Below are 57,671 nucleotides of genomic sequence, written 5' to 3'. Positions count from 1 at the left end.
GTATGTCCTTTCCTTGAGAAGATCCTTACTTGTGCCGAATAGTTTGAGATCATTCTCTGTTTGTATCGTAAACGCCTTAAACGACAGCTCATGTAAATCCTCGCTGCCCTCAATGTCAAAGTTAGTCGTGTAAGGGAGAACATATACGGATTTGCTTCGACGTTCATTGATTGACTCGTCAGTCCCGAACTCTGGGTTGGCGGTATCAAATAATGCATTCGGATCAAAGTCGCCAATACCAAACGCAATTGCGTCAGTATCGGACAGCAGCACCGCGATAGAAAAACGTTGTTGGAGAAGGTTGCTAATTTCCTTATCTAATGGATCCGCATGAGCAGTGTGAGGAAGTGAGAGTAGGAGAGTGAGCGAAACGACTCGCCACTCCACTGAGGCGAAGTTGGGTTGGAACATTTTGGCTCTTTCAAATGGTTCATGCATGGAGTTTTTGGACGTACCGGTACGCTAACATTAGTTTAATCGTTGAATGGTCGGTGTAACTTTGAGAAATCTATGTTTTCTCATATTGATATGAAAAAGTTCCTTAAACGAGTTTAGCTTCAATGTGTATGCTGCACCAGATTTGTTTAGCAACATCATTCTTTTCTGAAGATGTAGCAAAACTTTGTGACTAGGTTGCATTATTTTCTTGAATGCGTCTCTTGAGAGGAAAATAGCAAACTTTTTTATTGCCTTGGCGCTCAAGAAAATCTGAATCGTTCACTGTGCTACAGGTTACTTCGAAAACTTGTAAGCACCCTGTCTGCCAACATCACGACTAACATCATCAAGGATTACCCTTAAATACGTCAGATAAACAATGGTTTTTTTGAGCTTTAGAAGAAATGTTCGGACCTTTGCATATTACGCGGTCGTGCTCAATCCAAAAACTGTATTTTGTATGTGTTCTCAGTAAATCATTGAGTCGATCTATTCTTCAAAATGTGGTCCCTTTTAATTCACTTTCTGTTACATATTTTTCGTTTTGAAAGAGCATTTTAATTTGCATCTTTTGAAAAGATCTCTTTGTTAAATTTTTTATAAAATCAACTAATTGTTGAAATTAGAACCCTTGTCAAAAAGTCATTAGATTTCATGTTGAATAGCCTCTTTTACCTAATAGTATACTCTATTTGTTTGATATAATTTCCGGCAGTTTGTATACCATAAATAAAGAGAGTCTATTCATGTTCCAGAACTTAACGATCAAGCAGAAGATAGTGATCCCGCTGTCATTGATTATTGGATTGTTTATTGTGAGCTCTGTATTAAACGTTATGACAAGTTGGAAGCAATCTGAATTGCGTGAGACACTCAACGAACAGATCGTGCCGAACTTATTAACGATTGAGGATGCTTATCGCGATCTTTACCAAGCAACATCTGCAATCCAAGGTGTTGCACTTTCTGATACTCAAAACGATATTGATCATCACATCGGTGAATACAAAGACAACGCCTACAAAGCACTACCACGTATGGAACAAATGATTGAGCTATCACAAGCCGGTGTGATGCCTTCTACACATGGTAATGAAGTTCGAACGCTTGTCTCTTTGGGTGAAAAATGGTTAGCAAGTTATGAAGCGATGCTACGTTTACCTCAATCTCAATGGCGTGGTTACTACAATGAGCACAAACATAACTTTGAAGACCAATTTATCGAGGTTAGAGCGCAGCTTAACGTTGTAAAAGATGCAATAGAAGAAAAGCAAAGCCAGTTGAAGGGCGAAATATCAGCGGCTGCAACAAGAGCAGAACTCATTCTTGAGGCTGGCATTGTGATTGTTATTTTTGCCGCTATCGCGATGGCTTTTTTGTTGTTACAAACGGTTGTGAAGCCTATCAATGATATTAAAAATGCGATGACAGAAATTGCGTCCGGTGAAGGTGATCTAAGTCAACGAATCGATGTAAAAACACAAGACGAAATTGGCAATTTAGCAGACGCATTTAACCAGTTTGTGTCCAAAATTCAAATGACAGTCGCTCAGGTAATTGAAAGCTCAAATACCTTACGTAACGAAATGGCAAATCTTAGCTCGTTGACCACGACCATCGCGAACTCGACCGTTTCTCAGCAAAAAGATAGCGAGGCGGTAGCGGCGGCAGTGCATGAAATGCAAGTCACCAGCAGAAATGTAAGCGATAGCGCTAACGAAGCTGCGGTTGCGAGCCAAACAGCGAATGATGAACTTACCAATACCAATGTTATTTTGGATCAAACGGTTAGCTCAATTCGTAGCCTCGCAAGTGAAATCGAAAGCGCAAGCCACGTCATTAACACATTGGATCATGATGTGAGTAACATTGCGTCCGTACTGGATGTAATTCGTGGTATTGCCGAGCAAACAAACTTATTAGCGCTTAACGCAGCCATTGAAGCGGCTCGCGCTGGAGAGCAAGGGCGAGGCTTTGCTGTGGTAGCGGACGAGGTTCGTTCTTTAGCCAGTCGTACGCAACAGAGTACGGGAGAAATCCAAACCATGATTGAAAAGCTACAATCTGGTGCAGGACAAGCTGTAGAAGTGATGCGCGGTAGCCAAAATAGCAGTGATGAAACGATCAAGTCCGCTGGCCGAGCGAGTGAATCCCTTTCTGAAATCTTGAACGCGATTTCACGTATGAACGAGATGAATACACACATTGCAACGGCTGCGAGCCAGCAAAGTACAGTAAGTGACGAAGTAAATAGCAACGTACAAGGCATTGCAGACAGTAGCACTTCAATTGTGGAAATCGTAAACCAAGCGCAAGCTTCTTTAGCCATGTTGTCAGAGCAAACTCAACGTTTAGATCATCAGGTCAGTCAGTTCAAAGTATAAGCTTGAGAACAGCAATCTCACTGACGAAATAACCCGCTTCTTAGCGGGTTATTTTTTAGATAAGTGGCGAACCTGACTTGTGAAATTTCGACTATATTTACATTCCTTTCTCACTTTAGTTCGTATACCAGAGTGGGCAAATAACCCTAGACAGCGGTAACAAACTCTGTACAGCGTGATGATGCTTTTATCATCACTTTTGCTGCTTTTTAACCATTGCAATTGCACACAGGAAAATGTGATTTCCAACCCAAAATCTTCAAATTTGAGAACTTCATAACACCTTTACCATAAACGTTTTACGTAAGCGTATAGAACTGTAAATTTTGTTGTATGTACAACACTGGGTATTTATCATCCTAATTAATTTGTTCTGGATATACATCCGTTAGTCATTATTAAGTCATTCTAGAAGCTTTTAATAAGGAATCTTGAAGGCTTGTCGGTAGATAAGAGAGAAAAATTCATGAGACGTAAAACCACGCTATCTCTGCTGATTGCGTCGAGCCTTTTTGTGGTTGGATGTCAACCTAGCGAAGAAGGATCGAGCCAAGGTGGTGGTCCTGCGCCCACAACCGAAGTAGAAGTGTTAACAGTCCAGCCAACGCGCCAAGCATTGACAGTAGAGTTGCCGGGTCGTAGCCGAGCATTCAAAGAAGCGGAAGTTCGTCCGCAAGTCACTGGCATTATTTCGGAGCGAAATTTTGTTGAAGGTGGCCTTGTTGAACAAGGACAGTCGCTATATCAAATTGATGATTCATCATTTCAGGCGGATTTGCTGAGCGCTGAAGCGGAATTAATCCGTGCGCAAGCTGCGGCAGAGTCGACCTATGCCACGGTGAAGCGTTACAGAACCTTGATCACCAAAAAATCCATCAGCCAACAAGACTTGGATGAAGCAGAAGCGGCATACAAAGAAGCGAAAGCGCAGGTCCTAGTCGCAAAAGCCAAGATCAACACAGCAAAAATCAACTTAGATTATACGCAAGTCAAAGCTCCGATTAGCGGAGTGATCGGTAAATCGAGTGTGACAGCGGGTGCGTTGGTTACGGCTAACCAAGCTGCCAAATTAGCGACCATTCAGCAGCTTGACCCTATCAATGTTGATATTGTGCAATCATCCGCGCAACTGCTGCGTTTGAAAGCATCACTCTCCCAAGGCCATATGCAAGAAGATGACTCTGCGCAAGTTACATTGATGCTTGAAGATGGCAGCACTTACGAACACAAAGGCACAATGAAATTTACTGAGGTCAATGTGAACGAAAGTACGGGCAGCGTGACGCTTCGTGCCGAATTCCCAAACCCTGACGGTTTGTTGCTACCTGGAATGTTTGTTCGTGCGACGGTCATTACTGGTGTCGACCCTGATGCGATTCTAATACCACAAAATACGGTATCTCGTGATGCGACAGGTAAAGCGACAGTGATGACGGTTAATGGCGAGAACAAAGTGGAAGCGAAACCAGTGAAGACTGCTGAAGCGATCAATAGCCAATGGCGCATTATTGATGGTTTGAACGCGGGTGATAAAGTCATTACCGCCGGTTTACAAAAGGTAGGGCCAGGCAGTTCGGTAACTATCCAAAACGGTGAACAGGAGTAATCATGGCACGATTTTTTATCGATCGTCCGGTATTTGCTTGGGTTCTCGCGATTCTAACGATGTTGGCGGGGGTAATGTCATTATTCAATTTACCCGTCTCGCAATACCCAACGATTTCACCGACGACGATCACCATCAGTGCTCGCTATCCAGGTGCATCAGCAAAAACCGTTGAAGACTCGGTAACGCAGGTTATCGAGCAAAATATGACGGGATTAGATTACCTTCGCTACCTATCATCGAGCAGTGATGCATTTGGTAATGCGACAATTACCCTGACGTTTGATAGCGAAGCTGATCCTGATATCGCGCAAGTACAGGTGCAGAACAAACTGCAATTGGCATTGACTTCATTGCCGATGGAGGTACAAAACCAAGGTATTGTCGTCAATAAATCTAATACGGCATTTCTCATGGTTGTCGCAGTTTATTCTGAAGATCCTGACTTTACAGAAAACGATATCGGCGACTTTGTTGTAACGAATATTCAAGACCCGATAAGTCGTGTAACTGGCGTAGGACAAGTGCAGGCGTTTGGTGCGCAGTATGCGATGCGAGTTTGGCTGGATCCATTTAAGCTTACGCAATTCAACTTGACCGCGATCGACGTAGCAAATGCAATCAGTGAACAGAACGCGCAAGTTTCTTCAGGTCAACTGGGTGCGGCACCTGCGCAGGAAGGTCAGTTGTTGAATGCTACGATTTCTTCTGCAAGTCGTTTGAGCAGTGTAGAAGAGTTCCAAGACATCATTCTTAAGTCCGACGCCAGTGGTTCGAATGTTTATTTGAAAGATGTAGCTCGCGTTGAGCGTGGTGCAGAAAGTTATGATATTCGAGGCCAATATAATGGCTTCCCAGCATCGGGGTTAGGTATTTCATTAGGTACTGGCGCAAACGCGCTTGAGACAGCCAATGCGGTAAAAGAGCGCTTAGAACAACTGAGTGCAACGTTCCCAGAAGGGTTGCAGATTGCTTACCCATTTGAAACAACACCATTCGTCAAAGCCTCGATTCAAGAAGTGGTTAAAACGCTATTAGAAGCTATTCTTCTTGTGTTCTTAATCATGTACCTGTTCTTGCAGAACTTCCGTGCGACGATCATTCCAACGATCGCAGTGCCTGTCGTATTGCTCGGAACCTTCGCTATTTTGTACGCGACTGGATTTAGCGTAAACACATTAACCATGTTCGCGATGGTTCTGGCTATCGGTTTGCTGGTGGATGATGCCATCGTTGTGGTGGAAAACGTCGAGCGTGTGATGCATGAAGATGGTTTAGAGCCCAAAGAAGCGACCAAAAAATCGATGGGGCAGATCACTGGTGCCCTGATTGGTGTGGGGTTGACGCTTTCAGCGGTATTCGTCCCTATGGCGTTTATGTCTGGTTCTACCGGGGTTATTTACCGTCAGTTCTCGATAACTATTGTGGCGGCTATGACGCTTTCCGTTTTGGTTGCGATAATTCTGACTCCGGCATTGTGCGCTACGTTGCTGAAAAAAGGCGATGCTGAGCTTCTAGAGAAGAAAGGCTTCTTTGGCTGGTTTAACCGCAAGTTTGATGCGATGACAGCAGGCTATGAAACCGGCGTTGCCAAACTTCTAAAACGCACAGGTCGCATGTTGGTTGTATTTTTGGCAATGAGTGCAGGTGCTGGCTGGTTATTTATGAACCTTCCAACGTCATTTTTGCCAGATGAAGACCAAGGCACAGTATTCTCAATGGCTATTTTGCCGCCTAACTCAACACAAGAACAGACGGAAAAAACACTTGAGAAAATGCGTGACTTTTACCTAGTAGACGAAAAAGACAATGTAAAATCCGTCTTCTCTGTTGCGGGCTTTAGTTTCGCAGGTCAAGGCCAAAACATGGGGATGGCATTTATCGGCCTGAAAGATTGGTCTGAGCGTGAAGCGCCTGGCGCTGATGCGGCTTCCATTACGGGCCGAGCGATGGGGTACTTCTCTACCATTAAAGAAGCTTTGGTGTTTGCGTTCGCCCCTCCAGCGATTCAAGAGCTAGGTAACTCGACAGGTTTCGATTTCTATCTCCAAGACTCGTTGAATAAAGGGCACGATGCATTAGTTGCGGCTCAAGGGCAACTTCTGGGCATGGCAGCACAAAACCCGAAACTTGTCGGTGTTCGTCCAAACGGTCAGGCAGATGCGCCAATGTACAAAGTGAACATTGACCACGTCAAACTTCGTGCTTTGGATGTCAGTATCAATGACGTAAACCAAATCCTGTCAGCTGCATGGGGCGGGGCTTACATTAACGATTATATTGACCGCGGTCGTGTGAAGAAAGTGATGGTGCAAAGTGATGCGGAATACCGCATGCAGCCAAAAGACTTCGATTCATGGTACGTACGCAACGCTAAGGGAGAGATGGTGCCTTTCTCTGCTTTTGCGAGTGGCGAGTGGACATATGGTTCTCCTCTTTTGCAGCGCTTTGATGGTTTGCCAGCAATGAATATTCAAGGCGGTGCAGCTCCTGGTGTAAGTACTGGTGAAGCCATGGAAGAAATTGAAGCAATGGTAGAAAAGCTACCAGAAGGTTTCACGGTGAACTGGAATGGTATTTCGTATGAAGAGCGCCTTTCCGGAAACCAAGCGCCGATGCTATATGCGCTATCTATCCTCGTCGTATTCTTAGTTCTTGCCGCTTTGTATGAAAGTTGGTCAGTACCTTTCGCCGTGGTGTTAGTTGTTCCTCTTGGTGTGCTTGGTGCTGTGCTTGCGGTAATGACGCGCAGTATGGATAACGATGTGTTCTTCCAGGTGAGCTTATTAACTACGGTCGGCTTGGCAACCAAAAACGCCATTCTGATTGTTGAGTTTGCAAAGGACTACTATGAGAAAGGCGCTGGGCTTATCGAAGCAACCTTACATGCTGTTCGCGTTCGTCTGCGCCCAATTATCATGACATCGCTTGCTTTTGGTTTGGGTGTGGTACCACTTGCTATCAGTTCAGGTGTGGGATCGGCAGGTCAAAACGCAGTAGGTACCGGCGTACTTGGTGGCATGATCAGTGCCACGATATTGGGTATATTCTTCGTCCCAATCTTCTTTGTAGTGGTTGAGCGATTGTTTGATCGACGTGCGAGAAAAGAGTCGGAGGCAGAGTTGTCTGAGACCAGCACTAAACCCACTCAGCAAAGCGAGTAGGACTTGGTTGTTTTAACTGAGTTATACTAGTGATAATAAACACGATTAAAGGGCGCTTCGGCGCTCTTTATTTTATGTTTTCACTTGGTGGTTACCGTCTATGACGCGAGCCTGAAAGACGGCGTGTTGTGTGCAGTATCAGCACAGCCTTTTCGGCCGAATGAAAGCCTAAAGAAGAAAAACGACGATGAAAGATCAGAAAATTTCCCCAATTTCCGTTTTGGATCAAAGCCCTATGTTTGTCTGCGGTGTGATGCAGCGTATGTACCGCAATCGTGCCCAAGCCGAGCTGTCTCGGCAAAATTTGATGACACTAGAAATGGCAAGTGCACTGGCCGCTTTAGAAGAATTTCAACCTATGAGCCAGCAAGCGTTGGCTGATGCGGTTCGAACTGAGCGAAGTGTAGCAAAGCGGATGGTGGACAATCTGGAAAAGAGAGGGTTTGTTCAAGTTTCTAAAAGTAAATCGAATCAGCGCCTTAAAATGCTAAGCATGACAAAAGAGGGAGCAAATGCTTTAAAGCAAGTTCATCAAATCATGACGAATTTACAGAAAGAGTTTTTTTCTTGTTTGTCGGAATCTGAAGCGAGTGAATTTTTTCGTCTGGTAAGAAAGCTCACTTTTGCGAATCACGACCAGTAACTGACATCAATGCCGTTTAGCGTTTTTATTTTATCGCGGACCAATTATATTAAGCTGTAGAACTTAAGAAATAGGATGCCCAACGTACAGGTCACGGTAGAAAGCACCGTAGTGAGTGCGATGATATTTGCAGCTAACGTGGCATTGCCTCCCATGGAACGCGCCATGACATAGCTGGCAGCAGCGACTGGAGAGGCGTTCATAAAGAAAAGAATACCTAGCTCAATTCCTCGAAACCCTACTAAGTAAGCTCCCATGGTGATGATGACTGGCGCTACGATGAGCTTGTAACTGCTCGCAAACCAAGATGGACCTTTCTCTTTTCTCATCAAGCTAAAGTCAAGTGAGCCACCCGTACACAACAGCGCCAAAGGCAATGTCATTTTGGACAAGTAGTCTCCTGCGTCAATAACCACATTCGGTACTGGAATAGCGAGTAAATAAAAAGCCATTCCTAGAACAATGGAGATTATGAGCGGATTCCTAGTCAGTGTTCGGCCCATCATCTTTGCTGCTTGCGAGGCAGACGTTGCCCCCTTGGGCGATAAGCAAATTACCGCTTGGACGTTATAAATAAATGTGGTGACCGCGACATAGAGCGCTGCTAGCGCCACACCTTGAGAACCATACGCATTGGCAACGTAAGCGATACCAATAATACCTGTATTTGCTCGGAACCCACCTTGGATGAGAACGCCTTGGTCAGGCGATGCTTTGAACAGAAGTTTGACGGAAAGGTAGGTGAAAATGAAAAACGAAATACTAGCGATGACGCCGAAATTGACGAATCCACTTGCCGCGGAAAAGTCGTGTTCTGAAGCCACAATGCTGACAAATAACATCGCAGGCAAGGTAACTTGAAACACCAGCTTAGAGCCTACTTCGATAAAATTATCGTTGATTAGACCAAAGCGCTTAAAAAGAACGCCAAGTACCAACATCAAACAGATAGGTCCGGTTATCGACAAAGAGAATTGCAACTGATGTAAAACAGCTTCCATGTAAGTATCCGCAGCAAAAGAAAAAAGTGTTCCTGCTGCCTATTAAGCCACAAACCCGGAGGGTAGGACAGTAACGTAATGAAATTTTCTTCTGTTGTAGGTTCCGGAGTCATTTACACTCCAAGTTATGGACGAGGTCCCAATTTAACAAAGCGGTACTGGTCCTACGTGCGATATGTTGGTTAACTCGTTGTCGTGATGCATCCACATGCGTATTAGATGTGAGGGCTGGTCATCGTAGTTATGGATAGGAGTTCATCAATGAAAAGGAAACACAACAAAACTGTACTGTGTGCGTTTGTCTCTGGTTCGGTATTTGGTGCGGTTTTGGTCATTGCGATGTCTTTACCAATGTAATCCTCTTAATTCGCTGTTGGAACACTCACACTAATTCAGTACAAAACAGATTGAGTTCTGCGGTGTGTGCTGTTAGTTTAAAAAACATGAAAATACACGTTCGCCCTTCATTAACAACCTTCTCTTGGTGGCGCTCTAAATAGAGCGGCGCGGAATACTTACATTCTTAAGCTGCTGGATGGTAGCTAAGAGTGTTTGATCTTTTTATCTCCAGTAGCGATCTATTAAATACTTGGAGACAAATATGAATAGCCATAAAAATACATCTCAGCGTGAAATTATACTTACCGGAGATCGAGCAACAGGTCCATTACACCTCGGGCACTATATTGGTTCATTGCAACAACGAGTCAAATTGCAAACGGAGCACGAGCAAACGATCTTGGTCGCGGACATGCAAGGGTTGACGGATAACGCGCATAATCCATCAAAGGTATCCTCTAATATTCTCAATGTCGTTGCAGATTATTTGGCTGTTGGTATCAACCCCGCTCAAACTACGATCACGTTGCAATCTCAAATTCCAGCGTTAGCCGAGTTGACAATGTATTACAGTAATCTTGTTTCTATCGCACGATTAGAGCGAAACCCCACGGTTAAAAATGAGATTCAAAGTAAAGGCTTTGAACGCTCTATTCCCGCAGGCTTTTTAACGTATCCAATTTCTCAAGCTGCTGATATTACGGGGTTTCATGCGACGCTAGTACCAGTGGGTGATGACCAGCTGCCGATGTTAGAGCAAACTAATGAAATCGTGAGAAAAATAAACCATCTGGGTGGAAAAGAAGTTCTTAGAGAATGCCGTCCATTACTTAGCGATGCACCTCGTTTGCCGAGTACTGACGGTAAAAATAAGATGTCTAAAAGCATGGGGAACGCAATCAACTTAGGGGCCTCCGAAAAGGAGATTTCCGCGGCAGTGAAATCTATGTATACCGATCCCAATCATCTGAAAATTGAGGACCCAGGCCAAGTCGAAGGGAATATTGTATTCATCTACCTCGATGCTTTTCATCCTGATAAAAATTATGTCGAACAGCTAAAAGACCATTATCGACGAGGTGGGTTAGGTGATGGTTTGACCAAGAAAGTGTTAGAAGAATGCTTACAAGAGATTCTTCGCCCTATTCGAGAAAAGCGCGCTATGTATTTGAATGATAAAGCGCAGCTGATTGATATTTTAAAACAAGGTAGTGAGCGTTCTCGCGAGAAAACCGAAAAAGTGCTATTTGATGTGAAAGATGTATTTGGTTTAAATTTGTTCTGAATTAAAAGTAGAGAGTTGAACATAAGGCACGACGGCTGGTTAGCAACGTGCCTTTTTAAGTTCTCAGTCAGTCAAAGCGCATTGTTAAGAAGAAAAAAATTCACGACGAAAATCCGCGACTTCTTGTTGGTAATAGCTTTGCCATTCCGGTTCTGACAAATTTGAATGGCTAGAAGCTCTTTGCGTTCTTAGCTTGGACTCAAGTTGTTGTAATGCTTGTTGGTAATCTTTGACTTGTTTTTTTTGCTCTGTAATTTGCTGCTGACGAGCATGAATGTTTTTACTTTCTTCTTTCGTTAAGTAAGTTCGTTCAAGCTCTGCGATGATCGCCAAGCGATCTGGTAGGCTCATACTATTAGGAATCAGGGTGACCGCACGCTCATATTTTTCCTGGTCGCTTGTTAGCCCAATAGCATCTGCATGTTCTTGCCAGTCAATGGTGAGTTGTTCGAAAGTTCGCAAAAAGTTATCTGGGCTTTGAGTGTCCAGCTTTTGGGCTTCTAAGTTGAAATCGTACAGCGCGAACTCATCCGCGAAAACAACATCAGCCAATTCTCCCCAGATGCGTCTTGCTTCGTTCTTCAGCTGTGCAATACGCGACGCCAGTGATTGCTGCTCATCAAATAACAAATTTCCTACACTCTCTTGCCATTGGCTTCTGAGCTGAGGGTAGTTCGCCAAAAGCTGGAATCGAGCTGAAGATAAATGCGCCTCAAACAAGGCGACCTGCTCTTCACAACTACGGTTCAACATACACTCTTGCCAAAACGTCTCAAGTTCAGCGACAAGTTTCCTGCCTTTGAGTTGAGTTAATCGCTCAGTCGTTATTTGAACTGTGGAAGGGAGCTTAGTTGTTTGTGGTGAAGTATCCGTATCGGGCACGATGCTGCTTGTTTGTGGTGAGGTACTGGAGACACTCTGATTTTTTGTCTTAGGGGAAGGAGAGGAAGCGAGCTCTTTTTTTTGAACATCGTGATTGAAAGTTAAAAATATCATGCCCGCCATAATGGCGGACATGATTATCAAAGCGATTTTCTTCATGGCTTGATTGTTGCGCTTACTGGGAAATGGTCAGAAAGGTTGTAGTGTTTCCATAAACTCTCTGCGGTTGTGCGCGGCACGTCTACACGGTTGTCATTGAATGATTTCACCCCGTATTCACTACTCACCATAACATAGTCAAGGTATTCCACGTTTTCGCCACCTGATAACGCTTCACCTGCGAAGTTATTGATACGGGGATCAAAGGTTGACTCCGTGTAACCAGAGTACTGAGGCTCTATGGCGCTTAAGTTAGCGATCATTTGTTGGTAGTCACCAGGGAACTTTCTTTTGTTTACGTTAAAGTCGCCGCTGTATACCACAGTTTCGCTCGAAGGAATGTCAAGAGATTGGGCGAGTGCGCGGATTTGTTTGAACTGGCGCTGACGATACTCACGGGCGGTGTCTGTATCGAAAGATGCGGTATGGGTAGCAAACACATGGTAAGCCTGACCACCTTTAATTATTTCCGCATAATTTACGCCTTTATCGGCAAAGCAGTCTGTACCAGAGCAATCGGGAAAGACATATTGCGCTTCATTCACGATAGGGTAGCGACTAACTATGATTACGCCACCATCATGAATATTAACGCCTTCTTTATCTAACATCTTTGTTTGGTAAGGATATTCCTTGGCTAACTCACGTAAGAATGCTTCACGGCCGCTGGCAAACACCTCTTGCAGCGCCAAAACATCGTAACCTTTTACATGTTGAGGAATCAGTTCGTAACGATCTCCAATGTGCGATGCAATAGCCGTCAATGCCCAGATGTTATAAGTCATCAACTTAAGGTTTTGTTCTTCGTTGTCGACAGACTCCGCTACCTTGCTCGGCGTGATGGTGTAGTAAAGATCATCATATCGAGCGGTACTGTCTGACTTAAATGCCAGTTCGGTTTCTCTCGTACCAAAAGCGTTAGTGTTGGCACGATGAATGTTACGATCATCTTTGAGAGATAACTCGACATCGGCTGCGGACAAGCCGTATTCAATGGTCGAATTGTACCAATGGCCTCCCATTATTTGATTGAGTGTTATGCTTTCACCTTCGGGGCTAGAAACCACAGTTTCAAAACGGTAAGTTTGATTTGATTTCACGCCCTCCCAGCGGTTGAAGCTTAATACAGATTTAGTTTCCCACGGACCAAGTACCTGCACATGTTGTTGCCATTCTTCTCCGTATTGAAGCAAATCACTGCCTTCATGTTTTACTTGAATAGTTAACGGTTGCTCAGAGTTATTCGTTAGGTAAACGTCGGTATCTGCAATGCTGGGTAACGCTATCAAGCTACTTAATAAAAGGCTCCACTGCGAAAATTTCATCTTATTTTTCCATCATTTGAACTAGAGCAATCATTCTTGTTTATAAATGTTACTTGCACGTTAAATATGGATGACATCTAAGCCAGCGCTGAAAATTGTTATCAGAATGTGATCTTTATTCAATGGTGAGAATGGGGATATTGAGTGTGTGGCCGTTAAAGCGGTGGAAAATAGTACCAACAGTCAACGAATTGCATTCACTGCAATCAAGCTGTCATCTTTGCTCTATAAGTTGTGCGGCGTCATTCATCTAGCTATATGGCTAGAACTCAAATTGATAGATGGAGCACCATGGCTAGAGCAGTAAATCCAACCGATGAAACCATCATTAAATTGTTACAAGAGCAAGGTTTGATTAGAAGTGAAGCAGAAGCGCGTTTAAAGAAAGAGGTGTACCGCTTGCAACCTAATGAGATAGCAAAAGTAAAAAATTATGCCCAGCATTTTGGGATAAATGCGAAAGAAAAGCTCATCGATGAGATCTTGGATCTGCGCCGAGAAGCGCTCATGAAAAGATGTAGACACAATACGGAGCATGCGAGCCTATCTCTAAAATAGCATGTGATAAAACTATCAATTACTGGTCAAGATTTGACCTCTCAAGCCGATGTATATAAGAGCGTTCAATGATATCGAGCGCAAAAAACAGTGTGTTTTAGAGGTTAAGCTTTCACTTAAGTGAGAGGTTTGGAAAGGCTGCGGGGAGAAAGTGCATGCGTATTAAAGACTTAAGTGTCGTAAAGAAAATATCGGTTAGTTATTTAACCGTTTTTGCCGTGTTTGGTTTAGTGTCAGTAATGTTGGTGCAAGGTTTGTTAACACTGAATAAAGACATCTCAGTGCTAACAGATAAAAGTTTACCTTCTGTTGCGATTTTGAAAGGTATCCAAGTTGATATTACTAAAGTGCGTAAAGATGAGTTCTCTTTATTGCCAAACGCAAATCACCCCAAAATTGGTGAGTGGTTAAAAGGCCTCGACCAATGGCGTTCTGATGTGCAGGCTGGTATTGCAGAATACGAAAAGCTCGACCTTAATAAGCGTGAAACGCAGTCCTTTAGCGTTTTTAAAGAAACTTGGAATCAATACATCAAAGAAACGAAGACTTACAACGTATTGCTAAGCCAAGGCGATGCTGAAAGTGCAAATGATGTAATTTTATCAAGTTTCGATACCTACTCAAAAGCGTTGAGCAGCTTGGATGATACCCTCGCGTTGAACGATGAGTTGGTGAATTTGATTGGCGAAGAAGTACAAAGTGAAGCGGCATTTACACAATACAGCGCTGCTGTTGGTGCGCTTGTCGTCGCATTGGTCATGGTAATGTCTGCCATGTTGCTTTCTCGAGTCATCTGCGGGCCTGTTGATCGAGCACTGGAATTCGCTTCCAAAATCGCCAAGGGTCAATTGAATAATCAAATCGACGAAAGCGAATTGAGCAAAGACGAGTTAGGAACGCTGCTCAAAGAGCTTGTCGGTATGCAAACAAACTTACATTCGTTGGTTTCTGAGATTAATGACTCAACGATTCAGCTAACGGCAGCAGTAGAGGAAGTGAGTGCTATTTCTTCTCAGACCGCTTCTGGTATGCAAAATCAACAAATTGAACTTAGCTCGGTGGCTTCTGCGATGACAGAAATGCAAGCTGCTGTAAGTGAAGTGGCACAAAATACCGAAGTTGGCGCAACCTCTGCTTATTCGGCTGCGGAAGTGGCAAAGCAAGGAACGGTGACGTTACAACAAACTATCGCAGTAATTGAGCGTGTATCACATACGATCCAAGAATCAGATGAACTGGCACGTGAGCTTGAATCGAGCTCAAACAATATCAATGTGGTCGTAGATGTGATCCGCGGGATTGCCGAGCAAACAAACTTGTTAGCACTGAACGCCGCAATTGAAGCCGCTCGGGCTGGTGAACAAGGACGTGGGTTTGCTGTTGTGGCAGATGAGGTTCGTTTTCTGGCGCAACGCACTCAAGACTCCACTTCACAAATTGTGGAAATTGTTAATCAACTACAAGAGAGCAGCAGTAAAATAGGGCATTCAAGCCGTGATTGTCAGGAGGGTATTTCTCAGTGTGTTGAGCAAGTTAATGATGCTGATAGCCAGATAAAAGAAATTGAACATTCTGTCGATAACATAGCGCAAATGAGTACACAAATCGCAACGGCGTGCAGTGAGCAGAATTCTGTATCCGAAGAGCTGAATCGTAGCGTGGAGCATATTGATAGTGCTTCAACAGAGATGGCTGAGGGAGCTTCACAAACGGCTGTGGCTTGTCAGCAGATTAGTAGCCTAGCGCACAACTTGAAAACTCGAATGGGTTCATTCCAGCTCTAGTTGTTGTGTTTCAGCTTTATTCCTAACCTCATTGCTACAATAAATAAGCCGGACGAAATGTCCGGCTTATTTATTCTCTGTCTATATAAGTTCAGAGTATGCTCAACCTTGGGAGAATATGCTCGCTAGACTGGAATACCACTGTGAAACTTAAAATCTGTATCTGGCGTAGAAATTAAATCTGCCTCTATACGTCCAAAGTAGGCGATGCGCTCGCTGATATCTTTGCCTGCGATTTGCTCCGCTAATACAAGATAATCCTGGTAATGGCGTGCTTCTGAACGTAATAAAGAAATGTAGAACTTTGCGATATCGTCATCCATATGTGGTGCTAGTTTGGCAAAACGCTCACAAGATCGGGCTTCGATGTACGCACCAATGATGAGTTTATCGATCAGCGTTTCTGGCTCATGAGTCTTCATATGCGAAATCAGTCCTTTAGCATAGCGACTTGCTGGAATATTTTTATACTCAATTCCACGACTTTCCATGATCTCTAAAACTTGATAAAAGTGGTGTAACTCCTCTTTTATCAAAAGCACCATCTTATCGATCAAATCTTGGCTGTATGGTGAGTCGGACTTAGCCATGATTGACTTAGAAATATTGCTCTTGCCTTTTAAAGTTTCCAATGAGCCTACGTTACGGTAAGCAAAATCTTCGTAGGGCTTAAACCAGTCAAGTAAAGCATGTGAACTGGATTGGTCAACGGCATACTTGCGAATTAAAAACATGGCAGATTGGCCAGCTTTTAGTTCATCAAAAGCCGAGGTGTGCATATTGATGTAAAAGTGATATAAATGATTGATTTATATCACTTAAAAGTTTTTTAAGGAATTATGAGAAGTTTGGTGCACCAGAGTGGAATCTAAACTCTGAATCGTTAGAAGTAATTAACTCAGCTTCAACATTAGCGAAGTGTTCAATGCGCTCTGAAATATCTTTATCAGCAATTTGCTCTGCTAGTTCTAAGTAGTCTTGATAGTGCCTTGCTTCAGAGCGTAACAACGAGATGTAGAACTTTTGAATTGGTTCTTCAAGGAATGGGGCAAGTTTAGCAAAACGCTCACAAGATCGAGCTTCGATGAATGCACCAATAATTAGCTTGTCGATAAGAGCTGCTGGTTCAAAAGTGCGGATATGTTTAATCATCCCTTTTGCGTATCGACTGGCAGTAATAGGGCGGTATTCCAGTCCTTGCTTTTCAATGATTTCTAGAACTTGATAGAAGTGATGTAGCTCTTCTTTAATCAGTAGAACCATTTTATCGATCATATCCTGTCCGTAAGGGCAACTATCTTTTGGTTTGATAGATTTAGATATAATACTTTTTCCTTTAAGTGTTTCGAGGCTACCGATCCCTTTGTAAGCAAAGTGCTCATATGGCTCAACTAGCTGAGTAATAAGCTCTTTACCTTCATCGGTTAATACATAGCGTTTAAGAAGAAAAACAGCACTCTGAGAGGCTTTCAATTCGCATAGTAAATGATCCCGCAAAATCACGGATAGGTTTTCAGGTTTGCGAGCCTCTTCAATCCAAGAGTTTGGGGTAGGGCATTTCAAAAATGAATTGATTGGTTTTAACAGTTCTTGATACATCTTTCTTATTTTGTTGATACGAGCATTTAGCGTGATCTTATCACGTAAATTGGTCGTGCTGGGCTACTCAGATTTAAAAATGGTGTTAACCCCCAAAGTGAGCAAACGTCAAATTGAGTAAAAGTAGAGCGTGAGAAAAATCCGTCAACTACGGTGTTTTTGCGTTTAGAGAATATTATAGTGCTTGGAATATTGAACGAGACGGCGAGTTTTTCAAAAAAAATATCTTAGTGAATCCCTTTTTCTAAAAGGATTTGAGAGTGAAAAATCCTTAGTTGTCAAGAAAAAAATAAAATAATCCTTGCGTCTTAATATTAATTTTGATATGATATGAGAACGCTAAACGTTGTACGTAAGTTTTAGTGTTGAAATCGCTAAGTATTCCAAAGGAAGTGGAATAATTGATAGAGTCATCGAATGACACTTTAGCGTAAGTGAAAATTATTTTCGCTTTATATTGGCTTATCTACGGACATACACCTCCGTTGTTTGCCGCCAAATAGTACGAACGAAATGTTCGAATAAAACTTAGCAGCCCCGTTGATGAGGGTAGCTACACAAAATAACTGTAAGTGCCACTTGAAGAGGAGTGTTTGACGAAAGAACAGTGAATAAACGTTGTAGGCTATCAGATCAATCTTTTGTGATTGATGTGCCTTCGCTTTAAGCGATAGAGAAACATAAATAGGTGTCGTGTATTGCGATCACGCTCCTGACGTTTATTGATTTTCAGTGTGTTTTATCACTGAAAAATGCTGTGCTAATTCGTTAAAACGCCACTCATCTCAGGCTGTGTGTTTTGTGATTTGGTGACAAATTAACTTTGGAGGAAACGCTATGTCATTATTAACATCGATTCAAATTAAACCTACCTTGCACTCGTTCGTGTCTATCACTTACGAGGGGTTTTCATACCTGCAATTCCATCAACTTTCTTTTTATTTGTGGCGTTTTCCATAGCCAGCGTTCTGATTGTCCTAATTTAGAACGTTAATTAATTCAGAAACTTAAAACAATACGCTCTCTGGGCGGGGGTTCTTACACCCTAAAGAAAACAAATAATCAAATAGAAGGAAAATAATATGAAATATACAAAACTATATCGAGATCAGCTAGAAATGTTCAAAAGTAGCAAAAACGGTAGACAAGCACTGAAAAGTCTTTTTGGTAAACAAAATGTGAGCTTTCCGAAGTATGTTCAAGTTATCAGAGATTTAATTATTAGCGAGACAAAGGAAGATAGCTGTCAGGGAGGGGAGCATTTCAAATTATTAAGTCAAGAGCTGTATTGGCGTGAGAGTGGATCGCCAGTTATTTTTCTCGAAAGTCAGAAGCTAGTGAGTGACTTATACGCAGCAAAGTTCGATTTTGAAAAGGATTTTTCTGTTGCACCACCCTTTAAGTCCTTTGCTCTGAGCTTTCCTGAAAATACGTTGATTAATGGTGTTCCTTTGAAAAGTTGCCTTGTCACCATTATGACAAATAGAGAGTTTGTCAGGGTACACGGTGAGGAATATACGTCATTAAATCATTTTTTGTCTAAAGAGTATCAAAATGATGAGCTGGGGATTGCCGTTCACTATGAAAGCTCCTTTGGTGTGATTAATAGCAACTTTGCATACCTGTATAAGTTGGCGGAAACCTTGAAAAATAATGCTAAAAACCCCTTAGCTGACAACGGAACCGTGATGCTTGAAGCTCAAACTAAAATCGCTCTTGCATTATGTATGTACCACAGCGCTACCAATGGTGAAAAGTTGAAAGCTGGCTATCCATCAGCCTCAATCGAGTTACCCAAAGACAAATCTAAAGGGAGCTATAAGGCGGTAACTGTTCGTTCATTTGATAAAGAGCGTGATAGCACTGGCAGAACGGTTACGCACCGTGTACCTCACTTTAGAAACTTGAGAGCAGAATGTTTTTACAAGAAAGATGAGTACAAACACTTAAAGCGTGGTTCACGATGGACATTCGTTCGAGGCGTTGATGTGAACGACAGTATGAACACACTTATCTGTTAATAAATAATAAACTCGAAAATTACGCCTATAAGGTGCTGATTTACACCCTTGACAACATAAATTAAATAACAAAAAGGAAAATAATATGAAAAACAAATCTGTGGAAACAATGACTCAGCAAGAGATTTTTAATTGGTTAGTTGACGATAGAGCTTCTTTGTTTGAGGCTCTGAGAGCGTTTTTACAAACAGGTAAAACCATTACACGTTCTATTGTGTTTGGAATGCTTTACTTTCACCAGACCGACTTCACATATTTGACGTTGAAAAATCTTGACCTGTCAGATCTTGACCTTCAGTGGGTTAACTTTGAAGGGGCAACGATTGAAGATTGTAATTTTTGTTCATCAGATCTATCTAATGCTACTTTTCGCAATTGTCGTGTGAAAAATTGTAATTTTGATGATGCTCTTTTCATTAATACCTTTATGCTTTCGGGTAAGTTTGAAAACTGTAATTTTAGAGGTGTAAGCCTCATTTACGCACAGGAACTCCCAAAAGGTATTAAGAATAAAAACTATGAGGTTAATGCAGATGCCCCTGACTCCGAGCGTAGTGTTTGTGTTGGTTATGAGAGCGACTCAGACAATGATCTTGCTGTAAGGTGCTTAAGCATTCTATTGGATAGGTTTACTCGACAAGGTATAGGTTGTCGAGAGCCGTTACTTTTAGCCCAGATGGTGTATTCAGAGCTTAAAATCAGGGTCAACGGAGAAGTTAATAAGCAAGGATTTATGGCGTTTTTTGACCGTTATTATCCATACTGGTTGAAGAAAAAGTCCAAACTTAAAGAGTTGCCTACAGTAGCTTCCTTGGAAGCGTTAGGATTCACTTTCTGGGTAAATTAGAACAATAAGAAGGGGACAAACAGCAGCGGAGTCTGCACTAACTATAAGCGAGAAAAATAATGGTAAAACAGAATAACACAATAGAAAATAAGGCTATCACAAGGGCAATAGAAACGTGGTCAATCAACGAGATTTATGAACAGTGGAAGATTGCGGAGCGTATTGACGATAATGATTTAGAGTTGATAGAAAAAGCAGTCGGAGATTTAGTAGTATCGAACCAAATCAATGTACTTTTGGCTTTTCCCAACTATACAAGACTATGTGTGATAGAAACGCTTGATTGGTATGATCAGCTTTCGATGGATAATGTCTATTACATTGAGCAACAGCTTCATCTTGAGAGGGATGACTATCAAATAGACGATTCTGACTTTGAGGTGATGATGAGAAGGGTGAAACAACATTAAATCGAAACTTGTATGCAAAGAAGCCCGTGAAGGGCTTTTTGCGTTTTAAGGCACTTGTTTTTACAGCGATAGACGGGTCGAAGCACGAAGTTTTTGCTCTGGGCTTGTTTCTGCTGCTGGGACGGGATCAAAATCAATTTCGTTAAATAACGACTGCTTTACGTCCAATTCAGCGATTTTCTTTTCTAATTCACTTGCGGCTGGACCGTAGATTTTCACGGCTTTTTCTTGGCTGAATACCTCAATGCCTTTGCTTATATGGTTAAAACCGACAATCTCTTGGTTTCGCAAAGGGATCATAGTGCCATAAGTATCGGCTTGATCATTCAAAAAATCACGTAATTCTTGACGGTATTTAGGCACAAAATCAACAGTTTGGTCTAACTGGTTAGGGATGCGGTAATCTTGCTGATTTTCAAGTTTTAATTTATGCTCTGCTACTTTATCAGAGATGTATTTTTGTGCTTCTTTGGCTTGCTTACAGACACTCAATAACACTTTTTTCTTATCAGAGAAATTGCTTGCCCACCCTTCGATGTATCTGGCGTGTGCATTAAATGTCTCTAGTCCCTGCTCTAGACACAAAAACATAGTGCTAGTCTCAGCGATTAATTCTTCTTTCGAGTAGCCCAAAGTGCCAAAAGCGTTGCTCATATCTCGACCTAGAGCTTTTGAAGTAGAATGAGATAATTCGTGAAGCGCTAAAGCCAAAAATGCTTTATCAGATGAGCATTTTTTACGCAGTGGCAATACTATGATGTGTTCCTTGGGCGAATAATAAGCACGGTCCTCGTTTTTCTCAATCACAGGAACGCCCATTGCGTCAATGATCATTAGTGCTTGCTTCACAAAACGTTCATCCTTCATTTCTTGACTCATTTCCTGCTTCTCTAGCTCTTCTTGCTTTGCAAAATAGGGACGCTCATCAATGAATGATTGAGGTAGAAGGTGTTTGATTTTTTCGAGCGGAAAGACTTTGTAAGGCTTTAAACCTTTACGATGTTGATAGCCGTTGTCTCGCATTTCTTTGAAGCTCATACCGTGCGTTTCACGCTCGAACTGACTCTTACCTATTGCTTTACCGTCTTTTTTGAAGCTTTCGAGGTATTTCACCACAACAGAGTCTAGTTTTAATCCCTTCAATGGTTTATCGGGATCAAACGTATCGGATTTTGGTGGTAACTGGTCTTTGTGCTGTTCTAGTAGGTCAGCGGCTTGCTTGAACGTTGCGTAAATCGGTATTTTCGTTGCTTGTTCTTGTTGATCTTGAAGCAGCATTATAATGTTAATACCAGCGTATTGATCATTATGAAAATTGAGCGGCAAGGCATTGAGTGTTGAGCGGTAAAAACTCACATCAATATCACTGTTAGAGCTTGGTTTTTCACCCTTGGGTTTAGAAAAATAATCAAATAACCTATCAAGTATCAGATCTTGTTGGCTCTTTTTTTCGGTAGTGCGAGCCGCACTCAGTCTTGTTTGTTTCATAAGTAACTCCTTGTTTCTATGGGGTTACTTATGTCGTATCACGCCTCTGCATTTTTGAAAGTTTCAGCCGCTTGAGCGACTGTTTATTCCTGAAAAATAAAGGGTTTTATTTTTGATTTGCTGATAATTTCTGGTGTTAAAACTACCATTTCGTCAGTAGTTTTTGACTTATCACACAAGCTCAATGCACCATTTACAGTGCGACACGCAACGGTGTTTTCGTCAGATACTGCCAAAACCCAAGCTTCGTCTAACTCATCAAGATCTAAATCAAATGCCTCTTCTAGTTCAGCGATAGCAGTCTGCTTCGTTACTCTCTTCTGCTTAAATGTTGTAAAACATACTACATTCGTATGAGTGGCATTATCAGCTTCAAAAACAGCCGAATTAGCGGCAGTTTTTGTTTCGTGAGCCTCTGGCTCACTCTCTTGAATATTTTGGCTCTGAGTGGGTTTTGAACGTTGTTTTGGTGCTTTGGCTTCGTATTTACGCATCTTCGCCACAAAACCGTCATCGACACTTGTGATGTTAAACCTAGAAAATGGTCTTGGAATACCAGGCAAGTGACACAGCTCTTTTTCATACTCAAGAACGTGCTTTTCTTTAAGCTTCTCAAAAGAAACTGACAGTTTTTTGTTTAAATCGCCTTTAATACCCAAAATGTTTGAGATATAGCTCTTTGTGAAAAATGGAGCATCTAACCCTCTAAGAGATTGAACTATAAGGAAAATAGGGATTTGATTTTTCCTTTTGATAGCGACAAAGTCGCTTTTCTGGATGAATGTAAGTGAATGTTCACGCTCATTCATATAGTCGATAAACTCATCGTGAAGCTCAAATCGCAAAGTATTATCGGAGCGGTTGATGAATAGATTTTTAAAGATAGTGATAGGCTTATTATTGACAAAAAACTTTGCTTTCTTGAATCGCTCGATGAAGTTTTCAGTCTTTTCAATCAATTGACTGAGAGTAAAATTACCCTTAAGTTTTAACTGTTTGAATATTTTTGAGCCTTTATCCAAGCTTAAAATCACGCACTCGTCATTTTCGTAATTGCTGGGGTTGAGATAGTAGTTATGGTGTTCAACAAGTAACAAACTGAAAAGTAGGATCTCCACAAATGTGTCGCAGTAAAGTCCATCAAGATCATAACGCTGTTGTGATAGGTTATGAGTGATCACATCAATGTTTTGTTCAGCGTTATTTCTGAAAAAACCGACCTGAAGAAGTTCTGTTGGTAGGGCTAATGTTTGGTTAGAAAGAAAATCATAGTGGGATAATGGTCTAGTGCTCATTGAGTTACTCCTTGGTTAATTTAAACAAGAAGTCTTGACTCAATGGTTATCCGTGATACGTTGAAATTATGAACTGCTGCAATGCACCTATTGTATTGAATAAGAACCAAGTTGACGCTTGGTTTTTCTTGTTTTATCCCTATGTTTTATCGCAGATCGAGAAAACTTCAAGAGTTGAACAGCAAAAAAATCCAGAAATATTATTCTACTTTTTGAGCCATTGTGTAATCCAATTACACCTGTTCTAAAAATCTATCTTTAAGAAAAGGGTATATCTATTGGTGGAATGCTATGGAGTAGTAAAAAGAATGGTATGGAGTTTGGGTAGAATGCTATGGAGTTAGGCTTTTTCTATCTTTTGGCTTTTACTGGATAATTTCACCACCTTGACGGTTTGCCAAGGCGGTGAATAAATCAGGTTTAGGTTTGAGCTTCGTTTGACTTACCTAAGCCCTTCATCAGCACATCAAACATCAACCCAGCAAAGCCTTTTGCAACAGCCTCATTAGATAGTAGCTTCATTGCCATTTCGTTATGAACATCCATACTTTCAATAACCGCATTGCTGATTGACTCAGGGAATTGCCCCAGCATCGCTTGTTCTTTGCTGTTGCTGCGGAGCTGATCCATTACCACTTCATTTTCTGAGATTTTACCTGCAATGGTATTGGCGTAGTTGAGCATATCATTTTCAGATAATCCATCTTCAATGAACAAATCGTTCATTCTCTCGATGATCTCGTTGAGCAATTCCGTTTTTGGGTCTTTAGGTGCAGCACCAGAACCTTCTTTTGCCGCTGGTAGGTAAGGTTTAGGCTCTTCACCTATTTTATTACCTAGTTGCAAATCTGCTTCACGCTGCTCGTGCAAACGGTAATGGGTCATTACCACGTCAGACAGATCTACATCGTCTTCCGAGATATCCAACATAATAATGGTTTAGGCTGTGTGATGCAGGGTGCATATTTAATTAGATTCATTTGATTCAATTTTGTTTTATACTAGATTGCTTGGACGTCTTGGTTCGTAAATGGATGATATTTAATAATGAAAAAAACAATTTTAGCTACTTCAGTGATTGCACTTTTGGCAGGTTGTGGCTCAGATAGCTCCTCGCCGTCAACTCCTTCACCGTCTGGCTTTACGGTAACTGGCTTTGATGGATATCTTCAAAATGCGGTTGTTTACATTGATAAAGATGGTAGCAGTAGCTTTAGTGATTCCTCTGAATTTGTTGGTTTAACCGATGAATCAGGTACATTAACGCTCGATGCAATGCCTTCTGAACAGTTATCTTTGCAAATGCTTGTTAGCGGAGAGCCTGCACAACAAGTGCTTGCTGGAATGGACAGTAAATATGAAACGGTTTACACCACCGACTCAGATCGCCCTTCAATGCCACTAGATGCTGAATATTCACTTCATACTACGCAAGGTGCGGAGGTTATCTCGCCATTGACGGATCTTGTCGTGCTTGAGATGAAGGAAAGTGGAACTGATGTAGATACTGCAATTGCCGTTGTTCAGGGTGCACTTGGTCTAGATTCCGACTCTGATCTATATGTTGATTTCGTTGATAATGGAGATAAAAAGCTTCATAAAACAGCTCAAATTTTAGCTGACTCAAAAGCTGAAAGTCCAATTGCCTATGAATTAAATCCAATGGGGTTTGCAACAGACACAAAAATTGCTGTCGACCAAATTCCTGCTGATAATTTATCTGATCCGAATTATCGTATGATCGTAGACGGTGATACAGGTACGAATGACTCCATTCCAACAGGTTCAGATACTTACGTAAACCCTACCGTTTTTAATGCCGTTCAAGCGCAATTCGATGCGTTAGACCTGACATATGGTTACAGTGTAGGAACGCCGATTACTTTATTTGAAGCAGATTTAAGCGACCTATTCAAAGACTCGGATAACACGGGTAAATTAACGAATTATATCCATGTATCAAATACGGCATCTAATTACGTGGTCGTTGATAAATACAATGAGAAAACGGGTCTTGTCGCTTATGTGAATGATGGCAAATTACGAGTAGGAATGAACTCCTCAGATGAGATCAAAGGGTCGGGTGGTTATTTTGTAGTTGTACAGTATGAGGGTGAAGATTCAGATACCAATAAAGCGCAAGCTCTCTTTACATTCAAAGTCAAAATTGACGATTCTACCCCGCCTGTATTGATAACAAATGAACAAAACTTAGCTCAAGCAAAAGTGTACGATACCCCAATGGTAGCAGGTATCGACATTGCACCGATTGAGTTAGACCTTAATAGCATTTTTAATTCACACGGAAAGGACATCGGTTACTCATTAACCCAACATACGATAAATGGTTTCAACATATCTCTTGATGGTTCAATGCTAACAATTGATGGTTCTCCTACAGTTAGTGGTGCAAAAGATACATACACTATAGAAGTCGTTGGTAATTCAGGTAGTGCTGAAACTACGCTTTCTTTGAATTTGCCAGAAATTCTGGCTGTGCCAAATGATATTGCTGTAATGGAAAACCAAGTGCTTTATCGTGCTGTATTAAATTTACACGCTGATATTCGTAAATGTGAAGCAATCCAACTCATCAGCGGTGAAATTTATTCCATTCTTGGTGATAACAAATCAGATTGTCCAACAACTACACCTAACGAGATTAATGGTGACTTGATAGGTAATTACAGCATCAATAACGGACGCTTAATTGCTTTCAGTGGGAAAGTTCCCGCTGATAATGCAGAGCCTAGATATTTACTCTCTACCTTAACAGCGAGTGATTCAGATGATGGTGAAGTAACCCGTTACTTAGTGCAAAACGGTATTACCGCAACACCAGAAACCTACTCAGTCGAGTTTTATGATAAAGCGAACAATGTTGAGAAAGTTGTAAAAGACAATTCTGACAGTAGTTGGGCTGGAAACTCAGTTGCGAATTCAACTAATATCAATGGTGAGTATGTGTCAACTTACTTGATGGCTAATTCTGGTTCTTATCTTTATCTTCAAATTGACGATAACTCTCATATCTTTTGTAAAGATTTAGCGGGTCAGTATAGTCACTACGAACTTGGGATTATGACGGACAACGAGTTCCAATCGCTATCAAAACTACCAATCTATGATGTGTGTAACGATGATCCATCTAATCAGACAACGATTGATTTTGGCATTGATTCAGGTCTTGGTAATCAAAAATATGTCCACGTCTTACATCCACATAGCACTTCAAATGCACCTTATATTCAGCGTGAGTGGATTGAAACTAGAGATTAATTTGTAGTCGTTAGAAAATACTTAATAGCCTCTATCCTTTAGAGGCTATTTTCATTGAGTTTCTTCTGCATCGGCTGAATCACAAAGGTGTAATAACTACTCTGACACTTAATTAGGTTTTTGAAGAGACTTATATGAATGCTTATCGGTCAAGCCAACGTTATCTAAATCTTGTACCGTATTGTTTGTATTAGTCTTTAACTCATCGAAACACGCTGCACGTTCTTGACTCTGGTTTTGTAATGCCGTCTCTTTTTCTTCCGAAGAGTTGGTTTTACGAGGACTATCAAAGGTATTGGCTGAGTAAAATTGCCTCAATTCCTTCGGCTTTTTCTTCTCCAGTTCAGCACAAGTAAACCCAGCATCTAGGGCGTTAGCGTAACCTTGACGAGATAGGTTGTGCTTATCTCTTCTGAGTAGATAAGTGAGATCTTTTTGAACCTCAGCCACATCAGTTTTGCTTATGACCTGTTTGGTTAACGCTGTTTTTAGCTCATCTAAACTGAGCGGTGATTTTATCTCTTTCAGATCTGCATAACTGAGCTGATTCGGCGTGTCTGATTGAACAAAAAACAAGAGCTCTGGGTCGTTTTCATAAGCCGCTTTCATCATACGCTTCAAAAAATCTGGGCTTGAATTGGTCAGGGTTGCGGCTTTCCAGCCATTTTCTAATGAAACGTTGATTGACAACGTTAGATCATAGTTGTTAGTCGATGAACCAAACCTGATTTTGCTTCTGTCGCTCGATAAAACAATGTTGAAATTGTATGGACGAGCTGCAATGTTCTTTTTGCCAAAGTAAATCAGAATGTCGCCATTGACGTTGTTTCTTTGTTGTTTGTAATAGCGGTTGAGGTTCTCGATATGAAAATCCAGCATTTTACGTTGCTGCTTGAATGTCGCTCGTAACGATGGTGGTTTTTCTAATGTGTGAATGAAGTTAGGAAAACGCTTTTTGATCTTGCCTAGCGTCATAGAGCTAGAGATCTTACCACCAGAAATCGTTTCCCCTTTGTGATGGAACACTATTCCCTTTTTCTTGCCTGATTTGGCGTGTTTGAGTATCTCTACGGTGATTTCTTGTTCATCTAACTGCTCAATAAAATCAGCTTCATCGTTAGCTGACTTGTAGAGATTAAAAATGCGCTTTTTCACGGCTTCGAGCTTTTGGTTTACCTGTGTCTTTTCCGCTAGGTTTTGCTGAACTTGTTTATAAGAGGTGTGCTCCGCCATTTCAGCTTCATTTTGATAAGGCTCTTCCATTAGCAGATCATACGATTTACGTTTGATCTTGGTGAGTGGTGTGTCTTGCTCTTTCGCTGCGCTGAGGTTTTTCTGGTGTTTATAATCCGCTTCTAATTGACGGTTTTTCATTACCTTAGACATTGGATTGTTAGCTGGACGTATCTCATCAGAGATATTGTTACCCGTCAGTGTTAGGTTGTATTTACGTTCAATCTTTTCGCACGCTACACGCATTTTTCTTTTTGAGTTTTTGACACGCTGATACTCGCCAAGGCTGTTGTGCATTCCCCTTACAAAATGGAAGTGCAAACGGCCACTATCGGTTTGCGGATAGATAAGGTATGGGGTGTTTTCCATATCGTATAGGCTTGATAATAGCTCTACGCTGATTCTTGCCAGCTCATCTTGAGAAAATCGGGCGTTATCTTCATCCTCAAAGGAGATCATTTCGTGAGCATAAAGCTTGGACTGGCGCTTGTTGGTTGATTGGCTCTTGTTAAGCTTAACTTCTTCGATAAATCCATTCATAAAGCTTTGATATGCTTCTGGATCTGATATGTCGATAATCCCAAGGTTAGATAGGGCTTGAAGTAATCGAGGATTTTCAGGCGAGTTAAGGTACTCCTTGGCTACGGTGTTGTATCGAATAATATTTTTTAGCTGTTTAACTGTTTCCCCTTCGTGTAAAAGTTTCGCTATTGCCATTATTTACCTCCTTCAACGATAAAGGATTTAAGCACTTTACTTTTCAGTGAAGAGATCTGCATTGCCAGTTTTTTGAGTTGAGCGGTTTCTTGGGGAGTGATGGTTTTGCTGCTGTTAGCGAGCTTCGTTACTTGATTGAGATTGTTACCGCAGCGTTTTAACTCCGTCAGGATTTCTAGTAGGTAAACACTATCTTGAATGATGGTCTTAGGTGGTTCGATTCTCTTGCGATGCAAGAGCTTTTGAACCATTTCAAGCCACGTTCTGGCTTTAATCTGGGATTTAGCCAGTAGTAGGGCTGATTTTTCCTCTTCACTACAACGTATTACGATTTTTGTATTGCTGATCCTTTGCGTCATAACGTCCTCCTTGCTGAACAAATACAATGAGTTCTAAGACGATTAATAGAGCGCTGGGTAGGCTTTTCATCGAAGATCGCTGACTTAAATTAGCTGCAAAATATCGAATGAAATGAGATTTTTCAGGTGATTTTAGATAGTGATCAGCACTCCTTTTTAAAACGTTTTTTCTGTTTTAAAACAAGTGGTTTGGGGAACCCAAGCCTCAACTTGCCTCTTCTTTAATTGTCTTAAACTCTTATACTCAACAGAGCATATTTTTAGGCGATGTCAAATTGGGAGAATTGGGTCCCCTGTGGTCCCAGAGCTGGTAAGCCCTTGCCAAACCTGATTTTTGTGGTATTTCAAAGGTATGGCTAGGAGAAAAATAATGAGCAAAAAAGATCACGAAAAGAGACTGGAATCGACAGCGAAAAACGAATTACAAAAAACACAACAATTGGCTGAGTCTGACTTTGTAAAAGGTCAGTTGAAAGAGATGATGAATAACAAACTGCGAAAAGATATTGTTATTCGTGATGATTTGCTCAAGGCTGGAGCAGAGCCGTCCCAAAAACTGACGGATAGAATTGAAGGGCGACAGGAAGCACTTGATGAGTTGGTTGCAATCATCGATACGCATCAAACCCATCTTTTAAGCACTTATGATATTGCTAAAGCAGCGATTGCCGAGCTTCGAAAATACAACCCCAAAAGAGCCAACGAACTTGAAAACTCATTGGCTTTAAAGGTCACACAAAGCGGCTCACAGACGATTAAGAAAAAGCGCCTGTAATGTCGTTGCATCGGTACAATGTGGGAGGCTAATTGTCGCTTTCCCATATTTTTTTCATAAATGGTTCGGTTTGAACCTTTTCCTTCAAGCCCTTCATCATTAACAATTCCTCGGTAGCCGCTGAAGCTGGCCACTCCTCTTTCCAAGGTGTGCCTTGAGTACGGTATTCGTAGTTCTTTGTCTTGCGGGAGTAGCCTAGATACTCAAGGGTAGGGACTTTTTCATCAAACCCTTCTGTACTTAAACTATGTTCATCAACAACAATTCTAAAGCCAAGTTTGTGCATTTCCAAATTGTAGTTTTCGGGTGATAACACCAGCTCTCTAGCCTCACGGGATATCGAACCTTTAGATAAGGTTTCTAAAGAGGCTTTAATTTCATTTTCTTTTTCTTCTAGTTCTTCAATTTTTTCATATTCATCTTCTATCATAGATAGGGTAGCAAACGTTCTTTTTCCTGCTTGGCGTTGTTGTTCTAAGAACTCGTTTAGTTCGATTAGATACTCTCGACTTTTAATGAGTTCGCTTTCGATTTTGTGAAGTTGTTGTTGTAGTTCTTTGTTGGAAGTAAGAGTAGAGTACTTTCGTAGTGCGTATTTTCTTACCACCGTAGTCATATAGATATGAGTGATAAAGTAGGGAAATGTGGTCTTTCGGTTACAAGAACGATCTCTTTGCTTTGAGCTACAACGAACCACAGGGGCACTGTTTTTTGATTTTTGAATGGACATACCTCGGCCACAAACACCACATTTCATTAAACCAGATAGAGGCCACTTACGGTCAGGTTTTACATTCTCATATAGCCTATTTTTATGAATTGATTGGACTTCATAGAAAATAGCATCGTCAATCGCTGCTTCATAGATACGATTTCCTCGCCAAAATCCTCTAGTTATATCAGCCTGAATCCAGCGCATAACTGTAGATGGGTTAATTTTTTGGATTGCGGTGTCTGGGTATTTTTCTCGAAGAGCGACAACAATTCTTTGTTGGCCCATCCCGTTTCTATACCAATGGAACATATCTTTGATGGCTTGGTGTAAATGATTAAGGGTTCCGTCATCATTAATCCAAAAGGGTTTTCTGATACGGGGAACAATACCTTGCTCACGAGCCTGTTTTTCTCTGCGACTATAGCTAGCTTTTACTTTTTCAGATCGCCACTGCGATTCTGAAAATGCTTGTTGAATCTCTACAAGAAGTCGAACCTGCTTATTCATATCGTTCGCAGCTTCGGGAGGGTACTCCGCTTTATCTCGGACAGTAACTACAGTAATACCAGCTTCCCATAAGCGATCCATAAGATTACGTGCTTGTTTGAAGTTTTGACGAGTTAATCGTGAAAAATGTTCAACTAACACTAATGTGCCAGGTTGGATGATGCCTTCTTCGGCGGCTTGCAACAGTTTACCTAAAGAGCCTTTTTCTATGTGTTTGCCACTCCACGCCGACATTGCTTGGTCAACAAAACTATCTATGACAACTACATCAGGGTTTGCCCTCAACCAATCTTTTTGTGAATTGGTTTGTCTATCAATAGAGCTATTGCCTACTTGTCTATCACTACTAAATCTTTGATAAGTAACAGCATATCTTTTTTTGCTTTCAGTCATAGCTTGGTCCCTGATTAGAAATCAAACTAAGTATAACCAATCTGCACACCTATGCCTACAGCTCGCACAGTAGGTGGTCTAACAAAATGGTTTGAAGGTTCTCTGGTTTCTTTGCTTCCTCTACCCATTCATCAGGTGTACTGCATTGCAGAAATTGGTTAATGGGAGCAAGAAGATCTTGATAGGCGTCTAGATTCATCATTTTAGTTTTAGTACTTCACATTTTTACTGGGCATATCCGTTGTCTTGCGGATAGAAAAAAGGCTGCAATTGCAGCCTTTCTTGACCTGAAGTGAATGTTACCACTTTTTCTTCTCGCCGAAGAGTGCTTCCATGTCATTGTCACGCTCTTTGTCAGCAATCTGCTGCATTTCGGCATCGCTTTTATCTTGGCGCTTTTTATCTAAGTCACCCAACATCTCTTCAAGCTTTTGTTTCGCTTGAATAGAATAAGGATCGCTCTTAGTGCTCAAAGCATCGATACCTTTACGCAGCAGTTGAAGCGCGGTGCCTGGTTGGCCACGAGCGATAGAGTCGTTTGCTCTTTTGATGACATTTTCAATGTTGATGCGAATTTGCATCGTTTCCAAGCGCGCATTTTCGGTGACGTAAGTCTGGGTATCCAATCGGCCTTTGTTGTGCTCGTTACGGATAGTGTCGCGAAGTCGTTTAACCAGCTTAAGCATGACGATAGCTTGTTTATCACTACTCGGCATCTTGAAAGTGGTACTCTCGCCAGTAGGACCATTCTCTTTTAGCTGCGTAATCTGCTGCTTCATATTTTCGATACGTTGAGCAAGTTGCTTGTTCTTCGGGTCCAGCTCATGCATGCTCTCTAGCGCGTCAAGAATACGATTGTTTAGACACAGCAACAGCTCTTTACTAAAAGGGATATGGTGCGCATGACCAATCAACTCTTCAGTACCATCTATCAAGGCTACATATCGCGCTGATTCCTGCCTTTTTGCGGTTTCAACTTTAACCTTATATTGCAACATAATGTTATAGCCTAGGATTAACACCAGTAGGATGGCTACCAAAGCGATTATTAAACCAATATTCATATCTTTGCGTCTACTTTACTTTTCTGCGGCTAGCGTTAAAGAATACATGAATCTTATCTTACTCGGCACCTTATTTGTTTGATTATTTTGTCTCTCCCACGTTTTAGTTACTGATAGAAGTCACATCATAAAACTTCGGTCATTTATTGGCTCAACTTTGTGCATATTGTTTCTTTCTTGAAGATTATTAGTATGTGATTGAGGTATAAGTTAGAAATTGCTGTTCATTTCGATTTGAACGCGTTATAACTAATTATTATATCGCTCGCTTGAGTGGCCAATAAACTCTCTCATGAATAAGTAAGGGATTACGATGAAACTGCAGCAGCTGAAGTATATTGTTGAGGTTGTAAACCATAATCTGAATGTATCTGCAACGGCGGAAAGCTTATATACCTCTCAGCCAGGTATCAGTAAACAGGTTCGGTTGCTGGAAGATGAGTTAGGCATTCAGATTTTTGAACGTAGCGGTAAGCACTTAACGCAAGTGACGCCAGCTGGTGAAGAAATTGTACGTATCTCTCAAGAAATTCTCGCTCGTGTAGAAAGTATCAAAGCGGTGGCTGGAGAGCACACCCATCCAGAAATGGGGACGCTGAATATCACCACGACACATACGCAGGCTCGTTATGCACTGCCAGATGTCATCAAAGGTTTTACTTCTCGTTATCCAAAAGTGTCGTTACACATGCACCAAGGTACACCGTCACAAATGTCTGAGGCGATAGCTAAAGGCACAGCGAATTTTGCGATTGCGACAGAAGCGCTTCACTTATATCAAGATGCCATCATGCTGCCTTGTTATCACTGGAATCGTTCAATAGTTGTGCCTAAAGACCACCCACTAGCGAAGAAAGACAAAGTAACGATCAGTGATCTTGCCGCTTACCCATTAGTCACTTACGTGTTCGGTTTTACTGGCCGTTCAGAGCTGGATACAGCATTCAACCGCGAAGGTTTAACCCCGCGAGTGGTGTTCACTGCAACTGATGCAGACGTCATTAAAACTTACGTTCGTATGGGTATCGGTGTTGGTGTGATTGCGAGCATGGCAGTTGATGAAGAACAAGACAGCGATTTGGTTGCGATTGATGCAAGCCACTTGTTTGGCGCAAGCACAACGAGCATTGGCTTCCGTCGTGGTACCTTCCTTCGCTCTTACATGTTCGACTTTATGGAGCGTTTTGCACCGCACTTAACGCGTCCAGTGGTTGAGCAGGCGATTTCGTTGAAGTCTAATGCAGAAATCGAAGAGATGTTTAAAGACATCGAGCTTCCGGTCAGATAACACTTCATTGATGTTTCGATTCCCTCTACAATGCGCTCGTTGTAGGGGGAGCTATGAAAACGCAATTTCAATTTATTAATGACTGCTTAATCGAAAACCAATCTTTGTGGCGATTCGAGCCGTTTAAAAGCAGCATTCACGCATCATTGCCTTGGCAAGAGCAACATCCTCAGTTGTGCCAGTGGTTGGCGTCTCTTTCTCCCTCCCAAATTGAAGAATACAAAGCGGAACCGGAGCTTGCCTTAAAAGCACTTAGTCCGTTTTTGCCTGAACTTGAACAACTTTCAGAACTCACTCGCATAGAACCGCTAGCTTTAAAAGGCTTGGAACTCGCTCGTGGTTTAGATAACGGTATTCCGGGACGTAAGTTGGAGCAAATTAGCTCGATGGGTGAAGCTGCAATTCAACAACACTGTGGCGAAGAATGGCTAGAATGGTGCTCAGGTAAAGGTTACTTGGGGCGAATCCTGACAACGCAAACCGATCAGCCTGTAACCAGCTTTGAATACCAACAAGCACTGTGCGATTCGGGGCAACAAGCAGCCAATGAACATCATTGGAAGATGACGTTTATTCAAGGCGACGCGTTTGATAGCAAAGCGAAAGCCGTGTTTAAGCCAACGCAACACGCAGTAGCACTGCATGCATGCGGTGACCTTCACGTTCGTCTAATGCAGTACGGCAGTGAAAATGGGGTTGCTGCGATGACCATATCACCTTGTTGTTACCACTTGATTCAGTCGGAACAATACCAGCCGATGTCGGAATCGGGCAGGGCTTCTTCTCTCTCATTGTCTAAGCAAGAACTGCGTATCCCATTACAACAAACGGTGACAGGAGGAGAGCGCGTGCGTCGTCATCGTCAGCAGGAAATGATGTTTCGTCTTGGGTTTGATTTGATCACGCGACAAGCTTTGGGAATGGCAGAGTATCAGCCTGTGCCGAGTATCCGTAAGTCGCAATTAAGTGATGGTTTTGAATCTTTATGTCGCTGGGCAGCGGAGCAAAAAGGCATTGTTCTTCCTCAAGAAATCGATTTCTCTCATTTTGAAAAGTTAAGCGAACAACGCTTCTGGCAAATGGAGAGAATGAGCTTAGTGCAACTTGTTTTTCAACGTCCGTTGGAGGTCTGGCTCGCATTAGACAAAGTGCTTTATCTTGAAGAACGTGGTTACCGTGTTAGATTGTCAGAGTTTTGCCCTAAATCGGTCACGCCTAGAAATATTTTAATTTGTGCATATAAGATTTAGTTATTCTTTATAGCCAAACGCTCTATATGAAAAAGCCCACTTATGAGTGGGCTTTTGTAAACAAAACGTGACAAGTTATGTTTTATTTTGTCATTAATTAAACATAGCGATAGCTTGAGTTGGTTCAACGTATTCCAAGTCAAAGCTTTCTGCTACTTCTTTACACGTTACTTTTCCGTGAATAACGTTTAGACCTTCAAGGAAGCCTTTATCTTCTAGAAGTGCTTCGCGGTAGCCTTTATTTGCTAACTTCACGATGTATGGAAGTGTAGCGTTGTTGAGTGCAAATGTTGAAGTGCGAGCAACTGCGCCAGGCATATTTGCTACACAGTAGTGAACCACTTCATCAACGATGTAAGTTGGATCTGCGTGAGTTGTCGCGTGCGAAGTTTCGAAACAACCGCCTTGGTCAATTGCCACGTCAACCACTGCCGCACCAGGCTTCATCTTAGCAATGTGCTCTTTAGTGACCAGTTTAGGTGCTGCTGCGCCAGGAATTAGAACGGCACCGATAACAAGGTCCGCTTCTAGAACATGCTTCTCGATAGCGTCTTCAGTAGAATAAACCACTTTTGCGCGACCTTGGAATTCTTCGTCAAGCTTACGAAGTGTGTCTACGTTACGGTCTAGAATAGTGACGTCAGCGCGAAGGCCAACCGCCATACGAGCAGCGTTTGCACCAACAACGCCACCACCAACGATAACGACTTTTGCAGGTTCAACACCAGGTACGCCGCCTAGGAGCAGACCACGACCGCCGTGCGATTTTTCCAACGTTTGCGCACCAGCTTGGATAGACATCCGACCTGCCACTTCTGACATTGGTGCTAACAGTGGCAAACGACCCATATTATCTGTTACAGTCTCATAGGCTATACAGACAGCTTTGCTCTTGATTAGCTCATCAGTTTGTGGAAAATCTGGTGCTAGGTGTAAATAAGTAAATAAAATTTGCCCTTCGCGGAGCATTGCTCTCTCTACTGCTTGGGGTTCTTTTACTTTTACAATCATGTCTGCTTGCGCAAATACGTCAGCAGCATGAGGGAGAATGGATGCGCCGACAGCGATGTAATCATCGTCTGAAAAACCAATGCCGGCACCTGCATTGGTCTCAACTAAAACTTGGTGACCATGTGAGATGAGTTCTCTCACGCTAGCTGGGATCATACCAACACGATATTCGTGATTCTTGATTTCCGTAGGTACGCCAATGATCATCCTGTATCCTCTTTCTATAATGGTTGTATTAACTGTTAGTAGGGTGTTATTGTCGAATTAATAACTAGTATAGTTATAGATTTGTAAAATTTGGCACCAAATATTAAAAAGTTGTAGTATATTTTTTTGCAAGGAAGTAATAAGGTGGAATAAAAAATGGCAGACAACTATAAAAAGCCGTCCAAGGAACTAGACCGTATCGACCGCAACATTCTTAATGAGCTGCAGAAAGACGGTCGTATTTCAAACGTTGAGCTTTCAAAACGTGTGGGACTTTCTCCAACGCCATGTTTGGAGCGTGTACGTCGCTTAGAGCGTCAGGGTTATATCACAGGGTATACTGCATTATTGAATCCGCAGTTCCTGGATGCATCACTGTTAGTATTCGTTGAGATTACGCTAAACCGTGGTGCGCCGGATGTGTTTGAGCAGTTTAACTCAGCTGTTCAAAAGCTAGACGACATACAAGAGTGTCATCTTGTTTCAGGTGACTTTGACTATCTTCTTAAAACCCGTGTATCAGATATGGGTGCTTACCGCCGACTATTGGGCGATACGTTACTACGTCTACCTGGCGTAAATGACACTCGCACATACGTTGTTATGGAAGAAGTGAAACAATCTAACCAGCTTGTGATCAAAACTCGTTAATTTCTTGCAAAGAAAGCGGTATATGCTTCCGCTTTCGCCAGAGAGTAATTGGGTTTTTCTCCTTGATATGGTTAAATCAATTTACCGAGCGGCTTGATGCCGCTCGGAATGTTTTGCAATTTCCTATTTCATTTCCATATTCAAGTTGATTTATGTTCAAAGAGAACGCAAAGAAAGTCGAAACCATTATCAAAACCAGTGAAGAGCCCCAGTCTTCACGCTTAAATGGCTTCCAACGCTTAAAAGAGTGCTGCTTTATCGTTGGCGTTCTTAGCTCGGTATTGCTTGCGGTTGCACTATTTACCTTCAGTCCGGCCGATCCTTCTTGGTCCCAAACCGCATGGGGAGGGGATATCGATAATGCTGGTGGCCTTTTCGGCGCTTGGCTAGCCGATACTCTATTCTTCACATTTGGCTCTCTCGCTTACCCAATCCCTTTCTTGCTAGCGGCGGCTGCATGGGTGATTTGCCGTAAACGAGGAGAAGATGAGCCAATTGATTTCATGCTATGGGGTACAAGGCTGCTCGGTCTTGTCGTCCTTATTATGACCAGTTGCGGTCTTGCCGATATTAATTTTGATGACATTTGGTATTTTTCATCCGGAGGTGTGGTCGGGGATGTGTTGTCTAGCCTCGCTTTACCTACATTGAATGTACTCGGTACCACATTGGTACTGCTGTTCTTGTGGGGAGCGGGCTTTACGCTCTTCACTGGCATCTCATGGCTTAACATCGTGGAATGGCTTGGTGATCGTGCGTTAGCACTAATTGCCGCGCTTGCAAATAAGGCAAGAGGTTCAGAGCAGGAAGTTTTAGAACCTCAGCTTGATGAGTTTGTAGAAGATAAAGTCTCTACGCCTAAACATAATGTAGACCATGAAATTGATGATGAGCCGCTTCCTCATTTAACGGCGTACGATGTCGATGAACCGAAAGAGCCGGCGCCAGCGCATGAGTATCCTATTTATATGCCGCAAGCGAAACCTGATAAGCCTGCGGAACAGGCGATGGTAGAACCGACGCCACCACAACGCAAGGCTACGGTTAATGCTGCGCCAGTTTATTCTGAACCTGAGCCTCAAATACAACCTATCCATACGGTTAACACGGATAACGTTGATCCGCTCTTGGAACGCACCAAGCAACTGAATGTTACGATAGAAGAGCTTGAAGCAGCGGCGCAACAAGCAGATGACTGGGGAACTGAAGAACAGGCAGCCCCATCATTTGCAAACACTTACTCTTCCTATGTAGAGCCACATACAGCTACAGAAGAACCGATCAGTGTTGAACCAGATTATGCGGAGTACGAACAATTTGAAGCAGAGCAAGTACAGCAGCCAAGTATAGAGCATCCTGTACATGAAGAGCCTGCAATTGATTCTGCTGTATTAGGTAGCATCACGGCTCAAACAGAGTCGAGCCAACATATTGAGCCTACGATCTCTGACTTTGATGTGTTAGATGATGAAGACGAAGTGGAGTCTCAGCCTGCACAGCAAGTACAGCCAACAACGCCTCATCAGCAAGCAGCAACACCTTCAACAACATTTGAACCTGCACCTCAAAAAGTGGAAGTAGAAGAGATCCAAGACAACGACCAAGACGTTACAGCATTCCAAGATATGGTTTCCAATGCGCAAGCCAAAGTCGCTGCAACACAGAACCCATTTTTGGTACAGAAAGAAGAAAATTTGCCAGTTCCGGAAGAGCCACTCCCAACGCTCGAGTTGCTTTATCATCCAGAAAAACGTGAAAACTTTATCGACCGTGATGCGCTAGAGCAGGTCGCTCGATTGGTAGAGAGCAAACTCGCTGACTACAAAATCAAAGCCGATGTGGTTGGTATTTATCCTGGACCAGTGATCACTCGTTTTGAGCTTGATTTGGCGCCGGGGGTGAAAGTAAGTCGTATTTCTGGTCTTTCAACTGACTTAGCGCGTGCATTGTCTGCGATGGCGGTACGTGTTGTGGAAGTAATCCCTGGCAAGCCTTACATCGGTTTGGAACTGCCAAATATGAGTCGTCAGACGGTCTATTTATCTGATGTCATCAGTAGCCCTCAGTTTGAGCAAGCAACGTCACCAACAACGGTTGTGTTAGGTCAAGACATTGCGGGCGAAGCTGTGGTGGCAGATCTTGCGAAGATGCCTCACGTGTTAGTAGCAGGTACAACAGGTTCTGGTAAGTCGGTGGGTGTGAACGTGATGATTTTGAGCATGCTGTATAAAGCAGGTCCAGAAGATGTACGCTTCATCATGATTGACCCGAAAATGCTAGAGCTTTCTATTTATGAAGGTATCCCTCATCTTCTTTCTGAAGTTGTGACTGATATGAAAGACGCATCAAACGCTCTACGTTGGTGTGTGGGCGAGATGGAACGTCGTTACAAATTGATGTCGGCATTAGGTGTACGTAATGTGAAGGGCTTCAACGAAAAATTGAAGATGGCAGCAGAAGCGGGCCACCCAATCCATGACCCGTTCTGGCAGGAAGGCGACAGCATGGATACTGAACCGCCATTGCTAGAAAAGCTGCCTTACATCGTTGTTGTTGTTGACGAATTTGCTGACCTGATGATGGTGGTAGGTAAGAAAGTTGAAGAACTGATTGCTCGCTTGGCGCAAAAAGCGCGTGCGGCAGGTATTCACTTAATTCTTGCGACTCAGCGTCCATCGGTTGACGTTATTACCGGTCTAATTAAAGCGAACATCCCAACTCGTGTTGCGTTTACGGTATCGACTAAAACGGACTCTCGTACAATCCTAGATCAAGGCGGCGCAGAATCACTACTTGGTATGGGTGATATGTTGTATCTACCGCCGGGATCAAGTCATACAACTCGTGTTCACGGTGCATTTGCATCAGATGATGATGTTCATGCTGTTGTAAACAACTGGAAAGCGCGTGGTAAACCGAACTACATTGAAGAGATCATCAGTGGAGATCAAACTCCAGAAAGTCTATTGCCAGGTGAGCAAATGGAAGCGGATGAAGATGTAGACCCGCTCTTCGATCAAGTTGTTGAGCACGTGGTTCAATCACGTCGAGGTTCGGTTTCCGGTGTTCAGCGCCGATTTAAGATAGGTTACAACCGTGCCGCCCGTATTATAGAGCAGCTTGAAGCGCAGGGCATCGTAAGTGCTCCGGGTCATAACGGTAACCGTGAAGTACTGGCACCTGCGCCACCAAAAGATTAATGAACTTGTGTTACTCACCTCAGTCCAACTGAGGTGAGTGGTTCTAATAATAGGTATCTGAATGAAAAAACTATGTTCAGCGAAACTTTTCTCCGCGCTTGTTTTAAGCTTTTCCCTCTTCTCTACTGCACACGCAGCATCTCCTAAAGATGAATTAAACAAACGTCTTTCTATGAATGATGGCTTTAGTGCAGATTTCTCTCAGCAGGTTATCAGCCCTGAAGGCGAAACGGTTATGGAAGGAGAAGGTACGGTTGAAATTGCCCGCCCAAGCCTGTTCCGTTGGAGTACAACATTCCCTGATGAGAACCTATTGGTCTCTGACGGTAAGACATTGTGGTACTACAGCCCATTCATCGAGCAAGTGAGCATCTACTGGCAAGAGCAAGCAACAGAGCAAACGCCATTTGTTTTGCTAACGCGTAACCGAGCAAGTGATTGGAATAACTACAAAATATCTCAAAAAGGTGACCAGTTCACTCTCATTCCTACTGCAGTAGACTCCACACAAGGTCAATTCCAGATTAATATTGATGCCAAAGGTGTGGTGAAAGGCTTCAATGTGGTTGAGCAAGACGGCCAAAAAGGTTTGTTCACCTTTAACAACGTGAAGCTGGGTAAACCAAAAGCAGACAGATTCACATTCACAATTCCAAAAGGTGTGGAAGTGGATGACCAAAGGAATTAATTGGTAGTGAGTAATTACACATTAGATTTCTCGGGGGACGAAGATTTTCGTCCCCTTGCTGCTCGTATGAGACCGGAAACGATCGAGCAATATATTGGACAGCAGCACATTTTAGGCCCTGGTAAGCCACTGCGCCGTGCGCTAGAGGCGGGTCACATTCACTCTATGATCCTTTGGGGACCACCAGGTACAGGCAAAACGACATTAGCGGAAGTGGCTGCAAACTACGCCAATGCTGAAGTAGAGCGTGTGTCTGCCGTAACGTCTGGTGTGAAAGAAATCCGTGCTGCAATCGAGAAAGCACGTGAGAACAAAATGGCGGGTCGCCGCACCATCTTATTTGTGGATGAGGTGCATCGCTTCAACAAATCTCAACAAGACGCGTTTTTACCGCATATCGAAGATGGCACGGTTACCTTTATTGGTGCGACGACAGAAAACCCATCGTTTGAGTTAAACAACGCATTGCTGTCACGTGCACGTGTCTACAAGCTAACGTCTCTCGATAAAGATGAAATCTCACTGGCGCTGAATCAAGCGATCAGTGACAAAGAGCGTGGCTTGGGCAATACACCCGCACATTTCGCTGATAACGTATTAGACCGCCTAGCAGAACTGGTCAACGGTGATGCTCGCATGTCTCTCAATTATCTTGAGCTGCTCTACGACATGGCAGAAGACAATGCGCAAGGTGAAAAAGAGATCACGCTTAAGTTGCTGGCTGAAGTGGCAGGGGAGAAAGTCTCTCGCTTCGATAACAAAGGTGATATCTGGTATGACTTAATCTCTGCGGTCCACAAATCCATTCGTGGCTCTAACCCAGATGCGGCGCTTTACTGGGCTGCACGTATGATTGCTGCGGGTTGTGATCCTCTTTATATTGCCCGTCGATTACTTGCGATAGCATCGGAAGATGTCGGCAATGCGGACCCTAGAGCCATGCAAGTGGCACTCTCCGCGTGGGACTGTTTTACACGCGTTGGTCCAGCAGAAGGTGAACGTGCGATTGCTCAAGCTATTGTTTATCTCGCGTGCGCTCCAAAGAGTAATGCCGTTTACGTTGCTTGGAAACAAGCGCTAGCGGACGCTCATAACTTACCTGAATATGAAGTGCCGCATCACCTTCGAAATGCGCCAACCAGTTTGATGAAAGACATGGGTTATGGGGCTGAGTATCGTTATGCTCACGATGAGCCTGGTGCTTACGCAGCAGGTGAGCAATATTTGCCGCCTGAAATGGGCGATCGTAGGTACTATCAGCCGACAAATCGTGGTCTGGAGACCAAAATCGGCGAAAAGTTAGATTACTTGGCTACTTTAGACGCAAATAGCCCACAAAAGCGCTATGAAAAGTAGGCGTTTTTGGATACATTTGTTCAGTAAATTTTTTTAACGCGTACGCTTGGAAAGTGCGCGTGATTTCACAACAAAAAGCATAGGATTAACAATGCTGGATTCTAAATTACTTCGTACAGAGCTGGATGAAACAGCTGCTAAACTGGCGCGTCGTGGCTTTAAGCTAGACGTAGATACTATTCGTAAACTTGAAGAACAACGTAAGTCCATTCAAGTAGAAGTAGAAAATTTACAATCCACGCGTAACTCCATCTCCAAGCAAATCGGCCAAAAAATGGCGGCTGGCGACAAAGAAGGCGCAGAAGAGATCAAGAAACAAATCGGTACGCTAGGTAGCGATCTTGATGCGAAGAAAGTTGAACTTGAGCAAGTAATGGCTCAACTAGACGAGTTCACGCTTTCTGTACCAAACATCCCAGCAGACGAAGTACCAGATGGCAAAGATGAAAACGACAACGTTGAAATCTCTCGTTGGGGTGAGCCAAAGTCTTACGACTTCGAACTGAAAGATCACGTTGACCTAGGCGAAATGGGCGACGGTCTAGACTTCGCAAGTGCAGTTAAGATCACTGGCGCACGTTTCATCGTGATGAAAGGCCAATTTGCTCGTCTACACCGTGCAATCGCTCAGTTCATGCTGGATCTTCACACTGAAGAGCACGGCTACACAGAAATGTACGTACCTTACCTAGTAAACTCTGACAGCCTATTCGGTACTGGTCAGCTTCCTAAGTTTGGTAAAGATCTTTTCCACACTGAGCCGCTAGTAGAAAAAGTAAACGACGAAGAGCCACGTAAACTGTCTCTAATCCCTACTGCAGAAGTGCCTGTAACGAACCTAGTTCGTGACACGATTTCTGACGAAGCGGATCTACCAATAAAGATGACAGCTCACACGCCATGTTTCCGTTCAGAAGCGGGTTCTTACGGTCGTGACACTCGTGGTCTGATTCGTATGCACCAGTTCGACAAAGTTGAGCTAGTACAAATCACTAAGCCAGAAGATTCAATGAACGCACTAGAAGAGCTAACAGGTCACGCTGAGAAAGTTCTACAACTTCTTGAGCTTCCTTACCGTAAAGTGGTTCTATGTACAGGTGACATGGGCTTCGGCGCTCGTAAGACTTACGACCTAGAAGTTTGGGTTCCTGCTCAAGAAACTTACCGTGAAATCTCTTCATGTTCTAACATGTGGGACTTCCAAGCTCGTCGTATGCAAGCGCGTTTCCGTCGTAAAGGCGAGAAGAAACCTGAGCTTGTACACACGCTAAACGGTTCTGGTCTAGCTGTAGGTCGTACAATGGTTGCTATCCTAGAAAACAACCAAGAAGCAGACGGCCGCATTGCAATCCCTACAGTACTTCAGAAGTACATGGCGGGCGCAACGCACATCGGTTAATTCATTAACCACTAGAACACCAAAACCCAGCCTTAGTGCTGGGTTTTTTGTTATCTGCGTCGAGTGAAAATACGTTGTAATGTAATTAGCACACGCATTAGTGACGAGCTCGCCCAGAATCTGGCAGTAGGAGATAAATAATATTTTTCTAAGCGGTTTTTCACGTGACAAGCTAACGTCCTCATTTGTCTTTGTTGTTAAACGTTATGCCATTAAATCATCTTTTATTACGTGTTATTTTTGCGCTTACCTTGCTCGTTTTCGGTAGGGTTGTCGCAAGCGAACTTATCCCACCTCAATACTTAGATACTGAGCGAACAGACCGCTTTTTCGCGCGCGAAGTAGCGAAACCTTCCAAAGAAAATATGCAACTTCGTAACTCGCTCTATTGGGGCTATGAACTTGAATTGAGACGTGCGCCTGACAAAGAAAAATTGGTATCGAATTGCCAAGACTTAGCTAATGCAAGTTCAGAGGGTTTTACTGCGGCTAAAGCTTATGAATACGGTGCGTTTAAAGCGTATTTAACTCAGTGTCAAACATGGAGTGAGATGGCAAAGTTAGCCGCCTCCAAGCGCTCATTTATATCGAAATTTAAGTTAGACGATAACTTTCCTAATTTAGCCCCAAGTGCGCTTGCTTTTGTTATTTCTGACGAAAGTGCGGAGAAAGCAAAGGCACTATCAACGTGGGATGAAGCAGACCATATCCAGAGAACTCATGTCTCCAGTGAAGTGAGAGCAGAGTACTTCGACGCGACCGATGGTTTTCAAGTCATTACGATTGTAGCAAAAGGTGATTACAACGCTGACGGCATCGAGGATATCGTTATTGAGAAAGAGAATAGTGTACTCAGTGGCTCGTATTCATCTTCACACGGATATGTATTAACCCGTATGTCTGAGCAAGCGCTATTTATAGTGTTGGCAGAATGGTAATGAAACGATTGGCGGTCACTTGGGGTTTAAGTGTTGCTATGATGAGCACGTTTGCGGTTGCTAGCACCTTACCCAGAAAAGTCTTTGAATGTTCGGTAAACCAAACTATGAACTTTAGTATTTCGATAGAACACGTCAAAGGCGAGCTTACCTTTAATAAGTCCACTGTGAATCAAAGCCCAGTTTTACTGCGGATCAAACCTCAAGATTATCGTTTCAAACATTACCATCGAGCGTTGGTAGATGAGAAGTCACTGGAATTTAGTATTGGTGAGCGCGTCATATTAGTCAGTGAGTACTTTAACGAGGAGTTTGGTGAGGTAGAGAAGATACTCAGTGTTACTTTGAGAGAGCCTGAGCAAACGCAGTATTTTGAATGCGAGGAAGGGAGTATGAGTAACCTTGCATTGCTTTTCCATGAGAGCGCCGAATAATCGATTACAGAGTAATTATTACTAAAACGTAATAGTGTTTTCGAATTTACCCTAATTATCTTGTTATTTGTAATCGATATAATCATCCACCTTACCACGGTAAGTAGATTTTCTCATTCAAGTAACGAGGAGGGCTTATGGCCGTAGGGTGGGCAAACGACGATAGCGTCAGCCAACAAATTCAAAACACAATAGACGACGAGATTTTCCGTGTTCGTGGCAGTATCACAAAGGGTGAGAGCGCCCATTATTGCGATGAGTGTGGTGATGAGATTCCGGAAGCGCGTCGTCTTGCAATGAAAGGCGTTCGTCTGTGTATCGAATGTCAGTCAACAATCGAATTGGTATCTCAACGCCAAGCATTGTTCAATAGACGAGCGAGTAAAGACAGTCAACTCCGATAACTTTACTGCTCTAATAAATAACGAGACGGTTTGAGTCTCATACTCAAACCGTTTTCATGTTGAATTGAACTATGAAGCGAAGCAGTCTTTACGTTGCAACGCTGCATCAATCGCGTTAACTAGTTTCTCAATATCTTCCGGCTTGCTTATGAAGGGCGGCATCATATAAATCAGTTTACCAAATGGACGAATCCAAACTCCGTGTTCAACAAACAAGGCTTGGATGGCTTCCATATTCACAGGGCGATGCGTCTCCACTACGCCAATAGCACCCAACCAACGGGTGTTTTTCACCAAGTCGTATTCTTCAAGTTTTGGTAGTAACTCAGAAAACAACGCTTCGATTTGTTGGGTTTGCTGTTGCCAGTTACCTTGCTCAATCAATTCCAAACTTGCAGTGGCAACAGCACAGGCAAGTGGGTTACCCATAAACGTTGGGCCATGCATAAAACAACCTGCATCACCGCCACAAACGGTGTCTGCTACGTGTTTGCTCGCGAGGGTCGCAGAGAGGGTCATGTAGCCTCCAGTGAGTGCTTTCCCAACACACAGAATGTCTGGTTGAATATCTGCATGTTCGCAGGCAAACAATTTGCCGGTACGTCCAAAACCGGTAGCGATCTCATCTGCAATCAATAACAAGCCGTATTTGTCGCAAAGCTTACGCACGCCTTTGAGAAATTCTGGATGGTAGATACGCATGCCGCCTGCGCCTTGAACGATAGGCTCTAGGATCACCGCAGCAAGTTCTTTATGGTGAGTCTCAATCTTGTGCTCGAAGTCGGTAAGGTCTTCTGGCTTCCATTCATCCCAATAACCACAGGTTGGTGACTCCGCAAAGATATGCTCAGGCAAAAAGCCTTTGTAGAGAGAGTGCATTGAGTTATCAGGATCGGTAACCGACATGGCTGCAAAGGTGTCACCGTGATAACCGTGGCGCAAAGTCAGAAACTTCGGTCGGCGTTCGCCCTTCGCATGCCAATATTGCAGAGCCATTTTTAAGCTAACTTCTACGGCAACGGAACCTGAATCGGCAAGGAATACATGCTCAAGGTTATTTGGTGCGAGGGACAGCAACTTCTTACACAAACTAATTGCAGGCTGGTGGGTAATCCCGCCAAACATGACATGTGACACTTGATCGATTTGCTGGTGCGCCGCTTGATTTAGGTGGGGATGGTTATAGCCGTGGATAGTCGACCACCAAGAAGACATGCCATCGACAAGCTCTGCCCCATCTTCCAATTTAATGTGTACACCATTTGCTGAGGCCACTGGGTAGCAGGTCAGAGGTGTCAACGTTGAAGTGTAAGGATGCCAGATGTGATGGCGGTCGAAGGCGAGATCCATGTTCTATTCCAATAGCTGTTGAGATTAAAAAACAAACCAATGTAAACTTTATTGTTTCTTGTTGTGTTGACAGTTTATCGAGACTAAGTAGACTGTCAACACAACAAAAAAGTGATTAAAGGAATACACGTGGAAGTTCGTCATAACTGGACGCATGCTGAAGTGCGCGATCTCATGGAAAAGCCATTCATGGATCTCCTATTTGAAGCGCAGCTTGTTCATCGTCAATACCAACAAACTAACCATGTTCAAGTAAGCACGCTTCTGTCGATTAAGACGGGTGCTTGTCCAGAAGATTGTAAGTACTGTCCTCAGAGCGCTCGTTACACCACAGACATCGAAAAAGAGCGTCTGATGGAAGTCGAACGTGTACTCGACGCTGCTCAAAAAGCGAAAAATGCAGGTTCGACGCGATTCTGCATGGGCGCAGCGTGGAAGAACCCGAAAGAGCGCGACATGCCGCATTTGACCGATATGATCAAAGGCGTAAAAGACATGGGTTTGGAAACGTGTATGACGTTAGGTATGTTAACGCCAGAGCAGGCGAAGCAGCTGGCAAACGCGGGTCTGGATTACTATAACCACAACCTAGATACGTCGCCTGAGTTCTACGGCAACATCATTACCACTCGTACTTACCAAGACCGTTTGGATACGCTGTCTCACGTTCGTGATGCTGGTATGAAGATTTGTTCTGGCGGTATCATCGGCATGGGTGAAAGTGCCAACGATCGTGCAGGTTTGCTGGTTGAATTGGCGAATCTTCCTACACACCCTGAGAGCGTACCAATCAATATGCTGGTAAAAGTGAAGGGCACACCGCTGGAGACTGTGGACGATGTTGAGCCATTTGACTTTATCCGTCTGATTGCGATCGCACGAATCATGATGCCTCAATCGGCTGTGCGTTTGTCTGCTGGTCGCGAAAACATGAACGAACAGATGCAAGCGCTGTGTTTTATGGCAGGTGCAAACTCAGTATTCTACGGCTGCAAACTTCTAACGACCCCAAACCCTTCTGAAGACAAAGACATGATGCTGTTTAAGAAGCTGGGTATTAACAGCCAAGAAGTGTCTCAAAAACCTGATGAAATCGAAGAAAACGAATTGCTGGATCGCGTGGTAGAGCGCGTTGCTGCACGTCCAACTAAAGACGATCTTTTCTACGATGCCAGCGTTTAAATCTCGAATCGAATCTGCTCTTTCTGCTCGTAAAGCGCAAGGGTTGAATCGTTCAATGAATGTGGTATTTGCCGGAAACCAATCGATTTTAGAACATGATGGCAGACGCTACATCAACTTCTCAAGCAACGATTATTTAGGCTTAGCCAATGATCAAGCGCTTGTACGTGCTTGGCAGCAAGGTCTGAGCGTTTATGGCAGTGGCAGTGGGGCATCACCCATGGTGACTGGCTTCAGTGCTGCGCACTGCAACTTAGAAGCGGCGTTAACTGAATGGCTGGGCTTCGAGAGGGCGGTATTATTTGGTTCTGGTTTCAGTGCTAATCAAGCGTTGCTTTTTACCCTGCTAGAAAAATCAGACGTATTGATTCAAGACCGATTAAACCACGCATCTTTGATGGAAGCAGGGGCACTGTCAACGGCGAAAATGAAGCGTTTTAAGCACAACGACATTAAGCATTTAGAAACGCTGTTTACTAATGAAGGCAATCATCTGGTCGTGACTGAAGGTGTCTTCAGCATGGACGGCGATTGCGCGCCGTTGAAAGACATTGCGGAAGTAGCTCGCTTACGTAAAGCATGGTTAGCAGTGGATGACGCTCACGGTATTGGCGTGCTCGGCGAATCGGGTGGAGGCTCTTGTGAACTTGCTAATGTCAAACCAGAGATTTTAGTCGTGACCTTCGGTAAAGCGTTTGGCATGTCCGGTGCGGCGATTTTGTGTGACCAAGCAACGGGTGACTTTTTGACCCAGTTTGCTCGTCACCATGTGTATTCAACAGCAATGCCACCTGCGCAGGCCTACGCGTTGACACATGCGGTTTCTATGATTCAAGAGCAGTCTTGGCGACGCGAAAAGCTGGCGGAGCTAAATGAGGTTTATCAAACGAATCTAAGCGATCTGGATGGCTTTGTTGAAACAGATACCCCGATCAAGCCATTTGTGATTGGCGAATCAGAACTTGCTTTGCAGGTTGCGAACGCTTGTCGACAAAATGGCATATGGGTCACCGCGATTCGTCCACCAACCGTTCCGAAAGGTACCTCACGCCTTCGTATCACGCTCACTGCGAACCATAGTACAGAACAAGTTAAAACGCTTTCAATCGCATTGAAACAAGCATTAGGAGCGCTGTAATGGATAATGCAACTACCGCATTAGCGCAAACGCTCGCGTTAGAGAGTTTCCATCAAGATAAAGACGCGATTGCCTCTTCGTTTGGTAAAGCAGCAGAAACATACGATAAACATGCGGCTTTTCAACGTGATGTCGGGCATCAGCTGCTTGATAAACTTCCTGAAAACTTGACGGGAAAACGTGTATTGGATTTAGGTTGTGGCACGGGTTATTTCTCCCAACTACTTCAACAACGTGGTGCGGAAGTAGTCTGCGGCGATATCTCTCAAGCCATGTTAGATAAAGCAGAGCAGCGTTGTGGTGCAGTACGAATGCATTACCAAGTTGCTGATGCTGAAAACTTACCATTTGACGATGATAGCTTCGATTACGTGTTTTCAAGTTTAGCGCTGCAATGGTGTACAGATTTAAGTTACCCACTAAAAGAAGTGCGCCGCGTGCTAAAAAATGGTGGGAAAGCGTGGTTCTCTACACTGGTTGATGGATCACTGTATGAGCTGCGTGCATCATGGGAAAAAATTGATGCATATCAACACGTCAATAACTTTCTAACGCTCAATCAGGTAAAAATTGCGTTAGCGCAATCTCGATGTGACAGCCATCAACTAGACTTGACCACCATCACAGTTTGGTATGACTCTGCATTTTCAGTTATGCGTGACCTCAAAGGTATAGGTGCAAATCACGTAAGCGGGCGCTCACACGGTTTAACTAGTCGCGAGACTTTGTTAAAAGTTGAGCATGCGTACCAAGCGTTTAAAAACGATCAAGGTCTTCTACCTGCAAGTTATCAGGTTTGTTTTGGAGTAATACATCTATGATTGATGCTTTTTTTATTGCTGGTACGGATACTGATGTTGGAAAGACGGTAGCGTCTAAAGCCATTTTGCAAGCGATCGCTGCAAAAGGACTAAACACTATTGGTTATAAGCCAGTGGCAGCAGGGAGTGACAAGACTGAAGCCGGATGGCGTAACTCTGATGCTTTACACTTACAAGACGCCGCAACACTCGATGTGGCCTATGATGATGTGAACCCATACGCTTTAGAGTTGCCTGCTTCTCCCCACATTGCAGCGAAGCATGAACATGTCGAAATAAGTTACGATGTTCTGAGTCAAAAACTGGCTCAACATAAGCAGCAAGCCGATGTTGTTCTCGTTGAAGGTGCTGGAGGCTGGCGTGTGCCAGTATCCGATACGGACTGTTTATCTACATGGGTAAAAGAAGAGCAGTTACCTGTTGTACTGGTGGTTGGCATTAAATTAGGCTGTTTGAGCCACGCTTTACTCACAGCGGAGAGTATTAAAGCGGATGGTTTGAATCTTGTTGGCTGGGTGGCAAACCGCGTCAACCCTGGCACAGAGCACTACGCTGACATTATCGAGATGCTAGAAGCACGTATCGATGCACCTAAGCTTGGGGAAATTCCATATATTCCAAGTGCTAAACGCAAAGAGCTAGGCAAGTACATTAATGTAGAGCCGTTGCTAAACACTGACTAATGGTGTTTAGGATAAAAGACTAAAAACCCAAAGGGCTGCGCAATGCAGCCCTTTCTTGTTGGTGTAACCTAAAAAGTCAGATTACTTATCTTGGCTGAGCCCCATCAATGCTTGTTGTGTTTCTGCAACACGCTGAGACATATGATGATCGGTTGAAATACCAAGTTGTTGCTTTGCCTCGTCCTCTGAGATGCCTAGGTGACAACGTAGTAAATCAATAGCCATTTGATAGTCGTTAGTTTCTACCATGGTTTTTCCCTCAATACATGGAGTTTTTGAACTCACCCAATGCACTTTTTGCAATGTACTTAGAGTGGCTCTGTTTTGTTCATCTCATTCGAATTTAGCATGTCCATGTGGCCGCACAATAAGACCAAAGTCTATAGCAGAGCTAACGTACTGTTTTTGGTCTATTAAAAAATTTCTAGCTAAGTTGCTAAGAGGTGATAGATTTAACACCAAGATCATCTATCAATAGATGATGAGTAGCTCAGAGCTTATTTCATCATTTTGATAAATGTATATGAACGGAGGTTCCAGCTCCTACCAAAGCATGTTTTGAAATCGCTTGAATCAAATATTTCAGTCCCGAAAACAAATGTTGCAATTTATTGCTTAACCTTGTTTTTATCGCGGATAGACTATATCTATAACGCACGGAACATGAAAATCAACGGAATTGGCTTTTATAGCGATTACCATTTGTTCCTTATAACAATCCGTTTTAAAAAAACGATAAGCTTCCTCGGAGAAAAGTAATGAAGCGAATTATGTTATTCCTAGCAACTAACCTAGCTGTCGTGCTAGTGCTTAGTGTTGTTCTGAATATTGTTTACGCTGTAACTGGAATGCAACCAGGCAGTCTGTCAGGTTTACTTGTAATGGCTGCTGTATTTGGTTTTGGTGGCGCATTTATTTCGTTGATGATGTCAAAGGGTATGGCGCTACGCTCGGTTGGTGGTATGGTCATTGAAAGCCCGCGCAACGAAACGGAGCATTGGTTAGTCGAAACTGTGGGTCGTCAAGCTCAACAAGTGGGTATTGGTATGCCAACGGTGGCTATTTATGATTCACCAGATATCAATGCATTTGCGACTGGTGCAAAACGAGATGACTCTCTTGTCGCAGTTTCTACTGGTCTTTTACACAATATGACTCGTGATGAGGCAGAGGCAGTACTTGCACACGAAGTGAGCCATATTGCAAATGGTGATATGGTCACGATGACGTTGATGCAAGGTGTCGTGAACACGTTTGTTATCTTCCTATCACGCTTTATTGCCAATATCGTGGCGTCGAACGATGATGAAGAAGGCCAAGGTACAAATATGATGGTTTACTTTGGCGTATCCATGGTGCTTGAACTGGTATTTGGTTTCCTAGCTAGCTTCTTGACTATGTGGTACAGCCGTCATCGCGAATTCCACGCGGACGCAGGTGCAGCGCGCCTCGTTGGCAAAGAAAAAATGATTGCGGCTCTAGAGCGTTTGAAGGTGAGTCATGAATCTCAACTGGATGGCACCATGATGGCATTTGGTATCAACGGCAAGCAGTCGCTGACTGAGCTACTAATGAGCCACCCTCCGCTAGATAAACGTATTGCAGCGTTGCGAGGCCAGCAATACTAATTGTTCCTACTTAAATAATTGTTAATCTGCTGAAAAGGCTTGGTTTTGACCAAGCCTTTTTTTTTCGCCGATTGATCGCGTGCGAACTTCATCACGTACTACTTACAGAAATAAAGTTATACAAAATTATTTTTGTACAACTTTGGTGGAATGAACTATCTTGTACATATAATAATTTTGTACAACTTAATGGGCGTGTAGGAGTAAAAAATGGACATACAGTCTGTTGGCAATATCTATCAAAAGCTCAACAAAGCGAACTTACATCTGCTTAAGGATATATATCACCAAGATGTAGTATTTGAGGACGCAGCGCATCGTTTAGAAGGATGGCCAGCACTTTCGGATTATTTCACCTCATTATATGCCAACGTCATCAGTTGTGATTTTGTAATCCATGAGCATCAACAAGTCGGAGATACAGGCTTCCTAACTTGGACAATGGACCTTCAGCATCCCAAACTTCAGAAGGGTGCGCCTATTCTCGTCAATGGTGTTTCGCACCTCAAATTTAGCGAAGGTCAGGTCATTTATCACCGAGACTATTTTGATCTCGGAGAGATGCTCTATGAGCATTTACCGTTACTTGGTTCAGTCGTTAAAACCATCAAGCAGAGGTTAGGACAATGAACAACACCATCTTAATCACAGGCGCCACCTCCGGAATAGGAAGACAGCTTGCCCTAGATTACGCGAACTCAGAATGGAATGTGATTGCTTGTGGTCGGAATCAAGATGTTCTTGCAGAACTGGAGGCAGTTTCCTCCAAAATTCATACATTGCAGTTTGATGTGACAAATTATGAGGAAACTCAGCAGGCGCTCTCTAATTTGCCCTTTACGCCAAACACATGGGTTTTTAACGCAGGCGATTGTGAGTACATGGATGAGGGAGTGGTCGACGCGAAACTCATGGCGCGTGTGATGAACGTAAATGTTGTCGGTGTTGCCAACTGCGTTGAAGGCTGCCAAGTGCATTTAGAGAGAGGGCACCGCATTGTTATTGTTGGCTCTATCGCATCAGAAGTGGCACTGCCTCGTGCTGAAGCTTACGGCGCATCCAAAGCGGCAGTCAGTTATTTTGCACGCACGCTCGCCGTCGACTTGAAAAAGAAAGGGATCAATGTGGTAACGGTGTTTCCTGGTTTTGTTGAAACGCCGTTGACTGACAAAAACGACTTCGAAATGCCAATGATCATTTCTACTCAGCAAGCGTCGGACTCTATCAGGAAGCAGTTAGCCGCCAACAAGACCTATATCTATTTCCCAGCGAGATTTACCAGTATTTTACGTTTTATCTCGTTACTTCCATACAGTTGGCAAGCTCGCCTAACTGCTAAACTCGTATCATAAGAAGGAATAAAAATGAAAACAGCAGGAAGAAAGAAGATAGCGATTGTGGGAACGGGAATCTCTGGCCTTACTTGTGGTTATTACTTGCATAAAGAACATGATGTAACGCTGTTTGAAGCGAACGATTACATCGGTGGCCATACTGCAACCGTTGATGTGAGCCTTGACGGTAAAGAATACGCGATAGATACTGGGTTCATCGTCTATAACGACCGTACGTACCCTAATTTCATTAAAATGATGAGCGAGATTGGCGTTGAAGGTCTGCCTACTCAAATGAGCTTCAGTGTCAGAAACGATGGGAACGGACTAGAGTACAACGGCCACACAGTGTCGACATTGTTTGCTCAAAAACGCAACTGGGCAAACCCCAAATTTTATCGATTTATCTTCGAGATACTTCGTTTCAATAAACTTGCCAAGCGCTTCGCTAGCGAGCAATCCTCGCACTCTCAGACGTTAGGTGAGTTCCTTGACGAACACAAATTCAGTGCTTTCTTTACCGATAACTACATTTTACCGATGGGTGCTGCGATTTGGTCGTCGACTTTAGCTGACATGCGCGCATTCCCTCTTATGTTCTTCTTACGTTTCTTCCTCAACCACGGTCTGCTAGATGTGACTAACCGACCGCAATGGTATGTGATTAAAGGTGGTTCACGTTCATACATTCCACCATTGACCAAAGGCTTTGCCGAGAATATTCGTCTTAATAGTCCTGTCGAAAAAGTGGTTCGCAACGAAAAAGGGGTTGGCGTTCAAGTTCGCGGAGAAACGCATTGGTTTGATGACGTTATCTTTGCTTGTCACAGTGATCAAGCAATGAGAATGCTAGAGGATATCAGCCCAATTGAGCAGGAAATCTTGGGGGATATGACATACCAAGCAAATGAAGTTGTTCTTCATACCGACTCTGCCGTATTACCAAAACGTAAGGCAGCATGGGCATCATGGAACTACCTATTGGAAGGCAGTGAAGAGGAACAGCAACGCCTCCCTTCGCTCACTTATAACATGAACATTCTTCAGCATATTCAATCAGAACATACGTTTTGTGTAACGTTGAACAGTACTGAGCAAATTAACTCAAATAAAGTCTTGCGTTCGTTCACTTATTATCATCCAGTATTCACCACTGAGTCTATTGCAGCGCAGCAGCGCAAAGATGAGATACAGGGCAAACAAAGTACCTGGTTCTGCGGCGCTTATTGGTACAACGGTTTTCATGAAGATGGCGTGCGTAGCGCGCTTGATGTTGTGAAAGAACTAGAAGAAAAGTACCGCGAACAAAATGTGGTTCCTTTCGAAAAAGGCGCAGCGTGATATGGATAGCCAAATGAACAGCCGATTGTTTATAGGCAACGTTCGTCACCGTCGATTCACGCCTGTGAATCATGAGTTGAACTACTCTTTATTTATGCCCGCCATCGATGTAGACGAGCTCGATGCTTTAGAGAAAAAAGTATGGGGTTTTGGTTCGCGTTGGTGGCATTGGGCTCGCTTCAAGCGCAGTGATTACATTGGTGAAGGTAGCGTCAAGGCGGCAGTGCACAGCAAAATTGAAGAACTGACAGGTGTTCGCTGTACCGGCAAGGTAATCGCAGTCTGTCACTTGCGTTATCTAGGACTTTATTTCAGTCCCGTTAATTTCTACTACGTTTATAACACGGAAGGAGAATGGAAGTATCTCCTCGCAGAGGTGAGTAACACTCCTTGGAATGAACGACATTACTACGTGGTGTCAGCAGATAAAGAAGAAGAAAAGTTTGGTTGGGAACAAGATAAAGCATTCCATGTTTCACCATTCAACCCGATTGACCAACTCTACCGCTGGAGAATTAAGCCTTTGACAGACAAGTTGAATATTCATCTTGAATGTCACAAAGGAGAGAAACACTTTGATGCCACCATGGTTATGAAAGCTAAGCCACTTTCAAGCAAAACCTTATTGAGGTGTTTGATCGTTACACCAATACAAACGGTAAAAGTAATGGTTGGTATTTATTGGCACGCATTAAAACTTTGGGTGAAAGGCGCACCTTTTTATTCTCATCCTAAATATTCAACGCATGAAGAAATAGAAGCCGATATTGAAAAAACAGACAAAAAAAATAAAAAGCACAAGGAGAATTCTGCATGTTAAATACTAGTTCTATGACATTGCCGCGTAAATTGACGACAACGCAAAAAGCGGCTCGCGGAGTTATTTTTCAATGTCTGCAAAAAATGGAAATCGGCTGCTTAACAGTTATTGAAAGTTTTAAGACGGAAACGACAGAGCGAAGCGAGCGTCTTAGTGCGCCAAATGGGGAGTACAGTGGTCAACCTGTTGTCGCTACTATAGAGGTAAAACATCCAGGCTTTTATTCACGGATCTTGCAGGGCGGCAGTATTGCTGCTGGTGAGGCTTATATGGATGGGTGGTGGGATAGCCCCGATTTAACCTCATTAATGAAGCTGATGGCCCTTAACATGCGTGCTCTAGATAAACTCGAAGAGCAAGGCAGTTGGTTGACTAAAATACTGTACAAGTTCAGCCATTGGTCAAACAGAAACTCTGAAGAGAACTCACGTAAAAATATCCATGCGCATTACGACTTGGGTAACAACCTATACGAAGCGTTCCTTGACACCAATATGCTGTACTCGTCGGCGCTTTACAATCATGCGGATGACTCTCTAGAGCAGGCTCAAATCAACAAAATGGATCGTCTATGTCAGCAACTTGAGCTGAAGCCCACTGATCATGTTGTTGAAATTGGCACTGGGTGGGGCGCTATGGCGATTTACATGGCAGAACAATACGGTTGTCAGGTCACCACAACAACGATATCTGAAGAGCAACACGCGTACGCGGAGCAAAAAATCAAAGAGCGTGGCTTAGAAGACAAAATCACTCTACTCAAAGAAGATTACCGAAACCTAACCGGAACTTATGACAAGCTCGTTTCTATTGAAATGATTGAAGCTGTGGGCAAACAATTCCTGCCTTCGTACATTAAGGTCTGTGAGTCTTTATTAAAGTCCGGTGGCGTGATGGCGATTCAAGCGATTACGATTGCCGATCAGCGTTACGATTACTACAGCAACAACGTCGACTTTATCCAAAAGTACATTTTCCCGGGTGGTTTTTTGCCGTCGGTAACCTCACTAACCCAAGCCACAACAAAATACAGTGACTTAGTGACGCGAGACTTGTTCGATATTGGTTTGGACTACGCCAAGACGCTGAACGAATGGCACTTACGTTTTAATCGAGCAGAGGGTGAAGTGCGCTCATTTGGCTACGACGACCGCTTTGTGCGTATGTGGCGCTACTATTTGAGCTACTGTGAAGGTGGCTTTTTGGCTCGCACGATCAGTGCAGTTCACATGACGTTTCAACGCCCGTAGTTCGTTATGAAGGTATTTCTTGCTTCGACATGGTTCCAACTCTGCTGGTTTGCAGCGGTGCTTGGAACCTATCAATGGCAATGGGTGACGTTATTCCTTACTTTGGCAACCCTACTATACTGTCTGAAAAGCGATGCATCTTCGCTCAAAAGTATTGGTGTGATCGTCACGAGCGGGCTCGTGCTTGATACGCTCAATCAACAACTCTCGGTATTTGTCTTTCCAACCCCATGGCTGCCAGTCTGGTTATTATGCTTGTGGGTTTTGTTTTCTTGGTATGCCTATCAACTTAAGTCAATTTTGTACCGTTTCCCAAAAACCTACGTATCAATAATAGGCGGACTCGGAGGAACAGCGAGCTACTTTGCTGGCTATAAGCTCCAAGCCGTTGAATTTGGATTTAGCACTGGAGCTACACTGGCAATGTTGTTTGTCGAATGGTGCGTCATGATGCTCTTGATACTCAAGGTGTACGGAAATGAAAAGCTTGAAGAGAGACTTAACTCAGAGACTGACTAGGCTGCTTGCGTTGGTAATAGTAACTGGCTCTTTTGCTCTGCAAGCTCAACCTGTTGGAAACAGCGAAGCCGCAAGCAACATTGCGAATTGGAAGGGATGGAAAACTGTTGGAGAAGCCCAACTTACTTGGTTCATCTTCGATATTTATCACTCAAGATTAAAAGCGCCTGATGGAAAGTTCATCGTAAGCGATGACGTATCGCCACATCCCCTTGCGTTGGAAATTAATTACAAGAGAGACATCAGTAAGCAACAGCTGCTTGATGTGACGGATGAGCAGTGGGCGAAATTGGGTTTTACTGACTCATATCGAAAAACTTGGATCAGCGAGCTCGATCGTATGTTTCCTGATATTCAAAAAGGTGACGAGCTTACTTATCTAACAGATGGAAAATCTGGTCAGCTTTTTTATAAGCAGGTTGGGGACGTGCAAGGGCTTTGTTGCGTAATTCGATGGAACTAAATCAGGAAGTTACGATCTGATCGGTTACATCAGTTAATCATCGTAG

49 protein-coding genes and 2 pseudogenes (1 of these 51 running past the window's edge) are annotated in these 57,671 nt (G+C 43.1%); 34 read left to right on the top strand and 17 right to left on the bottom strand.

The window, feature by feature from the left end:
* A protein-coding gene (locus R7Z77_RS15915; protein ID WP_213967361.1) for a Solitary outer membrane autotransporter beta-barrel domain crosses the window boundary here: on the bottom strand, positions 1-411 show its 5' portion. 579 nt of this gene lie to the left of the window's left edge; 411 of the gene's 990 nt are visible here — the first part of the coding sequence; its start codon is at positions 409-411; the stop codon falls past the left edge of the window.
* Between the two features lie 773 nt (positions 412-1,184).
* Here R7Z77_RS15915 and R7Z77_RS15910 point away from each other — a divergent pair.
* The 4 genes from R7Z77_RS15910 (at position 1,185) to R7Z77_RS15895 (ending at position 8,235) form a co-directional block, all read left to right on the top strand.
* Positions 1,185-2,822: a methyl-accepting chemotaxis protein gene (locus tag R7Z77_RS15910; RefSeq protein WP_203345786.1), complete on the top strand. Its 1,638-nt coding sequence runs from the start codon at positions 1,185-1,187 to the stop codon at positions 2,820-2,822.
* Between the two features lie 466 nt (positions 2,823-3,288).
* Positions 3,289-4,428: an efflux RND transporter periplasmic adaptor subunit gene (locus R7Z77_RS15905; protein WP_065274363.1), complete on the top strand. Its 1,140-nt coding sequence runs from the start codon at positions 3,289-3,291 to the stop codon at positions 4,426-4,428.
* Between the two features lie 2 nt (positions 4,429-4,430).
* On the top strand, positions 4,431-7,592 hold the full coding sequence (locus tag R7Z77_RS15900; RefSeq protein ID WP_005378264.1) for an efflux RND transporter permease subunit: 3,162 nt from the start codon (positions 4,431-4,433) through the stop codon (positions 7,590-7,592).
* A gap of 187 nt (positions 7,593-7,779) precedes the next feature.
* Positions 7,780-8,235 carry a MarR family winged helix-turn-helix transcriptional regulator gene (locus R7Z77_RS15895; protein ID WP_017635039.1) on the top strand — a complete coding sequence of 152 codons (456 nt, stop codon included), beginning with the start codon at positions 7,780-7,782 and terminating at the stop codon, positions 8,233-8,235.
* A 44-nt stretch (positions 8,236-8,279) separates the two neighbouring features.
* Here R7Z77_RS15895 and R7Z77_RS15890 read toward each other — a convergent pair whose 3' ends face one another.
* Entirely contained in the window at positions 8,280-9,236 is a 957-nt protein-coding gene (locus tag R7Z77_RS15890) for an AEC family transporter (RefSeq protein ID WP_025766898.1), read from the bottom strand.
* A gap of 601 nt (positions 9,237-9,837) precedes the next feature.
* Between R7Z77_RS15890 and trpS the strand changes: the two genes are divergently transcribed.
* Positions 9,838-10,860, top strand: coding sequence for a tryptophan--tRNA ligase (gene trpS / locus R7Z77_RS15885; protein ID WP_064353782.1), 1,023 nt, complete (start codon positions 9,838-9,840; stop codon positions 10,858-10,860).
* 84 nt (positions 10,861-10,944) lie between these two features.
* Here trpS and R7Z77_RS15880 read toward each other — a convergent pair whose 3' ends face one another.
* Together R7Z77_RS15880 and R7Z77_RS15875 are read right to left on the bottom strand one after the other, a co-directional pair.
* Complete coding sequence (locus R7Z77_RS15880) at positions 10,945-11,901, bottom strand: hypothetical protein (RefSeq protein ID WP_064353783.1); 957 nt, start codon at positions 11,899-11,901, stop codon at positions 10,945-10,947.
* Positions 11,898-13,226 (bottom strand): sphingomyelin phosphodiesterase, encoded by a 1,329-nt coding sequence (locus tag R7Z77_RS15875; RefSeq protein WP_318136737.1) that lies wholly within the window; start codon positions 13,224-13,226, stop codon positions 11,898-11,900. Before R7Z77_RS15875 ends, R7Z77_RS15880 begins: the two co-directional genes overlap by 4 nt.
* A gap of 291 nt (positions 13,227-13,517) precedes the next feature.
* Here R7Z77_RS15875 and R7Z77_RS15870 point away from each other — a divergent pair, with 291 nt between their 5' ends.
* Both R7Z77_RS15870 and R7Z77_RS15865 read left to right on the top strand, forming a co-directional pair.
* Positions 13,518-13,784, top strand: a complete 267-nt coding sequence (locus R7Z77_RS15870; protein ID WP_017634954.1) for a hypothetical protein — start codon at positions 13,518-13,520, stop codon at positions 13,782-13,784.
* Between the two features lie 155 nt (positions 13,785-13,939).
* Positions 13,940-15,568, top strand: a complete 1,629-nt coding sequence (locus tag R7Z77_RS15865) for a methyl-accepting chemotaxis protein (protein ID WP_213967362.1) — start codon at positions 13,940-13,942, stop codon at positions 15,566-15,568.
* A 125-nt stretch (positions 15,569-15,693) separates the two neighbouring features.
* Here R7Z77_RS15865 and miaE (R7Z77_RS15860) read toward each other — a convergent pair.
* Together miaE (R7Z77_RS15860) and miaE (R7Z77_RS15855) are read right to left on the bottom strand one after the other, a co-directional pair.
* Positions 15,694-16,326: pseudogene (gene miaE, locus R7Z77_RS15860) on the bottom strand (tRNA isopentenyl-2-thiomethyl-A-37 hydroxylase MiaE); the annotation flags it as partial.
* Between the two features lie 79 nt (positions 16,327-16,405).
* The gene (miaE, locus tag R7Z77_RS15855; protein ID WP_206626228.1) at positions 16,406-17,167 is read right to left on the bottom strand and encodes a tRNA isopentenyl-2-thiomethyl-A-37 hydroxylase MiaE; all 762 of its coding nucleotides are present in this window, start codon (positions 17,165-17,167) and stop codon (positions 16,406-16,408) included.
* A gap of 1,082 nt (positions 17,168-18,249) precedes the next feature.
* Here miaE (R7Z77_RS15855) and R7Z77_RS15850 point away from each other — a divergent pair.
* From R7Z77_RS15850 to R7Z77_RS15840, 3 genes are all read left to right on the top strand, one after another.
* Positions 18,250-19,188: a hypothetical protein gene (locus tag R7Z77_RS15850; RefSeq protein WP_256898827.1), complete on the top strand. Its 939-nt coding sequence runs from the start codon at positions 18,250-18,252 to the stop codon at positions 19,186-19,188.
* An 85-nt stretch (positions 19,189-19,273) separates the two neighbouring features.
* On the top strand, positions 19,274-20,035 hold the full coding sequence (locus R7Z77_RS15845; RefSeq protein WP_318136736.1) for a pentapeptide repeat-containing protein: 762 nt from the start codon (positions 19,274-19,276) through the stop codon (positions 20,033-20,035).
* Between the two features lie 59 nt (positions 20,036-20,094).
* Positions 20,095-20,445, top strand: coding sequence for a hypothetical protein (locus R7Z77_RS15840; protein ID WP_206626178.1), 351 nt, complete (start codon positions 20,095-20,097; stop codon positions 20,443-20,445).
* 60 nt (positions 20,446-20,505) lie between these two features.
* Here the strand turns inward: R7Z77_RS15840 and R7Z77_RS15835 are convergent, their stop codons facing one another.
* From R7Z77_RS15835 to R7Z77_RS15825, 3 genes are all read right to left on the bottom strand, one after another.
* Positions 20,506-21,933 carry a zincin-like metallopeptidase domain-containing protein gene (locus R7Z77_RS15835; protein WP_206626177.1) on the bottom strand — a complete coding sequence of 476 codons (1,428 nt, stop codon included), beginning with the start codon at positions 21,931-21,933 and terminating at the stop codon, positions 20,506-20,508.
* 83 nt (positions 21,934-22,016) lie between these two features.
* Positions 22,017-23,228 (bottom strand): hypothetical protein, encoded by a 1,212-nt coding sequence (locus R7Z77_RS15830; protein WP_206626176.1) that lies wholly within the window; start codon positions 23,226-23,228, stop codon positions 22,017-22,019.
* Between the two features lie 420 nt (positions 23,229-23,648).
* Positions 23,649-24,158 carry a hypothetical protein gene (locus R7Z77_RS15825; RefSeq protein WP_241754174.1) on the bottom strand — a complete coding sequence of 170 codons (510 nt, stop codon included), beginning with the start codon at positions 24,156-24,158 and terminating at the stop codon, positions 23,649-23,651.
* Positions 24,159-24,275: 117 nt separating this feature from the next.
* Here R7Z77_RS15825 and R7Z77_RS15820 point away from each other — a divergent pair, with 117 nt between their 5' ends.
* Positions 24,276-26,507: a hypothetical protein gene (locus R7Z77_RS15820; RefSeq protein ID WP_206626175.1), complete on the top strand. Its 2,232-nt coding sequence runs from the start codon at positions 24,276-24,278 to the stop codon at positions 26,505-26,507.
* 108 nt (positions 26,508-26,615) lie between these two features.
* Here R7Z77_RS15820 and R7Z77_RS15815 read toward each other — a convergent pair whose 3' ends face one another.
* Both R7Z77_RS15815 and mobC read right to left on the bottom strand, forming a co-directional pair.
* Entirely contained in the window at positions 26,616-28,457 is a 1,842-nt protein-coding gene (locus R7Z77_RS15815) for a relaxase/mobilization nuclease domain-containing protein (RefSeq protein WP_318136735.1), read from the bottom strand.
* Positions 28,457-28,816, bottom strand: a complete 360-nt coding sequence (mobC, locus tag R7Z77_RS15810; RefSeq protein WP_206626064.1) for a plasmid mobilization relaxosome protein MobC — start codon at positions 28,814-28,816, stop codon at positions 28,457-28,459. The genes R7Z77_RS15815 and mobC overlap by 1 nt, the downstream gene beginning before the upstream one ends.
* A gap of 370 nt (positions 28,817-29,186) precedes the next feature.
* Here mobC and R7Z77_RS15805 point away from each other — a divergent pair, with 370 nt between their 5' ends.
* Positions 29,187-29,591 carry a hypothetical protein gene (locus R7Z77_RS15805; protein ID WP_206626065.1) on the top strand — a complete coding sequence of 135 codons (405 nt, stop codon included), beginning with the start codon at positions 29,187-29,189 and terminating at the stop codon, positions 29,589-29,591.
* A gap of 28 nt (positions 29,592-29,619) precedes the next feature.
* On the opposite strand, the gene R7Z77_RS15800 is transcribed toward R7Z77_RS15805, so the two are convergent.
* The 3 genes and pseudogenes from R7Z77_RS15800 to R7Z77_RS15790 form a co-directional block, all read right to left on the bottom strand.
* Complete coding sequence (locus tag R7Z77_RS15800) at positions 29,620-31,206, bottom strand: recombinase family protein (RefSeq protein WP_206626066.1); 1,587 nt, start codon at positions 31,204-31,206, stop codon at positions 29,620-29,622.
* Between the two features lie 58 nt (positions 31,207-31,264).
* Positions 31,265-31,408, bottom strand: a pseudogene (gene miaE / locus R7Z77_RS15795) (tRNA isopentenyl-2-thiomethyl-A-37 hydroxylase MiaE); the annotation flags it as partial.
* Positions 31,409-31,505: 97 nt separating this feature from the next.
* Positions 31,506-32,270: a hypothetical protein gene (locus tag R7Z77_RS15790; RefSeq protein WP_005378247.1), complete on the bottom strand. Its 765-nt coding sequence runs from the start codon at positions 32,268-32,270 to the stop codon at positions 31,506-31,508.
* A gap of 313 nt (positions 32,271-32,583) precedes the next feature.
* Between R7Z77_RS15790 and cysB the strand changes: the two genes are divergently transcribed.
* Together cysB and R7Z77_RS15780 are read left to right on the top strand one after the other, a co-directional pair.
* On the top strand, positions 32,584-33,558 hold the full coding sequence (gene cysB / locus R7Z77_RS15785) for an HTH-type transcriptional regulator CysB (RefSeq protein WP_006742885.1): 975 nt from the start codon (positions 32,584-32,586) through the stop codon (positions 33,556-33,558).
* Between the two features lie 53 nt (positions 33,559-33,611).
* A complete protein-coding gene (locus tag R7Z77_RS15780) occupies positions 33,612-34,808 on the top strand; it encodes a methyltransferase (protein ID WP_213896053.1) in 1,197 nt (398 codons plus the stop codon).
* A 93-nt stretch (positions 34,809-34,901) separates the two neighbouring features.
* Here R7Z77_RS15780 and ald read toward each other — a convergent pair whose 3' ends face one another.
* Complete coding sequence (gene ald, locus R7Z77_RS15775; protein ID WP_213967363.1) at positions 34,902-36,026, bottom strand: alanine dehydrogenase; 1,125 nt, start codon at positions 36,024-36,026, stop codon at positions 34,902-34,904.
* A gap of 156 nt (positions 36,027-36,182) precedes the next feature.
* On the opposite strand from ald, the gene lrp reads away from it, so the two are divergent.
* The 8 genes from lrp (at position 36,183) to R7Z77_RS15735 (ending at position 45,096) form a co-directional block, all read left to right on the top strand.
* Complete coding sequence (lrp, locus tag R7Z77_RS15770; RefSeq protein WP_005378234.1) at positions 36,183-36,677, top strand: leucine-responsive transcriptional regulator Lrp; 495 nt, start codon at positions 36,183-36,185, stop codon at positions 36,675-36,677.
* 152 nt (positions 36,678-36,829) lie between these two features.
* On the top strand, positions 36,830-39,877 hold the full coding sequence (locus tag R7Z77_RS15765) for a DNA translocase FtsK 4TM domain-containing protein (RefSeq protein WP_213896052.1): 3,048 nt from the start codon (positions 36,830-36,832) through the stop codon (positions 39,875-39,877).
* A gap of 61 nt (positions 39,878-39,938) precedes the next feature.
* Positions 39,939-40,565 carry an outer membrane lipoprotein chaperone LolA gene (gene lolA, locus R7Z77_RS15760; protein ID WP_064353788.1) on the top strand — a complete coding sequence of 209 codons (627 nt, stop codon included), beginning with the start codon at positions 39,939-39,941 and terminating at the stop codon, positions 40,563-40,565.
* Entirely contained in the window at positions 40,566-41,921 is a 1,356-nt protein-coding gene (locus tag R7Z77_RS15755) for a replication-associated recombination protein A (protein WP_017821702.1), read from the top strand. It begins immediately after the preceding gene.
* 91 nt (positions 41,922-42,012) lie between these two features.
* Positions 42,013-43,320: a serine--tRNA ligase gene (gene serS / locus R7Z77_RS15750; RefSeq protein ID WP_005437179.1), complete on the top strand. Its 1,308-nt coding sequence runs from the start codon at positions 42,013-42,015 to the stop codon at positions 43,318-43,320.
* 206 nt (positions 43,321-43,526) lie between these two features.
* Positions 43,527-44,258, top strand: a complete 732-nt coding sequence (locus R7Z77_RS15745; protein ID WP_064353789.1) for a hypothetical protein — start codon at positions 43,527-43,529, stop codon at positions 44,256-44,258.
* A complete protein-coding gene (locus tag R7Z77_RS15740; protein ID WP_064353790.1) occupies positions 44,252-44,692 on the top strand; it encodes a hypothetical protein in 441 nt (146 codons plus the stop codon). Before R7Z77_RS15745 ends, R7Z77_RS15740 begins: the two co-directional genes overlap by 7 nt.
* A gap of 137 nt (positions 44,693-44,829) precedes the next feature.
* Entirely contained in the window at positions 44,830-45,096 is a 267-nt protein-coding gene (locus R7Z77_RS15735) for a DksA/TraR family C4-type zinc finger protein (RefSeq protein ID WP_045413777.1), read from the top strand.
* 69 nt (positions 45,097-45,165) lie between these two features.
* On the opposite strand, the gene bioA is transcribed toward R7Z77_RS15735, so the two are convergent.
* A complete protein-coding gene (bioA, locus tag R7Z77_RS15730; RefSeq protein ID WP_064353791.1) occupies positions 45,166-46,446 on the bottom strand; it encodes an adenosylmethionine--8-amino-7-oxononanoate transaminase in 1,281 nt (426 codons plus the stop codon).
* 129 nt (positions 46,447-46,575) lie between these two features.
* On the opposite strand from bioA, the gene bioB reads away from it, so the two are divergent.
* Genes bioB through bioD form a run of 4 tightly spaced genes read left to right on the top strand, consistent with a single transcriptional unit; the run spans position 46,576 to position 50,270 of the window.
* Entirely contained in the window at positions 46,576-47,628 is a 1,053-nt protein-coding gene (gene bioB, locus R7Z77_RS15725) for a biotin synthase BioB (protein ID WP_005495747.1), read from the top strand.
* Positions 47,615-48,766 carry an 8-amino-7-oxononanoate synthase gene (gene bioF / locus R7Z77_RS15720; protein ID WP_025631796.1) on the top strand — a complete coding sequence of 384 codons (1,152 nt, stop codon included), beginning with the start codon at positions 47,615-47,617 and terminating at the stop codon, positions 48,764-48,766. The genes bioB and bioF overlap by 14 nt, the downstream gene beginning before the upstream one ends.
* A complete protein-coding gene (gene bioC / locus R7Z77_RS15715) occupies positions 48,766-49,587 on the top strand; it encodes a malonyl-ACP O-methyltransferase BioC (RefSeq protein ID WP_005388087.1) in 822 nt (273 codons plus the stop codon). The genes bioF and bioC overlap by 1 nt, the downstream gene beginning before the upstream one ends.
* A complete protein-coding gene (bioD, locus tag R7Z77_RS15710) occupies positions 49,584-50,270 on the top strand; it encodes a dethiobiotin synthase (protein WP_005378217.1) in 687 nt (228 codons plus the stop codon). Before bioC ends, bioD begins: the two co-directional genes overlap by 4 nt.
* A gap of 81 nt (positions 50,271-50,351) precedes the next feature.
* Here bioD and R7Z77_RS15705 read toward each other — a convergent pair whose 3' ends face one another.
* Positions 50,352-50,519, bottom strand: a complete 168-nt coding sequence (locus R7Z77_RS15705) for a hypothetical protein (RefSeq protein ID WP_005378215.1) — start codon at positions 50,517-50,519, stop codon at positions 50,352-50,354.
* Between the two features lie 509 nt (positions 50,520-51,028).
* Here R7Z77_RS15705 and htpX point away from each other — a divergent pair.
* The 8 genes from htpX to R7Z77_RS15665 all read left to right on the top strand — a co-directional run bounded on the left by htpX (position 51,029) and on the right by R7Z77_RS15665 (position 57,625).
* On the top strand, positions 51,029-51,898 hold the full coding sequence (htpX, locus tag R7Z77_RS15700) for a protease HtpX (RefSeq protein WP_005388085.1): 870 nt from the start codon (positions 51,029-51,031) through the stop codon (positions 51,896-51,898).
* Positions 51,899-52,108: 210 nt separating this feature from the next.
* Entirely contained in the window at positions 52,109-52,528 is a 420-nt protein-coding gene (locus R7Z77_RS15695; RefSeq protein WP_005378211.1) for a nuclear transport factor 2 family protein, read from the top strand.
* Entirely contained in the window at positions 52,525-53,250 is a 726-nt protein-coding gene (locus R7Z77_RS15690; protein ID WP_005378209.1) for an SDR family oxidoreductase, read from the top strand. Before R7Z77_RS15695 ends, R7Z77_RS15690 begins: the two co-directional genes overlap by 4 nt.
* A 12-nt stretch (positions 53,251-53,262) precedes the next feature.
* Entirely contained in the window at positions 53,263-54,573 is a 1,311-nt protein-coding gene (locus R7Z77_RS15685; RefSeq protein WP_017821708.1) for an NAD(P)/FAD-dependent oxidoreductase, read from the top strand.
* Position 54,574: 1 nt separating this feature from the next.
* The gene (locus R7Z77_RS15680; RefSeq protein WP_064353793.1) at positions 54,575-55,393 is read left to right on the top strand and encodes a DUF1365 domain-containing protein; all 819 of its coding nucleotides are present in this window, start codon (positions 54,575-54,577) and stop codon (positions 55,391-55,393) included.
* Complete coding sequence (locus tag R7Z77_RS15675; RefSeq protein WP_213967364.1) at positions 55,387-56,643, top strand: SAM-dependent methyltransferase; 1,257 nt, start codon at positions 55,387-55,389, stop codon at positions 56,641-56,643. Before R7Z77_RS15680 ends, R7Z77_RS15675 begins: the two co-directional genes overlap by 7 nt.
* Before the next feature lie 6 nt (positions 56,644-56,649).
* A complete protein-coding gene (locus R7Z77_RS15670) occupies positions 56,650-57,162 on the top strand; it encodes a DUF2878 domain-containing protein (protein ID WP_005378203.1) in 513 nt (170 codons plus the stop codon).
* Positions 57,122-57,625, top strand: a complete 504-nt coding sequence (locus tag R7Z77_RS15665) for a hypothetical protein (protein ID WP_318136734.1) — start codon at positions 57,122-57,124, stop codon at positions 57,623-57,625. Before R7Z77_RS15670 ends, R7Z77_RS15665 begins: the two co-directional genes overlap by 41 nt.
* Positions 57,626-57,671: the final 46 nt, after the last annotated feature.

The sequence above is a fragment of the Vibrio sp. 1401 genome, from assembly GCF_033340295.1.
This window is presented reverse-complemented; position numbering and strand designations above follow the sequence as displayed.

Bases quoted from the DNA above. Each gene is read 5' to 3' on its own strand.
- R7Z77_RS15910 (WP_203345786.1), top strand. From the start codon at position 1,185: ATGTTCCAGAACTTAACGATCAAGCAGAAGATAGTGATCCCGCTGTCA.
- R7Z77_RS15905 (WP_065274363.1), top strand. From the start codon at position 3,289: ATGAGACGTAAAACCACGCTATCTCTGCTGATTGCGTCGAGCCTTTTT.
- R7Z77_RS15900 (WP_005378264.1), top strand. From the start codon at position 4,431: ATGGCACGATTTTTTATCGATCGTCCGGTATTTGCTTGGGTTCTCGCG.
- R7Z77_RS15895 (WP_017635039.1), top strand. From the start codon at position 7,780: ATGAAAGATCAGAAAATTTCCCCAATTTCCGTTTTGGATCAAAGCCCT.
- R7Z77_RS15890 (WP_025766898.1), bottom strand. From the start codon at position 9,236: ATGGAAGCTGTTTTACATCAGTTGCAATTCTCTTTGTCGATAACCGGA.
- trpS (WP_064353782.1), top strand. From the start codon at position 9,838: ATGAATAGCCATAAAAATACATCTCAGCGTGAAATTATACTTACCGGA.
- R7Z77_RS15880 (WP_064353783.1), bottom strand. From the start codon at position 11,901: ATGAAGAAAATCGCTTTGATAATCATGTCCGCCATTATGGCGGGCATG.
- R7Z77_RS15875 (WP_318136737.1), bottom strand. From the start codon at position 13,226: ATGAAATTTTCGCAGTGGAGCCTTTTATTAAGTAGCTTGATAGCGTTA.
- R7Z77_RS15870 (WP_017634954.1), top strand. From the start codon at position 13,518: ATGGCTAGAGCAGTAAATCCAACCGATGAAACCATCATTAAATTGTTA.
- R7Z77_RS15865 (WP_213967362.1), top strand. From the start codon at position 13,940: ATGCGTATTAAAGACTTAAGTGTCGTAAAGAAAATATCGGTTAGTTAT.
- miaE (WP_206626228.1), bottom strand. From the start codon at position 17,167: ATGTATCAAGAACTGTTAAAACCAATCAATTCATTTTTGAAATGCCCT.
- R7Z77_RS15850 (WP_256898827.1), top strand. From the start codon at position 18,250: ATGAAATATACAAAACTATATCGAGATCAGCTAGAAATGTTCAAAAGT.
- R7Z77_RS15845 (WP_318136736.1), top strand. From the start codon at position 19,274: ATGAAAAACAAATCTGTGGAAACAATGACTCAGCAAGAGATTTTTAAT.
- R7Z77_RS15840 (WP_206626178.1), top strand. From the start codon at position 20,095: ATGGTAAAACAGAATAACACAATAGAAAATAAGGCTATCACAAGGGCA.
- R7Z77_RS15835 (WP_206626177.1), bottom strand. From the start codon at position 21,933: ATGAAACAAACAAGACTGAGTGCGGCTCGCACTACCGAAAAAAAGAGC.
- R7Z77_RS15830 (WP_206626176.1), bottom strand. From the start codon at position 23,228: ATGAGCACTAGACCATTATCCCACTATGATTTTCTTTCTAACCAAACA.
- R7Z77_RS15825 (WP_241754174.1), bottom strand. From the start codon at position 24,158: ATGTTGGATATCTCGGAAGACGATGTAGATCTGTCTGACGTGGTAATG.
- R7Z77_RS15820 (WP_206626175.1), top strand. From the start codon at position 24,276: ATGAAAAAAACAATTTTAGCTACTTCAGTGATTGCACTTTTGGCAGGT.
- R7Z77_RS15815 (WP_318136735.1), bottom strand. From the start codon at position 28,457: ATGGCAATAGCGAAACTTTTACACGAAGGGGAAACAGTTAAACAGCTA.
- mobC (WP_206626064.1), bottom strand. From the start codon at position 28,816: ATGACGCAAAGGATCAGCAATACAAAAATCGTAATACGTTGTAGTGAA.
- R7Z77_RS15805 (WP_206626065.1), top strand. From the start codon at position 29,187: ATGAGCAAAAAAGATCACGAAAAGAGACTGGAATCGACAGCGAAAAAC.
- R7Z77_RS15800 (WP_206626066.1), bottom strand. From the start codon at position 31,206: ATGACTGAAAGCAAAAAAAGATATGCTGTTACTTATCAAAGATTTAGT.
- R7Z77_RS15790 (WP_005378247.1), bottom strand. From the start codon at position 32,270: ATGAATATTGGTTTAATAATCGCTTTGGTAGCCATCCTACTGGTGTTA.
- cysB (WP_006742885.1), top strand. From the start codon at position 32,584: ATGAAACTGCAGCAGCTGAAGTATATTGTTGAGGTTGTAAACCATAAT.
- R7Z77_RS15780 (WP_213896053.1), top strand. From the start codon at position 33,612: ATGAAAACGCAATTTCAATTTATTAATGACTGCTTAATCGAAAACCAA.
- ald (WP_213967363.1), bottom strand. From the start codon at position 36,026: ATGATCATTGGCGTACCTACGGAAATCAAGAATCACGAATATCGTGTT.
- lrp (WP_005378234.1), top strand. From the start codon at position 36,183: ATGGCAGACAACTATAAAAAGCCGTCCAAGGAACTAGACCGTATCGAC.
- R7Z77_RS15765 (WP_213896052.1), top strand. From the start codon at position 36,830: ATGTTCAAAGAGAACGCAAAGAAAGTCGAAACCATTATCAAAACCAGT.
- lolA (WP_064353788.1), top strand. From the start codon at position 39,939: ATGAAAAAACTATGTTCAGCGAAACTTTTCTCCGCGCTTGTTTTAAGC.
- serS (WP_005437179.1), top strand. From the start codon at position 42,013: ATGCTGGATTCTAAATTACTTCGTACAGAGCTGGATGAAACAGCTGCT.
- R7Z77_RS15745 (WP_064353789.1), top strand. From the start codon at position 43,527: ATGCCATTAAATCATCTTTTATTACGTGTTATTTTTGCGCTTACCTTG.
- R7Z77_RS15740 (WP_064353790.1), top strand. From the start codon at position 44,252: ATGGTAATGAAACGATTGGCGGTCACTTGGGGTTTAAGTGTTGCTATG.
- R7Z77_RS15735 (WP_045413777.1), top strand. From the start codon at position 44,830: ATGGCCGTAGGGTGGGCAAACGACGATAGCGTCAGCCAACAAATTCAA.
- bioA (WP_064353791.1), bottom strand. From the start codon at position 46,446: ATGGATCTCGCCTTCGACCGCCATCACATCTGGCATCCTTACACTTCA.
- bioF (WP_025631796.1), top strand. From the start codon at position 47,615: ATGCCAGCGTTTAAATCTCGAATCGAATCTGCTCTTTCTGCTCGTAAA.
- bioC (WP_005388087.1), top strand. From the start codon at position 48,766: ATGGATAATGCAACTACCGCATTAGCGCAAACGCTCGCGTTAGAGAGT.
- bioD (WP_005378217.1), top strand. From the start codon at position 49,584: ATGATTGATGCTTTTTTTATTGCTGGTACGGATACTGATGTTGGAAAG.
- R7Z77_RS15705 (WP_005378215.1), bottom strand. From the start codon at position 50,519: ATGGTAGAAACTAACGACTATCAAATGGCTATTGATTTACTACGTTGT.
- htpX (WP_005388085.1), top strand. From the start codon at position 51,029: ATGAAGCGAATTATGTTATTCCTAGCAACTAACCTAGCTGTCGTGCTA.
- R7Z77_RS15695 (WP_005378211.1), top strand. From the start codon at position 52,109: ATGGACATACAGTCTGTTGGCAATATCTATCAAAAGCTCAACAAAGCG.
- R7Z77_RS15690 (WP_005378209.1), top strand. From the start codon at position 52,525: ATGAACAACACCATCTTAATCACAGGCGCCACCTCCGGAATAGGAAGA.
- R7Z77_RS15685 (WP_017821708.1), top strand. From the start codon at position 53,263: ATGAAAACAGCAGGAAGAAAGAAGATAGCGATTGTGGGAACGGGAATC.
- R7Z77_RS15680 (WP_064353793.1), top strand. From the start codon at position 54,575: ATGGATAGCCAAATGAACAGCCGATTGTTTATAGGCAACGTTCGTCAC.
- R7Z77_RS15675 (WP_213967364.1), top strand. From the start codon at position 55,387: ATGTTAAATACTAGTTCTATGACATTGCCGCGTAAATTGACGACAACG.
- R7Z77_RS15670 (WP_005378203.1), top strand. From the start codon at position 56,650: ATGAAGGTATTTCTTGCTTCGACATGGTTCCAACTCTGCTGGTTTGCA.
- R7Z77_RS15665 (WP_318136734.1), top strand. From the start codon at position 57,122: ATGAAAAGCTTGAAGAGAGACTTAACTCAGAGACTGACTAGGCTGCTT.